Below are 57,497 nucleotides of genomic sequence, written 5' to 3'. Positions count from 1 at the left end.
GCATTGTTCACAACAACGTTAGAGAGCAGCATCGCAGATTTTTCACCAAGCCACGACCCTACTCCTGATCTGGTATTCACTCCTTTGCGATACTCCAGTCTGTCAGCAACTTTACGGCCATACAAATGCGTTATCGTATATTTGTTAGCATCATATTCCAGTAACCTGATGGCTTTTGCCAGGCTATCCAGCTGGCTTACCTCACTCTTTTTTAAAACCATTATCCGTATTCTCCTTAACGTGACCCGGTACCGGGTCAGACGACCGGCTGAAAAAATGACTGCGTGTGGTTCTGAAAAGTAACTTTTTAACTAAATTCGTTCGGGGTCGTGTATTCGTTATCCTGTATGAACCATAATCACTCTGTCGCAATCCTGACTGACAGTGGTGAGTCAATATAAACCCACTGTGATACTAAAATTTCTTTAACTTCTCATACGACTCTTTCAGAGTGAACTCTACCCGTAAGTTTTCCATATTTTCTCTGGGTATAAATCCCTCAAGCAGATCAGCCAGTATCTCGTACCCCCACGCATAAACTTTGGAACCACGTCGACCGGTATCATAGGTTATAAACCGGGGAAAGAAGATCACATTCGTGACCTCAACGAATGCAGACATTTCTGTTTCAACCAACATCTGAAATGCATCATTTGACAGGGCTAAATAGGACTGGACAAAAGCAGGTTTAAATCTGGCGAGATTCCACAGATTAACGAGGAAGTTCATCTGTATAGAGACAATATTTTTCCGGAATAACTCAAGGTCGACAGGTTTGTAGACATAACTTTTCCCGCTTATTAATTCGCACGGGGCATTGGGTTTCAGCTCTGAACTGTCAAATGGTCGCCCGTATGCATCAAACTTCAGGTAATGCGAGTCATCCAGGATCAATTTGATCAACTCGCTCCATAAAACAGGTTTTCCGTTTACACGCGGAATTAACAGACTCCCGGGCCGTGCCTCTGATTGTGCAATTCGATTAAGACGAGTATCTGTAGATGGATGGAAAAAACGGCCTAGGAGGATATCGGGAATATAGCGATAATCCGACGCGAGTTCACGAGGCAACACGCTGAGCAGCTTTTGCTGACTCCGGATTAACTGTAACTCCGAACGGAGAAACGCTTTAATGACCGAGTCAGTCTGTACGTTTTGTTGTACGTCCATACGTTCTCCAGGACACTTTTGAGTCGATATCTTACTGCGCTACTTCTGCGCGTCAAAGGGGCTTTTATTATATCACAGCAACCCCGGCAGGGTGTAGAAAAAGTTATTCACAAATATTATAAAGCACTATCTGCATTTTAGTACCTCGTGTTAGATCATCGATTTTTTCACGTATATCATTAGACACTTTTATGCCAAAACTGGCGCAAACCATCATCTTTCATTGCTGCTTTTTTTAAAAAAATTCACCAATGGGAAAAAAACGTCATTTGTGAATTTTACCAAAATAGTGACCAATGGGCTGTGATTTTCCAGGTTTCGTCATGTGTGAATTTTCCCAAAATAGTCACTTATGTATAAGGGTAACTATTCCAGATTCGAAAAAAGTTACTTTTCTGGTACCCCCCCCCTCCGGAGTAAGGTTCTCTGTTCACTCAGTGGGCTCACGGTGCCCGGCTTGTAGGCGATATTCGTCTCAACACGTAAAAGTCACTTTTTTAGCCGTGGCAGTGTGCCCGCAGAAAAAAGTTAAAAAAAAATAAAATCACCCTTGTTATTCCTGAAAAATTTTTTTGAACTCCTGTAGCCTGTTTGTCTGGAGGAGTAGATATGAACCCGATAATTACCAATCATCAGGAAACCGTTATCGCGAACTCGGTACGATACATCGAGTTACTGAAGCTGGAAGCTTCAAAGGTTTTGGATGGATATTGGGCCGCCTGGAAGGCGCGAAACCAGTTGATATCACAAAACACGTATGCAAATGGCGGGAGATTTATTCCCGGCAGATACGCGCCAGTGTTACAAAAGGTCGGTTCATCGCAAAAACTGACTATTGTCTGGAAGGATTTTTCGCCCAGGTTCAAAAACAAAGTTGAACATTATGGGGTTGTTGTTAAACCGAAGCTGGGAGGCTACAGCGTTAGTTGTTTTAAAAAAGCGTTAGACTGGGAACTGGAGATGATCCAGGAGACAGAAAACAAAATTAAACCGATCCGTGAACTGCTTACGGAATGTCATCAACGAAAGCTAGCCGACATCAAAAGACTGGAAAAACTGAAGAGGTTATTATAATGGTCGACAACGTATCCCCTAAAAATGAACAGCGTAATCAACGGAACGCCGGTAACAACCGTCCTTTAGGGATGGTCATTTCAAAATTAAAGCCACTTTCCAGTGATTTTTATAATCATTTCCATGAAAAAAACAGAGCCTGCCTGCGTCAGTTCAACGCCATTTCTAATGCTATTTATAATATCTTCCGGCTGGTCGAAGGTGATCAGGCAACCAGCACCAAAGTTCAGAAATGGCTTTCCGGGGTTTATGACGAACTTTCTGGTAATGTCAATACGTACAAAGATCAGATTGACAAAAATGTCTCCAAACTCCCCATCGAAGATTCATCATTCGATGGATTTGACTATGAAGAATTTGAGATTCGCTGGAATCACCCATTAACCTATAAATTGCTGAACATTATCCAGACCATCAACGTACTGACTCGCCAGGCGCACCAGCTGTGGTTATATGGTCAGATATCTCAACAGATCCACGACCGTATTATCCTGCAACTCCTGAGCTCCCTTCGTGTCGCCATGGATAGCATCAGTAAAATACTGAACGCAGAAAATCGCGTGAATGGTAAATATGATGCATTGCCATTCATTCAAAGCATTAAGCGGTTTAAATCCGTCGAACTGTATATTGCGAGCCTCGAACCAAAACCCGATGCTGAGACGGAGCAGGCGTTAAAAAAAGAAGAAACGGTAGTCCAGAGTAAGACAGCTGATAAGGCCGAGAATACTGTCACTCCCGTTCCGGTAGTCCAGAGTAAGACAGCTGATAAAGCCGAGACTTCTGTCACTCCCGTTCAGGTTCAATAAACTCACAGGTTGATATGAGTATTATATCCAGGCTTTTTTATAAAATCAGGGTCGCCCTCTCAGGAGGGCATGACTACGACAGTATCTATGATACTGATGATGAGTATGATATCCCACACACGCCTAACAAGGACGTGCAAAGCTATCTTGACTATCCCAGCAAGCCTACGGGTATAACACTCTTTTCAGAGCGTGAAATCTTATCCGTCCATGCAAACCGGTTACAGGAAATCAATATGTATATCGGTTTGCCTAATTCAGACCTGAGTGAGGATGCCTATACTTTAACGAATCTGGTTATTAAGCCATTGATGGAATTTACGCGCTGGATTCACCTTTTACCTGCGTCTGAAAATCATCACCATGCTGGCACCGGTGGCCTGTTAACGCATAGTTTAGAAACTGCTTTTCTGGCTTTAAAATTTGCCTACAGTACTGAATTACGCCCCATTGGTTTACAGGATGAAGAGCAGATACGAAAACGTCGTTACCTTTATGCGGCCTTTATTTGCGGCCTGTTTCATGATGCAGGTAAGATATTTGATGTGGACGTTATTTCATCCACCCCGGGGGTTAACAGTACGTGGCGCCCTCTGTCGTCCAGTTTAATGGATTGGGCCAATGCAAACCGTATTCTGTCCTATGAGGTTATCTGGCGTAAAAGGCTGGCTAACGAGCATTCTGTACGGGCACCTGTATTCCTAGAACGCTGTTTAAACGATACGTGTCTTAATTATTTAAGTGACGTTGTCAAAGAGCGTTTGTACGATAAAATGCTGGCGGCATTAGGTAATTATACAACCAGTGATGATTTTATTTCGCGCTGTATGAGAACGGCTGACTGGCATTCTACCGGCACCGATACCAGCTATCGGTATGATAAACAATCCGGTATCCGGGCATCCGATACAGCTGCCCGAGCCGTCGCGATTCTGAAAGACAATATTAGTATTCTTAATATCAATGGATTTGATTCATCGTCTGAACGCTTTGATAAAAACTCGCCGCCTCCGGTCCATATTATGATTATTGGGGGCTCTGTTTACATCAACGAACATGCGGCCCTTGATTTCATTCTGGGTCAGTTTAAACACCTCAGAATTAACTTCCCGGATGGTGAAATTGGTCGCAAAGCCTTAACCGACCTTCTGTTAACCGGCGGCTATATAGAGCCTTACGGCGAACAACGGATAGCACACTTTTTCCATCGCGGTGATTTTTCAGAAACGGACATTCAAAGAATGTTTGATGAGGGAATCAAAGGCCTCAGCTGGTTCTCTCTTTTAAAAATTAAATGGGTAGGCTTCCTGTTTAAATACGATATCCTGCCAGAAAGTACGCCAGGCATTTTCAGCATTAACGACACGAACGACTATGTTTTTGTTGACCGCAAAGGGCATGACACGCTCTATGCACGCCCTCTTTCACATGGATCAAAATCAATTCGCCTTGGCGTAAATCAGTCATCTGATAATGCTCCAGTTTTAAACGCTGATAAACATCCTGTAGAGGATAGTAACAGTGCTGTTTTAGATTCTGATAACACTGCTGATGTTGAAGAAACCGAGGCGACAGCTGATGAGAATCAACCGAAACAGGAACCGGAAAGTACTCAAGAAACGGCACTGAACTCAGATGAACCAGAATGTAAAACAAATGAATCCGATACCAGGAAAACCGCTAAAAAACGCCGTAAAAAAGAAGAAATAAGTCCTGGCGAGTACATATCCAGACTCCAGCACCAGTTCAACAATAATGCAATTAATGCAAATGATCTGGTTTTAATCGATGGGGTCTTGTATGTGTCAGAGCACCATATTCGCTCTATTGCACCGCTTGATGAACCACGCTTAATGGGGTCCGGTCTCTTTGTACTTTCATTACGTTCAGGAAGTCTCGATGAAGAATTTAGCATCCCGTGCAACGACGGAAAACGATATGTCCAGTTAATTGACGAAGTATCGCTTGTTCAGTTACGCCATCAACCTGATATTAAAGAGGTTGAGATGCTGCCATTGCTTTCTGCTGATTTATTTGGTGGTGTGAAGTCCGAAAATGAAATGTTGTCTTTCTCTTTCCCGCCGCCACTGGTTATGGTGAATCCTGAGCCGCTCCCTCCTGAACGTTACGAAGAGGAAGCACCTGAACTGGACCACGCTGAACACGAACCGAATGGCATACCTCCAACCGAATATCCCGATGTTCAGGAAGAGGATGTTGAACAGTATTGGGATGATTACTCATCGTATTCTCATGGTGATAATTTTGGTTATAGTGAATCTGGTGCGATAAACCAAACCCGTGACAACATTGATGTTGATGTTGATGTTGATGTTGATGTAACGCAGGACAAAAAGTTACTTTCTGAGAGTACGCCTGATAATTTTGCCTCGGATACCGAACAATCTCCGGAGGATGTGGAGGCAGATTCAGATGAAGGTATCAGGGACATTAACAGCGATTTTGAAGCGTTATTTGCCCGTCAGAGTCAAATCGTCACTGATCCGGCTGTCGTCATTGCACACGACCTTGAGCAGTCAAAATCTCTTACGCCATCAGTTCCGGAGCAGGCTGACATCAGTAACAGCGAAACACTTCTCTCCGATATCGATACGATTATAAATCTCCTGAATCGAGTGAAGAACAACAATAATTCAGCGCATATAAGAGCATTGCAACGGGTCGTATTGGTCACTGATATCAATTTTTGTCTCCGTTTTAGAATTTTAGATGATGCAGTATCCTGGGGGCTCAGTCAGGATGAAATTCGTCAGTTAAATCTAGCGTTGGCTAATTTCCCGGTTGCCGCGTTAAAGATAACGATAGGACAAGCAATACGGCACTACATGATCCGCCTTGATGATCTTCAACAAGGCGCTTTGCGCAATAACATTTTTTACGAAGAATTTATTTCGTTTTTTAACCATCAGGACATAAGCAATGAAACGTAGAAGCCGAAACAATCTGCATACTCAGGAAATGCTTTACCGCCCTGCCCTTGAATTTCGTTCAGCGGTACTCCTGATACTATTTTCTATCTATGTCCTTATCGACTCCTGGACCAGCAAGAACGGAATCAGTGAAATCCCCTTCTATTGCTCTCTTGGTTTAATCGCTATGGCTTGCTGGAGGTTATGGAATGGTGTGCCTATCTTTAGAGCGCACTGGCGTTTATTTCATCGCACGATAGATTTTTTGTCGCTGGAAGACTTCCGGATGATTAATAACGCTCAATTTTTTGCAGATGACCGAAAGTACCAGAAACTGGTCGGTTTTCAGGCGTCTGGAGGAGCCCCCTCTAAAAAACTGGTTAACAAGCTCTTCCGTAAAAAAGAAAAAGTCGAGATCCCCCAGCGTACTACTTTTTTGTGTAATGGCTTCAAATGGGGACCTGAACACTCTGAACGTACCTATCAGGTACACAACCTTTCCAGTGATATGCATGAGGTTCAGTTACCTTTTATTCTGAATCCTGTTACTCGCCACTATCGAAAACTTGCGACTGAACTTGGTGGGAATTATTCAATTTTTGGTGTTGATAAGAAGGTGCCGATTTTCGTCAATGAAGAAAATTTCTTTGGTCATACCCTTATCACAGGAAACGTAGGGACAGGGAAAACGGTTCTCCAGCGTCTTCTTTCCAGTTCTATGCTTCATCTTGGGCACATCGTCCTCGTAGTGGACCCTAAAAACGATTACCAGTGGCAGGACGGGTTACAGGAAGAATGTGAAAGCCTTTGTAAGCCTTTCCTACATTTCCACGCAGGTAGTCCGTCCAGGTCTATTTCTTACGATGTCAGCGCTAACTATGTTAAGGATACAGACCTCTCGGCCCGTATTATGAGCATCATTGCTGGTACCGAAGGTGGTGAAGACCCGTTCTTACGTATCGCAGAGGGGCTTGTTACAACAGCTATTGGTGCGTTGAAGCTGGCTGGTACAAAACCAACTATCCAGAATATTTACTATGCAATCCGCTCAAAACAGGACCTGGTCGTTACCACCCGAAATGCGCTACGGGGTTTTTATATTTACCATCTCGGGCCGGAATGGCATTTAACGGTTCAGGTTTCCCCCAATCTTCCTCTTGCGGACGAAATTGAACTGCTGAAGAACTATTTCTTCAGCAACTACTTTGAAGATAACACCCCCAAAGTTATGCATGGTATGGATACGGTTCTGGAATGTTTCAAATACGTAACCGGTGATGAATCTCACTATTACAAAATTACAGCCAGCCTTATGCCAATGCTTAAGCGATTATCCCAGACTCCTATGGATATATTGCTTTCGGCGAACGATGTCGAGAACCCTAATCGAAACATCGTTAACAGCCATGGCCTTTTTAACAGTGGTGGTGTGCTCTATATTTCACTGGATGGCCTGTCTGACCCGGCAACTGCGCGGGACCTTTCCCAGCTAATTACTTCGGATATCGCCGCTGAGGCAGGTAGCCGCTATAACACGGCGACTGATTTGTCCGCAGCGCCAAGGGTTTCCATCTTTATCGATGAGGCCCATCAGGCCATTAATATGCAAATGATTAACCTGCTTGCCCAGGGGCGTGCGGCTAAGATCGCATTGTTCATCTCTACGCAGACGATTTCAGACTTTGTCTCGGCCACCAGCGCTGATACCGCTGACCGGTTGACGGGGCTTTGCAACAACTATATTTCCACACGAGTTACTGACGCGAAGACCCAGGAACTTGTCCTGACTAAAGTCGGCCAGGCTAATGTTTCGATGAACCAGGTGACTTACACCACCAGCACGGGCACTAAACAGTCCCATACAGATTTCAATGGCTCGATTTCCGAACGTAAGTCCACAACAATGGTGAGTGCAATTCCGCAGGAATTACTGTCAATGATACCGACCCTGCATTTCATCGCCTGCTTACAGGACGGGCGAAAAATCGTAGGCCAGATGCCTATTACGGTGCCGGGAAAATCAATGCGTAGAACCACAACTGTCATTGATATGATCACAACATCGCCCTTCAAACTTAAATTGAGACGTAATCTCGACGTTGAAGAAATACTAAGCAAATCCCAGAAGGTGGCCTGACTATGGAATGTAAACGAGTATCAAGAGCATCTTTGCTCGGTATGAACTCTTCGCAACCCAAATATATTTCACGTGCAAATAAGACACTGAAACAGTATGGCATTAATGTTGACGATGAGTGTCTCCCGGAAATATTGTCACGCTACGCCAGGAAGCTCACTGGTGACATTAGCAAGGTATACGCACAATACACAGTTGATAGTCTGGACGTAGTGGCCCGCACTCTGTCTGAGTTTTTTATTATCCGTCATAAGGTGACTATCGTTACGCACGATGAGCAAGAGATCGTCAGTAACTGGTCTGTATCTCAGGGACCATTCACCGCGTGGCTCAAAGAACTGTTGAATACCTGCATGGCAAAGAGCCATACAGTTGAGGTACAGATTGATGATAATCAGGAACGCATGGAATTTATCCAGCTTAATGCGGAGCGTCTTGGTTGGTACCTGTTGCCTGAGTTTATTGATATTGCAGGCTTCCTGCCCGTTTTCCTTGATATACCTGAACAGGTTGAATACCAGGTAATGCGGCGCAAGCGGCACGGTAAGGTGCCTGACATCCACCAGCACGATTTGGGTATTTTCGAAGAGGATGCGCTGATATCCGGTTTGAAAGAAAAGCTACTTTTCTGGAGTGACAACCTGAGCGACCCACACGATGAATACACGTCTCTTTTTAACCGTGTTATCGACCTTTCCATCCTGGGCAACCGCCACCAGCCAGCAATGTACCGCAAGAGCTGTATTATTCAGTCGTTCCTTGATGAGTTTTCCGCCTCGGTGCTGACTCTTCCCGTCCGCTTTAATGACGGTACTCTTCACGCACTCTGGACGCCATGGGCGGAGCCCTTTAGTCAGTTCTCGCGCTTGCGGCCGGTTGAAGAAGATACCGTATACATGCCAACCCCGGGACAGGTCCGCTGGATAAATGAAGATGTCCGCAGGAAAGTGACTTTTTCACTTATATCCCGGTTAATCGCATCGGATGACCTGGCGTGTTCGGGCATTCTTCATGGCTGGAAGAATCACTACCTCAACAGAGAAAGCAATATTCGCCTGGCAGCCCTTTGGGCAGAGCTGTTCACAAATAAAACTGACTGACAGAGGTGTAAAATGGCTGGAAAGGATATGTCGGCGCAGAGAATGACGATGATCCGGTTCGGTTTAGGGCTGGGTCTGTTGATTTATTTTCTGTTTAACGTTTACCTGGAAGACACCAATAAGCTTTATAAAGATATCAGCGCAGAGGTGAAATCCAGCAAGTTGCTTATGGATGTGGAGAGATGGCAGGATGTCACGCGAAGAACGGAAAAGACGTTTAATTACTTTTTCGTCGAATTAAATTTTACAGGGTACCTGAATAAGTGGCTATTACCCGAGGACGATAAAACCAAACCGGCGCGGGGGATGAACCTTGCGGCAAACAAATTCATGAGCCCGAACTACAACGCCGCCCGAAACGTCCCGTTAATGGCGTATCAGGCAATTTACCGTTGGTATTTGCTGGTTGGCTGGTTTTTCACGTTCCTGCCGTTGATGATTGCTTTGGCACTGGATGGTTATTACCAGTGGAAAATGAAGAGATTTGTTTTCGGCGATGTTACAATTCAGCTTTATCGCCTCTGGTTCCGTTCTCTGTCGATAATCAGTGTATTGATAGTTGCATATCTTGTTATCCCTAATTTGAATTTATTTAACGGGCTGACACAGTATTTTCCGCCGCTTGCACTGGCGTTGCTTGCTATTGCCATTAACCGGCTTCTTGCGCATTACCAAAAACTCATGTGAGGAAATACATGTTCAAAAAAAAACCACCTCAACCTGAAACAGGCTCTGTTCAGGATGTGGTATCGCGTGAAAGTAAGAAGTTTTACCGACTGTATAAATCGCACGTATTATCAAAAATGGCCCTGACGATTATTGGTATTGGGTTTGCTGGTTACAGTGGTTTCACCATGTATCAGGATAAACAGAAAAACGGTAAGGGAGCCGACCATATCGCAGTTATCCGTATCCATGGAGAAATGGGCACGGGTTCGCCAACGGGCGACGGCGTTATCATTGCCCGCGCTTTACGTGAAGCGTGGGATAACCCGCATGCTAAAGCGATCCTGATTGAGGCTGAATCGGGCGGTGGCGGCCCGTCTGACGCCATTAATATTTACCGTGAGATAAACGAGCTTCGCAATTCCCTCCATGGAGCGCCGGGGCTGACGATTGAGGATTCTGACCCTACAGCGTCATCAAATAAAAAGGAAGTTCCACCAGCGGCTAATGACGCTGTTAAACAGGCATTATTGAAAGCTGTTGGTACCGGTAAAGGGAAGCTGCCAGCTGCTGCCCGTGACGTCCGTCCGATAATTGTCAGCATTAAGAATATGTGTGCCTCGGCCTGCTATTACGCGGCTTCTCCGGCTGATGCGGTTTATGCGGACCCAAACGCCATTATCGGTAGTATCGGCGTGCGCATGGACCACTGGGATGTGTCAAAGATTATGGACCGTCTTGGAGTGGCTAACGAGCCGTTAACGGCCGGTGCCTGGAAGGCTTCGCTTGACCCATGGCGTCCGATTGACGACGAAACCAAAGCGTTTCTGCATAGTGAGCTACTCGACAAAATGCATGAGCAGTTTATCAGTGATGTCGAAGCTGGTCGGGCAGGAAAGTTACTTTCTCGTGAGCAGGCTGATAAAGAACAACTGTACACGGGGAGATTCTGGTTGGGCGACCGTGCTAAAGCGTTTGGTCTTATCGATGACACAGCCACCAGCACAGAAGTGCGTGAACGACTGAGTATTGTTTACGGAACCACGCGGTTCCGCGACTACAACGCGCCTAAAGCATCGTTAAGCAGCATGTTAGGATTGTCACTGGACGTAAACCTGAAAGAGGCTTTATCCGGTGCGCTTAACGCCACCAGCACGGTGAGGTAGCGAACAATGGATTTAACAACGTTAACGACTATCTTTCTGGTGTTCGTCATGTTGGTCCTGTCGTGCATCATCCTGTGTGTCTGGCCGCTTGTCAGTAATATGTTTAGCGAGCAGCGTACACGAAATGCATTAAAGGGTGTTTTGGCTGACCTTGATGGGACGCTTCTGTCAGACGTTACCCTACCGCTCAACGCATCCCAGACCACACAGATAGACCATATCTTTATCAGCACGAAAGGGATCTTCATTATCGAAGAGAAACACTACTCCGGAGACATTTATGGTTCTCTCGATGATAGAGTGTGGACAGTCGTGTACCGTTACGGTGAACAAAAACACAAGATGCAGAATCCGTTCCTTCAGAATAAAACCCATATATCTGGAGTGTGTCGGGCTCTGAAGCGTGACGAAAAGAATATTTTCAATGTCGTGTTACTGACGGGCAGCAGTAAGTTCATGGTGAGTCCTGTGCCGGAATGGTTGTGCCGTAACTGTACTGAACTTGGTAACAAGTTCATCGCGTACGATACAGAGCCTGTTTTAAGTGTTGAAGAAATTGGCTGGATAGAAAGTGACTTGCGTAAGGCGATGTTGCCCCAGACGCTGTTAACTGACCTGGGCCATGTTTATTCTTTGAAATTAAAGCACCGGCAAAAGATATCAGTACCGCACAGAGTGACCTATTTTACGTTGCTGACAACCACCCTGTTCTTCCGTGCGCTGAAAAAGTTATTTTCACGTAAGCGGTCTGAAGTCATCCATAAAGAGTACCGCGAATAGCGCGTTTCCCGTTCGTCATCAGGTATAAACAGGGCCACCAGCGGGCCCTGTTTAATTAAAGTAGTCAGATGCAGGAGGATTCAGGTACGGCACGGACTGCCACGCGCGGATCATGTTGACCATTTGCTCGGCGATCCCCATTGACTGGTTTAGCCGGTATGCCGTTCGGGCCACCATCCTTTGCTGATGTTCATCAGATTTCACATCCACCAGCCTGAAGCGCCACCACTCTCTACCACAGTGAATGACACAGATATCGAACTCGGCCTTGACCACCGGCAGGTAGTGACGGAGATTCAACTCCTGCAGAAGTGAATACGCCTGAGGCATATAGCGTCCATCGAATGAGCCCGCCCAACGATACGTTGCGATGAATGGCGGTGAGTCCAGAGATTTAAGAAATGTCATGTCAGGTCCACCAGCAGCTTTACCAGCCTCTTATTATAAAGATTCAAACGCCTCCTCAAAGCCCCTATTTTCATCCACGCTATTAAAAACGGATGCAATAACAGTTGCGGGAATGCGTCTGATAAACAGTGAGAAATAATGGAGTCGATATTCAACCGGTGTTTTTGAATAAGATGATCAGGTAATCATAAACAACCAGAAATTATGAGGCGCTGTGATGTGATGACCCCGGTGAATCCCGGTGGTTAAAAGTGACTTTTGTGCTGAATAACACCCGGGAGGAATGGTGGGTTAATCGATTTCTGCCACGTCCTGTTTGAATGGCGACTTAATGTCAGTTCGTATCAGATGGCTTACGGTTGAGCCCGCAACTGCGAGTCATCGCCCTATGGGAGCCTGCACTACGGCATCATTCCGGCGAGAATGTGCTATGGCAGTGCACGGTAGCCCGACTGTACAGACAGATGCCAGTAACGCCGCAGAGAGCTTGTGCGTGCCTCCCAGAGGCGGTGTACACGAGTCGCACTGTGAGAATTATTGTTACTTCTGATTGCCATTTGCTTTTTTTGGGCCTGTCTAATGCACCAGCCCACAATTTACCTTTTGGCTTTAGAAAGAGCGAACAGCCTATCTGATAAAATCAACCAGCACCCTACGTGCAATACTTTGTTCTGGCAAATCACTGTATATCCGCCGCATCGCCGCTTTGTGGAATGGGGTACGATTAACCACGTCCACCAACGTTAGCCCGCTTTTATCGAATGATGCCCTGACTTCCCTGTAACGCTGGTAATGAAACAGCCTGTGGAACAGGTTCATGGACAACGCCTGATCGCCTGTGACTTTGAATCGTATTACTGCATCCCTTACCTCAATCTCTTCTGCAGGGATTTCGCCATCAGCGTAGGAACCCACAATAGCTGGCGACAGTAAGTATTGCTCGTCAAGAGGATCGTTCATGAAACGGCTATACATTAGCAGCTCCTGTTTCTGGTAAAAATCTCACCCGGGGCAATCAAAAAAGTTACTTTTCCGGCGAATATCGTCGTAGGTCGCAAAGAACATAAAGTGGGAACAACAGGCGCAACATCAGGAGTTTCGCACGAACCTGCTTCATGACACTGTGGGAAGCCTGCTCACCACGGTGAGTCCTTCACAAACCGGCTGACTGATATCATCGCGTCATTCTCTACATACCAGTCCACCAGCAGTTTGTCGTTCATCCCCTCTGGGGTTTGGATAACAGCATTGGCCGGGCCTGAATGAACTTCTGCTACCAGTATCAAGCCTATCGTACCTGCAATGCCCCTGAGTTCGGTGAAGCGGTGTGTCAGCTCCACATCAAGCTCAGCGAAGCGTACGCCATTCAGAGAGAAGATAAACGGTAAGAATGACAGATTGCTTTTCCGTCCCGCGCGAGACACTGGGGCATCTGGTAATGCAGCTATCTGTTCGACTGATAGTGTGCTCAGGTACCGATTGCTGTGGCTTAAGGGCAAAACCAAACATCCAATATTTTCTGATTGATGTTCATTTGTCATGTTGCCTGCCTTTGGTATTGGCTTAAGATGTTGTCAGAATGGTAACGCTAAGCACTTCCTGAACTACCATACGGATAATAATGCGTTATTCCCGGTGTACCAGTCCACCAGCTGTAAGACGAAAGTAACTTTTGCCTTATTAGTCCGGTGCCCTGCTTCTTATGCCACTAGAAAAATTCGTCTGAATTCCTCGTCACCTTAATACCAAGCCAGAGCACGTTAGCCTGTAATGCATAGGCGGATAGTTTAATGAGCATCCCCTCCTGCATAAGCCCTTTCAACGGTATATTGTTCATATCACAAAACAAAGTGACCACCAGCAATACATAGAAGAATGCTAAAGGAAACGTTCTGAAAAAATATACTGTCATTGCCGCAAGCCCACGAATTACGTAGAGCGTACTCATGACAAAGGTTTGAGTACGAGAAGGTGGTTCCTGAATTTTGATATTCATGTGAATGTCTTTTTGTTGGAGGATGGATTTATTATGCTCAGGTGAAAAGGTTAACCAGCATACCCAGCTCAATTAACCCACTCCACACTTCAGATAGTCGGGCTGACTTCTTTGTACCAGAGTCGGATTGCCTCGAACCTGCTGGAAGTGCTCGCCATGGATCCTGAGACTTCAAAAATAGTTTCAACTGATATAACGTCTATGTTTTTATCTTCCAGCCATTTATTCATGTCGATGGTGGCCTGCCACTCCCCCCTGTCAAAGGTTTGTCTGTCATCTCTGAAATCATGAAATTTAATGCCCATATTTGACTCCTGAAAAAATAAGTAATCATTAAAAACGCGAATGACTGTCTTTCAGCATTATACATAATCATATTGTCTGTCGTAGCCACTGGTTAGAGCATTCAGCTCATTTCAGGTTTTTTTATATCATCGCCCATTCATAATCACCCTGGCATTTCAGGGTTAGTATCCGGCGGTAGATAAAAGTTACTTTTCTCTGAATGCCTGCCCCTGGTGACTGCCAACATCCACCAGCAAAACCAACATCATCGATGTGATGATATCCCCCCCTTCGGGCCCAGCACAATGGCATTCTATGGGCGCGCATGAGCCGCTACTGTCAGCATTAACTAACTATTCGAAAAGTTTCTGAGTTACTGAAGAACATTACTGAAGCCGATTATTACGTTTTGCGATTAACTACATTTATCGCCACCAGAAAAGCATTTCAGATTTACTCCATCCGAATATCATGACCTGTTGTGATAATATCATCGCATATTCACCCATCATTAATAGCGAGCCTACATGGAACACAAAAGCGATCGGAAAGAATCATGCCTCATCCCTACTACTTCAGATGATAAGTTTGTATTTATTCTTACACTCACATTGACACTCATCTGTTTCGCCATAATATCTGCCTTGACCTTTCTGGTCTCAGATGAAGAAATTAAATCCCTGAGGGTCTGGTTTTACATCCCTTTTGTATTTTTCTCTTTTGTATCCTACCTCTCATATTGTGCCTGGCGTGGTTCAAGGCCGAAGAAGCCATGAACAAATTAATACTGTCCCTTCTTCTTTGCGTCCCACTTGCGTCAGGCATTTCTGCAGAAAGTGACCCTGATGTCAGACCGCCAGAGAAAAAATAAATAATCGCATTATATGAACTGTCTCCGGTAATCGGATTGATTATTTCTGATATTGCCAGTGTGCGTAGACATAATTGCAATGACACAATGACCATAAAACGTATGCAGGACACACTGGCTAATGATGTGTTTGTGTCCGACACACTGAGACGGAACGCGGCAGATCGTTCATATATGGACTCAGAGTCATACCGGGCCGAACTGAACCGGAACTACAGGCAATGCCACTAAAGAGCGCCAGCTGTCGTGCTGTGCGCATCCTGAAGGCTTTTTACAGCTGATACCAAAGACTGGCCCTCTGGCGTAGAGATAGCGTACCCCGACGTTATGACGTCATTGAGTCCTGGTCGTCTTGTTGCCTGTTTTCCGTCCACCGTCGACAAAAGTTACTTTCTTCGCCTGAAGATTCATTATTGCTGTGTACCCGATAACCCGTAATTTACCAGGCATTATGAGCTTGCAATCACTTAAGGCGGATGTCCCTTACCTCACTCGTATTTATCCAGGCATTATGCAAACTCATACCGGCCCAATGATGCCGATCATAAATAGCTTTTCCTCTGATTGTGTTTTGTTTACCCCAGTCATCCTTTCCGTCCACTGACATTATAAGGGATGGCTGGCATTATGTTTCTGTGTCATATTTCAGCCCGGTGTTAAATTATCGGTAAGTGGTACTGCCCATGATGAAGTTTTTAAAAGTAGCAGGGATATCTGTTTTAGCGCTGGCCGTGTTTATAGCAGCGCTTATTGCGTGGTACTGGCTGGACGCCCGTGCGTCTCTCCAGGCGGATATACGCGCCTGCCCTTCAGTGACGACAGAGCAGGCCACAGCCGCCGTTTTGAAGAATGTCCTGTTAAATGGCGAACGGCTGTTTTCGAAGCCCCATTTAACTCAAAAGGATGTGATCATTGAGGAACGAGGGGTGCAGGTAGGACAGACCGGCACGCTGGTACCGTTCAGGATTGACGGCGTAACTGACCGGCGTTACTTCGGTATGACAGGTTGCGCATCGCTGGATGCGGTTGAATACGCCACGGAATATTATACAGAGCCCTGACAGCGGTATAGCGTTTCACGCCCGCTCTGCACGTCATCACTGCGTCAGCTCCTTCAGGTAATGTGCGGGGTGACTGCCAGTGTGAGCGAAAGTAACTTTTCCTCTGATTGCCTTCATCACTTCTTTCAGAAAACAGTACATGACGTGAGCAACCTGCATCAGTACAAGGGAAAGGATCGGATATGTGCGGTCAGCCACTCCCCCTTAACCCCCTCTGTCCCTGCGAACACTTTTGGTCGTTTGGAAAAATCGCAATCAGAAGAAAGGTTCCGGGTTTCTTGGGTGGTCGGCGTGCGCTAGTTGGCCCGCCAGGTGCTTTAGCTGGTTTGGATTGTACATGCTTGCCCCACCAGCTGACCGTCATTCTATCCCCATGTCCTCGTCAGCGTTAAAGGCGATCGCCTCTTCATCCATGAACGCCGGATAATTAAACTCCTCCACTGCTTTAATAACGTCCGGGTGGTTGCGCCAGTATTCATCCACAATACCGACGGATAACTGTTCTGCTTCCTGTCGCAACTGACGAGCGGTCTCATAGTTGTCCCAGCCGCTTTCGTAGCTGGCTTTCTCGTAGAGTGCCTTCTGTTGCTCTTCAATTCGGCGGATTTCCTCCAGACTAGCAACGTGCCCGTACCATTCCAGGTTGCAGGCATTACCGGCAACCACTAGCCGTTCATTTTCATCCCGGATTTCGATCGTTCTTTCATAAAAGCTGACCGGTCCGCAGTCTCTGCACATCCACGGATCATAACTATCCTCTTCCTCCCCACGTTCGTTCCATTCACCCCGCATAGCGGCTTCCTTTGCCCGTTCCAGCGCATCTGCCACGGTCTGGGCTTTACCCAGCAGGAATGTCCCGTCAGTGATGTAGGTGCCTTGCATCGGGTCATCTTCAGGGTATTCCACACGCCCTGTTACATAGACACTGAACCGATACTGTTTCTCTTTCTGATTGACCAGATAGCTTTCGCGTTTTGCTGTCGCCTCGTCCTGATAAAATGCCAGGGATTTTAACGGAAATGGCATATCCCTTAGCCATTCATCGCGGGCAAGCCGTAGAGCCAGACGCTCGACGTTCGACGCAAGGTCGTACACTGCTTTACTTGTGATAGCCCCGCAGCGCCTGAGTAAGCGGACACATTGTGCAGCGGATTGCCTGTGGCCCCCAATCATGCTGTAAAATTTATCTTCGTCGATATCGATTTCCGCCCGACAGATGGCGTCATGCAACATGAAATCGCCCTCGTGTTTTGCCAACTCCACCAGCGTGGTCATAATATTGGCAAACACATCTTCATTCTCTGCAGCAGTGATTAATTGTGTTGTAGTCATTTTATTGTCCCTGTCTTTAACGTTGCGGCGCTCCCTTAAGAACACTCCGCTGGCTGATAACCAGGATAGCAATTAAAATCAACGCATCAAGACCCAAAATAATTAACGAATCATACCGTTCAAGGGGTACGATGAAGGGTTTAATATTGAGGAACTATGTCTGTGTGATGACCTCAGCCTAAAAAGTTACCTTCCTGTTTATCTCAGGCCATAATTTTGCACTGTTTATGGACTGTGTTATTTTATCGAACAGTTATCTATACTAATAAACTGTCAGTGTCTATATGCCCAGCAATTACCCCCCCCCGGATAATAATAACCAGTCTCGCCGGGTGGCAGTGGTCGGACATTTCTTTTCCTGATTGCAGTTTTTTAAATAATAAATTAACATAACGGAAATTGAAGCATCGATGCATTGATTTAATCATTTATCACCCTGAATATTATTGTTAATGTCGGGTTTCAGGGCGGATTAATAAATTTCAACTTTACCCATAGAAATGTGTTATTACTAACGGTATGACTTATGAGGGGTCCGGCATGACACTTACGGCATATTACCAGTTAAAAAACACAAAAAATGCAGGGCTCGGTATCGAATTGCTGGATAGTGAAGCTGCTGCCTTTATTGTTCTGGAAGAATGCAGTTATGAAAAACCGAATGAAATTGCCCGCTACGGACACAACGGTACAGCTGGCGATCGCTCGAACGCCTTCAGTTGCGCGATGAATAAAGCGCTGAGCTCTCAGAATTACAGCGGCGCAATGTGTGATTACAACGTTTACGAAGAAACCGCCTGAATCTTCCTGTAGTAGCTGTGTGTAGTCTTTGCCCGCCACTGGTGGGCTTTTTTTTGATTTCCCCTCCCCGGTCGTGCGGTTTTTTAATTGGTATCCGGGCAGGAAAAAGGGGCTACCAGCGAACCGGTAACCCCTTCATAAAGCGCTTCAGGCATGTCAGATCAACCCAGCTCCTGAAAAGGCGGGGTTTCCCCCGCCTCCAGGTTGCTACTTACCGTTGGATTCGTAAGCCAGGCTTGCCGCGACCTCCCTGTCCCCGTCCTTTAGCCGGAGTTCGCATAAGCGGTTCCGGGTCAGGCATGTGAATATCAAGAGCGTGATACACACGATTAATACGCACCAGATAAGGGCGTTTCGCGGTAGTTTCATGGTTTACTCCTCCTTGCAAATTGCACGGTAAGAGGCCATACTGGTGTTGACTAGACATACAGTGGGCCTCGGGTTAATTGAAAAATTACTCGGGGCTTTCTGCTTTCTGCCACACAACATCCAAACCACTCAAACATCATGAGGCAAAAAAGCCTCAAGCGCCGTCATCATTATACCCTGTATAACCCCACCCTCCCAGGTCTAAAATGATGATAAGTGAATAATATTTTAGATAGTTTTTGACGTATTTTCTGCCAGGCTCACCAGCCTCTTCTGAGGTTGAGTCGTCTCTTGCTCCCTGCCGGTCTTCTCCCGATTATCCCCTTCTGCTTTCCCTGCAACTGCCCATGTTGTCGTGCCAGGCGGTGACTAACAGTCCAGTTACCACGTTCGTATTGGGCTATGTATGGTTCTGTGTAGACACAGAGCAGCGCCAAAACAACCCCCTTGTTCTCCAGATACGCTCGTACTTTTTGTTTACAGAAGGGTCGGGGCTGCTGTTTGAAGATTAACTCTAAAAAAACGACGAGTGACCATGTCAAAATTCCCCAGGCATTATCAAATAGCAGTAGCGGCATATTGGAATAGTTATTGTTGTGCAAATATCAACCACCAGCTAATGAGACTGAGCAGCCTGTATACATTTTCCCTGATTGTGATACTTCAGAGTGTAGCGATCGGTATGGAGTCCCACTGGGTCGTGTAAGCCGGAGAGAGCATGTCTCTCTTCATTGTCCACGCCGGTGCGATGCCTCGACCTGCAAACCATACTTTGCCTTTGCCTGAATTATTGATCGTATCCAGTACGTTCATGAGTGCATCGCTGTTCGCATAAGGCTTCCCTTCATCAAACAGCGAGAGCTGAGTCACGCCAGCAGGTTTGAAATCGTTCAGCATGACGCCTGCCTTGGCGTAGTTATGTCGGCACTGTTGCAAATAGTCGGTGGTGATAAACTTATCATCCCCTTTTGCTGATGGAGCTGCACATGAACCCATTCAAAGGCCGGCATTTTCAGCGTGACATCATTCTGTGGGCCGTACGCTGGTACTGCAAATACGGCATCAGTTACCGTGAGCTGCAGGAGATGCTGGCTGAACGCGGAGTGAATGTCGATCACTCCACGATTTACCGCTGGGTTCAGCGTTATGCGCCTGAAATGGAAAAACGGCTGCGCTGGTACTGGCGTAACCCTTCCGATCTTTGCCCGTGGCACATGGATGAAACCTACGTGAAGGTCAATGGCCGCTGGGCGTATCTGTACCGGGCCGTCGACAGCCGGGGCCGCACTGTCGATTTTTATCTCTCCTCCCGTCGTAACAGCAAAGCTGCATACCGGTTTCTGGGTAAAATCCTCAACAACGTGAAGAAGTGGCAGATCCCGCGATTCATCAACACGGATAAAGCGCCCGCCTATGGTCGCGCGCTTGCTCTGCTCAAACGCGAAGGCCGGTGCCCGTCTGACGTTGAACACCGACAGATTAAGTACCGGAACAACGTGATTGAATGCGATCATGGCAAACTGAAACGGATAATCGGCGCCACGCTGGGATTTAAATCCATGAAGACGGCTTACGCCACCATCAAAGGTATTGAGGTGATGCGTGCACTACGCAAAGGCCAGGCCTCAGCATTTTATTATGGTGATCCCCTGGGCGAAATGCGCCTGGTAAGCAGAGTTTTTGAAATGTAAGGCCTTTGAATAAGACAAAAGGCTGCCTCATCGCTAACTTTGCAACAGTGCCCGTTTTTCCGATGTGCCGAAATGCCCGCTTACCAGGGTGTGCAGCTCATTCAGAATATAATCATACATCTGATAATGCGCTTTCCACGGCTCCTGTGTGGCATTGACATAAAACCCGGCACCCTGGCCGAGATCGTACTCTTTATCATCCGCCACCTGACTGCCGCGCGGACTGGTATCCGGCGCGACAATCACCAGGCCGTGTTCCGCTGCGTAACGCTGTGCCCCGGCTTTGGTGATAAAATTCTGCTCGTTGCAGGTCAGCCCGGAAAGCCAGTACAGCACAGGACATTTCTCTGTTTTTGCCTGCGGCGGCAGAAACACGGAAAAAGTCATCGGCGTGCCGGTCACCGCAGAGTGGTGACGCCAGACTTCCTGGCTGCCGCCGAAACAGACGTGATGTTCAATCCGTTCCATAGTATCTCCCTGAATACGTTATCAGTAATGAATGACTGTGCGGATGGATTTGCCGTCGTGCATCAAATCAAAAGCTTCATTGATTTTATCCAGTTCCATGGTGTGCGTGACAAACGGCGCCAGCTCGATTTTGCCGCTCATGGCATCTTCCACCATTCCCGGCAACTGGGTACGCCCTTTCACGCCGCCGAACGCCGTGCCTTTCCAGACCCGGCCGGTCACCAGCTGGAACGGACGGGTTGAAATCTCTTTTCCGGCACCCGCCACCCCGATAATTACCGACTGCCCCCAGCCACGGTGCGCACTTTCCAGCGCCGACCGCATCACATTGACATTGCCGATACATTCAAAGGTATGATCCACACCCCATTTGGTCATTTCGACCAGCACCTGCTGAACAGGTTTGTCATAATCATTGGGATTAATGCAGTCTGTGGCGCCGAACTGTTTTGCCAGCTCAAACTTGGATGGATTGGTATCGATGGCAAAGATGCGCCCCGCTTTTGCCTGACGTGCGCCCTGCACCACGGCCAGCCCGATACCGCCGAGGCCGAATACCGCCACAGAATCCCCTTCCTGTACCTTCGCGGTATTGTGTACCGCGCCGATCCCGGTGGTCACGCCGCAGCCGAGCAGGCAAACCTGCTCCGCATTGGCCTGCGGATTGATTTTCGCCAGTGATACTTCCGCCACAACGGTATATTCGCTGAATGTCGAGCAGCCCATATAGTGATAGAGCGGCTGACCGTTATACGAAAAACGGCTGGTGCCGTCCGGCATCACGCCTTTGCCCTGGGTTTCGCGGACGGCAACACAGAGGTTGGTTTTACCGGAGGTACAGAAATCACACTCGCCGCACTCGGCGGTGTACAGCGGGATCACATGGTCGCCCGGTTTCACACTGGTCACGCCCTCACCGACCTCAACCACCACCCCGGCACCTTCATGGCCGAGCACCACCGGGAACAGACCTTCCGGATCATCACCGGAAAGCGTGTAGGCATCGGTATGGCATACCCCGGTGTGACTGATTTTCACCAGCACTTCACCTTTCTTCGGCGGTGCCACATCAATTTCAACAATTTCAAGGGGTAAACCCGGCCCGAAGGCGACTGCTGCGCGTGATTTCATAACGGTTCCTCTGTGTCTGAGGCTTATCATGGCAGGCGATAAGCACGAATGCCGTCCACCATACCGCACAACAGCGCTGCCTGTATAGCGCCGGTCAGCAGGTGGCCGCCACCGGTGCCGGTTTTCTGATCAGCAGACAGATTGCCAGCAGCAGACCGTACAGTGCCGTGCCAATCAGCCACACCGTACCGTCCGCACTCTGCTGTGTCTGACTGAAAATAAAAGCAAACAGCAGCGGGCCCGCCACGCCGGTCAGATTGGTCAGGCTGACCAGCACACCCTGTAGTTTTCCCTGATTTGCCGCCGATGCCCCGGCAGAGATAATGCCCTGCAATGCAGGCAGTGCAATTCCGCCGCCTGCCAGCAGGATCAGGACCGGATACACCATCCATCCGGAAGTGATAGCAGACATCAGTAAAAACGCGGTGGCATCGGCAATAAATCCGGCGAAAATAATGGTTTTCTCACTCAGCCGTTTTGCCAGCGCCCCGGCAACCACCGCCTGAAACAGTGCATGCATCGCCCCGAGTCCCGCCAGTGAAAAACCGACCGCCGCGCTGTCCCAGGCAAAGCGGCTCTCCGTAAACAATACCCAGACAGTGGCCGGGATCTGCCCGATAAGCTGCGCGGTAAAAAAGACAAACAGCAACAGCGCCAGAGGTTTAAGCAGTGTGATAAAGCTGATACCTGCGCTTTCTTGTTTCTGCTCCGCCGGTTTTTCTTCTGTCTGTACCGCCGGTTTAAAGATAAAAAAGACCATCAGAAAGGTGCAGGCATTCAGTATTGCCGCAATGACAAACGGCAGATGCGGTGAGATATCCCCCGCCAGTCCGCCGATAGCCGGCCCGGCAATCAGCCCGGCACCAAAGGCCGCACCGAGACGGCCGAACCAGGCGGTACGCTCGCTGACCGCCGTGCTGTCCGCCACTACCGAAGCCGCAACCGCGCCGGTGGCACCAGTGATCCCGGAGATAATCCGCCCGAGATACAACATCCACAGCACATTGGACAGTGCCAGCAGTGTGTAATCAAACGCGGCACCCGCCAGGGATAACAGCAGCACCGGTCTGCGCCCCAGCTTATCTGACCATCTGCCCAGCAGCGGAGCAAAACAGACCTGCATCACCGCATACAGCGCCAGCAGAATGCCGTAATGGTTTGCCACATCCGCTTCCGGGAGATATTCCCGCAGCAGTGACGGTAATACCGGCATGATCAGACCAATTCCCATCGCGTCCAGCAGTGTAATCACCAGCGCGATGACAGCGGGTTTATTCATTTTTCAGATCCTGTGTTAATTCCCTATCATTGATAGAGTTGGAATATATCCCTATCAATGATAGAGTGTCAATCTGAAAATCGGAGGAGACGGTCATGGCACGGCTGAACAGAGAATCGGTTATTGATGCGGCACTGGAACTGCTGAATGAGACAGGGATTGACGGGCTGACGACCCGCAAGCTGGCGCAGAAGCTGGGAATAGAACAGCCGACACTTTACTGGCATGTGAAAAATAAACGGGCGTTACTGGATGCGCTGGCGGTGGAGATCCTGGCGCGTCATCATGATTATTCACTGCCTGCGGCGGGGGAATCCTGGCAGTCATTTCTGCGCAATAATGCAATGAGTTTCCGCCGGGCGCTGCTGCGTTACCGTGACGGGGCAAAAGTGCACCTCGGCACCCGCCCTGATGAAAAACAGTATGATACGGTGGAAACCCAGTTACGCTTTATGACAGAAAACGGCTTTTCACTGCGCGACGGGTTATATGCGATTTCAGCGGTCAGTCATTTTACCCTTGGTGCCGTACTGGAGCAGCAGGAGCATACTGCCGCCCTGACCGACCGCCCTGCAGCACCGGACGAAAACCTGCCGCCGCTATTGCGGGAAGCGCTGCAGATTATGGACAGTGATGATGGTGAGCAGGCCTTTCTGCATGGCCTGGAGAGCCTGATCCGGGGGTTTGAGGTGCAGCTTACGGCACTGTTGCAAATAGTCGGTGGTGATAAACTTATCATCCCCTTTTGCTGATGGAGCTGCACATGAACCCATTCAAAGGCCGGCATTTTCAGCGTGACATCATTCTGTGGGCCGTACGCTGGTACTGCAAATACGGCATCAGTTACCGTGAGCTGCAGGAGATGCTGGCTGAACGCGGAGTGAATGTCGATCACTCCACGATTTACCGCTGGGTTCAGCGTTATGCGCCTGAAATGGAAAAACGGCTGCGCTGGTACTGGCGTAACCCTTCCGATCTTTGCCCGTGGCACATGGATGAAACCTACGTGAAGGTCAATGGCCGCTGGGCGTATCTGTACCGGGCCGTCGACAGCCGGGGCCGCACTGTCGATTTTTATCTCTCCTCCCGTCGTAACAGCAAAGCTGCATACCGGTTTCTGGGTAAAATCCTCAACAACGTGAAGAAGTGGCAGATCCCGCGATTCATCAACACGGATAAAGCGCCCGCCTATGGTCGCGCGCTTGCTCTGCTCAAACGCGAAGGCCGGTGCCCGTCTGACGTTGAACACCGACAGATTAAGTACCGGAACAACGTGATTGAATGCGATCATGGCAAACTGAAACGGATAATCGGCGCCACGCTGGGATTTAAATCCATGAAGACGGCTTACGCCACCATCAAAGGTATTGAGGTGATGCGTGCACTACGCAAAGGCCAGGCCTCAGCATTTTATTATGGTGATCCCCTGGGCGAAATGCGCCTGGTAAGCAGAGTTTTTGAAATGTAAGGCCTTTGAATAAGACAAAAGGCTGCCTCATCGCTAACTTTGCAACAGTGCCTTCTGAAACGAAATTACAGATTACGGTTAAAATATAAAAAAAAGCCACCAATCCTGCCGGATACGGTGGCTTAAATACAGAATTAATTAATTTATTTCAGTATGTTATCACACATCAGCTGAAGTGTATTGATAAACCTTGCTGCATGAAAACCATCACAGACTGCATGATGAACCTGTACAGAAACAGGTAATAGTACGCGGTCACCTTCCTGCTGAAACTTTGCCATTGTAAAAACCGGGGAAAAATAATCATCATTTCCGGTGATATTCAGATTAAATCCGTCAAAACTCACCCAGGGTAACGATGATATATTCAGGTGATTCTCCGGTAAATTTCCCTGCGGAAACAACCTGGTATCATGCTGATATTCTGCTGTTACCGCGTTATAACCCGCCATAAACTCACTGAGATCCGGAAAATAACGGCAGGACAGTGCGGAGAATGTTTCGGTTTCTTTATGAAAGACAGTAAAGACCGGGTCTGACTGTTCCCAGTAAATCAGTTCATTATCTTTCATTGCCATCCGGAACTCCGGAAACTGATTAACAGCCCGGGAGATCAGGTAAATCATCAGCGGATAAAACTTATAACCGGTTTTCGCCAGTGCAGTACGCAAAGCGGTAATATCGAGTTTGGTGGTCAGGCTGAATCCGCATTTAATCTGCTGACGATAAAGGGCAAAATGTTCCCTGCGATTCCAGGTATTCAGGTCAATCCGGGTAAAATTCATGGTTATTCCTTCTGATTAATAGTGAAAAATATTAATAATCAGAAGGCAGTCTGGTTGTCTCAATGGGTAACATTCCGTCCTCCGTAAGCTGTCTGGTATTCAGTAATAATACCCGATACGGGCTTAATCTGTATTAAGCCCGGTTTTATTTATTCCGGCCACTCATCCGCAAATACATAGCGGATCAGTTCTGCGGATTCACGGGGCGGTGCTCTCAGCACATCCGCCATTAAATCAATTTCCATCTGACAGGTTTGCAGCTTGTCTTCCGCCAGCACATACGGATCATCCGTCAGGAAACTATCGCCGTATTTATCCACCGACCCCTGTATTTGTGCCGGAAATAATGACTGAATTTCATCAGCGGAATAATGCGCAACCGGAGCCCCTTCACCGGCTGAATTCACCAGATCCAGCAACGCTCTGTTACCGATAATAAAGTCACGGTACCCGGCGGAAGCCTTTTTCATATCCGGCGGGCCAGACACTTCCGGATGCAGCACACGAAAGCAGAAGTCACCGGAGGTATCCTGCGCCAGTGCTTTCTGCAAAAATTCCAGCCGCATTTTCCCGTAATTAATCACCGCGTCATCCCCCGCGAGATAAAGCAGTTTTTTAATATTTTCGGTGGCCCACTGTTGCAGGCGCATATAGTACTCTAAACAGGGCACTGTTGCAAATAGTCGGTGGTGATAAACTTATCATCCCCTTTTGCTGATGGAGCTGCACATGAACCCATTCAAAGGCCGGCATTTTCAGCGTGACATCATTCTGTGGGCCGTACGCTGGTACTGCAAATACGGCATCAGTTACCGTGAGCTGCAGGAGATGCTGGCTGAACGCGGAGTGAATGTCGATCACTCCACGATTTACCGCTGGGTTCAGCGTTATGCGCCTGAAATGGAAAAACGGCTGCGCTGGTACTGGCGTAACCCTTCCGATCTTTGCCCGTGGCACATGGATGAAACCTACGTGAAGGTCAATGGCCGCTGGGCGTATCTGTACCGGGCCGTCGACAGCCGGGGCCGCACTGTCGATTTTTATCTCTCCTCCCGTCGTAACAGCAAAGCTGCATACCGGTTTCTGGGTAAAATCCTCAACAACGTGAAGAAGTGGCAGATCCCGCGATTCATCAACACGGATAAAGCGCCCGCCTATGGTCGCGCGCTTGCTCTGCTCAAACGCGAAGGCCGGTGCCCGTCTGACGTTGAACACCGACAGATTAAGTACCGGAACAACGTGATTGAATGCGATCATGGCAAACTGAAACGGATAATCGGCGCCACGCTGGGATTTAAATCCATGAAGACGGCTTACGCCACCATCAAAGGTATTGAGGTGATGCGTGCACTACGCAAAGGCCAGGCCTCAGCATTTTATTATGGTGATCCCCTGGGCGAAATGCGCCTGGTAAGCAGAGTTTTTGAAATGTAAGGCCTTTGAATAAGACAAAACGCTGCCTCATCGCTAACTTTGCAACAGTGCCCCTAATCGTGTTCAGCAGAATAGCCGGAGGAAGTTTCCTACTGTCGATAAGAAAGGATTGGCACAGGGAGTGTGAATATCGAAACACCATCACAGAATAATGCCAGATAGAAATGCGATAGTAGGGTTGGATATTTAAATAAGGAGCATCCCGACTTAAAATGAATATGACTGCGTAACCAGGCGCAATAAAAAAAGCGAAAAAATCGCTTTTATTCTGGTTGTTTTTTCGAAGAGTGACCGTTTTCTGAGATGACAAGAAATAAGGAAGTCCTATGATCGCTAGCGGAATAGTTCAAAAACTGAATGCGCAAATGAATCAGGAGTTTTATACCTCAAATTTGTATCTTCAGCTCAGCCAGAGGTGCAGCGAGAATAGCCTTAATGGCACCGCACTATTTTTGCGTCATCAGGCGCAAAATACGGTGACGCAAATGATGCGCATGTACGAATACATCAAACAGAGCGGCGCCACGCCGGTGTTACAGGAGCAACACGCCCGGTGCGGTGAATTTTCCACGCTGGAAGATCTGTTTGAGCAGACGGTAAGCGATTACCAGAAGCGCATTAATGCGCTGACCTCTTTGACGGAAGACGCCCAGGCAGCAAACGATAAGTCAGCGATTAACTTCCTGAAGCGATACAGAAAAGAGGAAATCGTGGACGGGACGCTGTTGCAAATCATTCTGGATGAAGTCCGCAGCGCTAAAAAAGCGGGCATCAACATGCAGCAAACCGACCACTATCTGGTTGGCGTGATCGATCGCTATCACTAAATCAATTTCGCAGTACGAGGAGGTTTTACGCCTCCTCAGAAAATCTGTTTTACATCAGAAACAGAGGTTTATGCCAGTGAACATTTGATACCCAACACGTCATAGTGATTTTTTAACTTAGCGTTTTTATATCGTGCCAAAAATGTCTCTGCTTGTGTCTTTATATTAAGGAAGGTGCGAATAAGCAGGTCATTTCTTCCCAAGCTGACTCGCTGATTAAAATTTCGCGGATCTGGGCCGATTTTTTTCCCGCAAACACATCGAATCAGCCTATTTAGGCTATTTTTTCCACCATTTCTGGCGTTATTTCCGGTTTTTACTGAGATCTCTCCCACTGACGTATCATTTGGTCCACCCGAAACAGGTTGGCCAGGGTGAATAACATCGCCAGTTGGTTATCGTTTTTCAGCAGCCCCTTGTATCTGGCTTTCACGAAGCCGAACTGCCGCTTGATGATGCGAAACGGGTGCTCCACCCTGGCACGGATGCTGGCTTTCATGTATTCGATGTTGATGGCCGTTTTGTTCTTGCGCGGATGCTGCTTCAAGGTTTTTACCCTGCCGGGACGCTCGGCGATCAGCCAGTCCACATCCACCTCGGCCAGCTCCTCGCGCTGTGGCGCTCCTTGGTAGCCGGCATCGGCTGAGACAAATTGCTCCTCTCCATGAAGCAGATTACCCAGCTGATTGAGGTCATGCTCGTTGGCCGCGGTGGTGACCAGGCTGTGGGTCAGGCCACTCTTGGCATCGACACCAATGTGGGCCTTCATGCCAAAGTGCCACTGATTGCCTTTCTTGGTCTGATGCATCTCCGGATCGCGTTGCTGCTCATTGTTCTTGGTAGAGCTGGGTGCCTCAATGATGGTGGCATCCACCAAAGTGCCTTGGGTCATCATGACGCCTGCTTCGGCCAGCCAGCGATTGATGGTCTTGAACAATTGACGGGCCAGTTGATGCTGCTCGAGCAGGTGGCGGAAATTCATGATGGTGGTGCGATCCGGCAGGGCGCTATCCAGGGATAATCGGGCAAACAGGCGCATGGAGGCGATTTCGTACAGGGCATCTTCCATGGCACCGTCGCTCAGGTTGTACCAATGCTGCATGCAGTGAATACGCAGCATGGTCTCCAGCGGATAGGGCCGTCGGCCATTGCCCGCCTTGGGATAAAACGGCTCGATGACAGCGGTCATATTCTGCCATGGCAGAATCTGCTCCATGCGGGAGAGGAAAATCTCTTTTCGGGTCTGACGGCGCTTAGTGCTGAATTCACTATCGGCGAAGGTGAGTTGATGGCTCATGATGTCCCTCTGGGATGCGCTCCGGATGAATATGATGATCTCATATCAGGAACTTGTTCGCACCTTCCCTAAGTCACCGGCGGCTTGCCTGCCACACATTGAACATTACAGACCAATTAGCACTTTGTCACCGGGGAAAGATGTAAAGATTATGTATAAATAGATTGGCTTAGAAGTGACATTTCAACTTTGGAGAAACAGGTGACATTTTAAACTTGCTTTAACAAAATTTTGGGACTGACCGAAACAAAAAGGCCAGCCCCGGAGGGCTGGCTATTCAGTACAGGGCAATGACAGGTTTCTTGATGCCGCAGGCGTGAGCGTAGCGGGTCAGTGTGTCGATGCTGGCTTTGGTGATGTTGTTTTCCAGGCGAGAAATAACCGGAGGTGTAACCCCCATGCGTTCAGCAACCTGCGCTTTTGTCAGGTTGTCATGCTTGCGCCATTCAGCAAGCAGCTCCCTGAGCTTTTCCTTACGTTCTTCTTCCTGCCATGCAGCGCGATATTCATCGTCCTGCATCCACTCGTTATGCAGTTCTTTATGGCTTACCAGTTTCATTAAGTACCTCCGCTAACCGCTTTTTGGCGAGATCGATTTCTTTCGCTGGCGTTTTCTGTGACTTCTTGATGAAAACACGGAGCATGATGATGGTATTGCCTTTGTGGTATACCCAGATTCCCCTGGCTATGTCCGTCCCCATCGTGCGGATCTCAAAAAGTCCATCGCCCAGGGGCTTCGTGTCCGGCTCCCGCAGTAATCGGGCGTCATACTCCAGTTTGCCGATGAGACGGTCAAACTTCACCCTGATTTTTACGGGTAATGCTGTGGCTTCTTCCCTGGCTTCCGGGTGATAAACAACGCTAAACATGTGACCTCCCATTTCTATTAATATTAACCTATAGGCTAATTTCAGACAAGGTAGAATTAACCTATAAGCTAATTTTGTTGGCAGTTATCGTGGCTACCCGGTCACTACCCTGTTAGCGTGAGTTTTCGTTCCACTGAGGAACGGGGATTTATGCGCGTTAGCGCATGTAAGGCGGCAGGATGAAATGACAGGTAGCACCGAGGGTTAGCCGCCGATACCAGTGAGGGATCGAAAGGGATCGCCTATCCATCCCTTCACCTTGCAAAGCCATATTCCGCTAAAAGCGGCTCAGAGGCTTTTGTGCGCGGTCGGAGTGGTCACAACAAGGCGAAGCCGCAGTTGGGGCGTATCTCCGCGTTAGCGGGTCGTAAGAGCCGCTTACGAGCGTGTAAGCTAATTCTTCAGCGATATTTGCTGACGTATCCGGCGTGGCCGGATTTGTCCAATCCCTCGATGGCTAACAGGCGAGCTGTTAGCCATCGAGGGATTCCGTTCTGAATGCCCCGCGCTTTAGCGTGGGGAGCTACTTTTGAGGCGCTCGCGCCGATGCTGTTCGGTTATCCACTTTTTAAAGGGGATAACAGTAATGTCTTTTATTTTTTGGTTTATCTTTTAATACGTAAGTAATTAAAAGATAAACCAAAAGAGTATTTGTGCCATCTCGTTTGCACTTCATTATCACTTACCCACAAGCTATACAGCAGTTGTGGTGGGTCTACGCCGGAACCGCCGAAAAATCCGTCATTCCTGTAGGCGGGATGGGTTGGATTTCGAAAATTATTGTACTATAAGGGCTTCCCCGGCGTGTCAACGCCGGTGTTTATGGTTTCTGTCTGCTCTTCAGTAAAAATAAAGGGGAGAGACTGCGGTACTATAAACGGCCATGATGAATCGTCATCGATTCGGACCCTGATGAAAGACGCGCGTGAGGTTCTTGTTCGTTAAGCGGATACGTATATCCTGTACAATAGCCAGATAGGCCTCACGGGGGGCACTGTTGCAAAGTTAGCGATGAGGCAGCGTTTTGTCTTATTCAAAGGCCTTACATTTCAAAAACTCTGCTTACCAGGCGCATTTCGCCCAGGGGATCACCATAATAAAATGCTGAGGCCTGGCCTTTGCGTAGTGCACGCATCACCTCAATACCTTTGATGGTGGCGTAAGCCGTCTTCATGGATTTAAATCCCAGCGTGGCGTTGATTATCCGTTTCAGTTTGCCATGATCGCATTCAATCACGTTGTTCCGGTACTTAATCTGTCGGTGTTCAACGTCAGACGGGCACCGGCCTTCGCGTTTGAGCAGAGCAAGCGCGCGACCATAGGCGGGCGCTTTATCCGTGTTGATGAATCGCGGGATCTGCCACTTCTTCACGTTGTTGAGGATTTTACCCAGAAACCGGTATGCAGCTTTGCTGTTACGACGGGAGGAGAGATAAAAATCGACAGTGCGGCCCCGGCTGTCGACGGCCCGGTACAGATACGCCCAGCGGCCATTGACCTTCACGTAGGTTTCATCCATGTGCCACGGGCAAAGATCGGAAGGGTTACGCCAGTACCAGCGCAGCCGTTTTTCCATTTCAGGCGCATAACGCTGAACCCAGCGGTAAATCGTGGAGTGATCGACATTCACTCCGCGTTCAGCCAGCATCTCCTGCAGCTCACGGTAACTGATGCCGTATTTGCAGTACCAGCGTACGGCCCACAGAATGATGTCACGCTGAAAATGCCGGCCTTTGAATGGGTTCATGTGCAGCTCCATCAGCAAAAGGGGATGATAAGTTTATCACCACCGACTATTTGCAACAGTGCCGTGTACATCGAAATACGGCTTATCAGGCGTTAAAAGATGCTTGCGATGACTTGTTTGCAAGACAATTCAGTTATCAGAGTCTTAGTGAAAAAGGTAACACTATTAATCACAAATCAAGATGGGTGAGCGAGGTGGCTTATATTGATAATGAAGCTGTCGTTAGACTTATTTTTGCCCCTGCTATTGTGCCTTTAATTACTAGGTTAGAAGAACAATTTACAAAGTATGAAATACAACAAATAAGTAATTTAACAAGTGCTTATGCTGTTCGTTTATATGAAATATTGATTGCATGGCGTAGTACTGGAAAAACGCCTCTCATAACTATGTATGATTTTAGACAAAAAATAGGTGTACTCGAGACTGAATACAAACGAATGTATGATTTTAAAAAATATGTTTTAGACATTGCATTAAAACAAGTAAATGAACATACCGATATTATTGTCAAAGTTGAACAGCATAAAACAGGTAGATCTATTACTGGTTTTTCATTTAGCTTTAAACAGAAAAAATCAGCCACGCATTCAGTCGAATCTAAAAGAGATCCGAATACATTAGACCTCTTTTCAAAAATAACAGATAAACAACGCCATCTATTCGCCAACAAGCTCTCAGAGCTTCCTGAGATGAGTAAATATTCACAAGGCACAGAAAGCTATCAGCAGTTTGCTGTACGTATAGCTGCCATGCTGCAAGATGCAGAGAAATTTAAGGAATTACTTCCTTTACTCAGAAAATTAGGATTTCAATGACATTGTTAATTGAAATTGTTAAGTTAACAGTCAGGTATTAACACAAGTTGAAAACTGGTTTACATAATGAAAAAACTGTCAGTTTCAGAGTTAGCTAAGCTTTATGGATATTCAAGACAAGCCATATATGCACATATAAACAAAGGAAATTTATCTAAAGGATCTGATGGATTAATTGACTTTTCAGAGGCCCTAAGAGTTTTTGGGGAACCACAAAAAAAAGAGGATACAGTCAATCAAAGTCAATCAATTAACAGTCAAAACTTGACAGAAGTTGACTTACTAAAACGTCAAGTTGACATACTGGAAAAACAATTAAATCAGGCAATACAGAGAGAAAATCAATCTTTAGAACGTGAATCGTTTTATCAAGAACAGATTGAAGCTATGCAGCGCTTACTAGAAGCACCAAAAGCCAATATGACTACCTTTACCGATCAGAGCTTTAAACAGGATATAGCAACGGATCCTCGGTCGGAACTAGCAACGAACTATGACGAATTGACTACTCCTCAGCAAGACAATAAGCGTATTCCTATCCCGGAGCATGTTGAACCAGAACAGAAGAAGAGAGGCTTCCTAAGCCGCTTTTTCCTTCCATATGGTTAGCCAAGACTCCAGTTTTTTGAAGAGCCAATTTCAGTGCAAGCACTTGAAATAATGACTCCTCAAAAAACCGGATGATGTTTATTAAAACTGAATAAAACCGTGGAACATCGCTCAATTAGTGATCGTGGAACATGAATAATCAATAAAAAGCCGTTCTGGTGCCCTATACTCCAGAACGGCTTACGTTAATATAATGATATTTAAAGAGAAATATCAAGCATTTCGTATAAGAAATTTTATGTTAAATGATTGTTAGAAATGCCCCTTGATCGAGGCATTTTCTATAAAGAATACTAAAAACTAATTAAAGCCAACCAAGTTTCAAAACAAGGCAGTTCTCAGCAATCATATTTTTAAATTATATAACTCCCAACTGAGCTTTTGCTCCAACGATAAGGCTTTCATTTTGAGTTTCTAAGGCAAATAAACCATACATCAAAGGAGAGGCCGCTGCTCTTTCTAAAGTCTGTTCATATAGTTTATTCCAAACTTTACCCCCTAGTTTTTCATACTCGATGATTAGAGTTTTGAGGCTTTCTTCTCCAAACAAAGTTACATGCCCAGCAAAATCAATCGCTGGGTCATCTATATGGGCTGTTGACCAATCAATAACGCCTGAAACAGCTCCATCCTTTGAAGCTAGTACATGCCCAGCATATAAATCGCCATGTATAAATTGGGTGAAATCTGCCCATAGAACATCATTATCCAACCATTTTCTGTAGCGGGTTTCCAATTGCTCACTTATACCAATTTCAGATTTTACTAACTGCAAATTGTTTGCTATTTCAGGTCTTAAATCTGAAGGTTTCATAATTTTCAAATCATTTTCCCGAACTTCTTTTTCAGGAATACTATGGATTTCAAATAAGGTTTTTGCCAAAGATGTTATGTATTTCGGGCTATCTTTGTCCATATTCCAAATTATTTCATAGGTTTCAGCATCCAAATTTAAAACAGGATTATCTTTAAGTATGGGATAAGCCACTAATTCTGTAGATGAAATTCTCCAATCAGGAACCTCTACAGAAAGATGTTTTTTTACCAATTCTAAAATGCGTTTTTCTTTCTTGATTTGTTCCCTCATGCCATCACGACGAGGAATACGCAGCAACCATTGTTGCCCCTTTGTATCAAGAGCAAAAACGACCTTAAAATCAATGCCCATTTCATTGAAATTCATTTTGTCCGTAAGCAACAAGCCGTGTGCTTCAGCAAGTGATTGAATATCTTGAATTGTCATTTTTAATTTCCTTTAAAGAGTTCAATAATTAATGTTCGGATTAGATTGGCTATCATTAACAATCTCTCTCAAAAGTCTTGATGATTTTGTGGTCTTTGATCTCGTAGATAATGTCAGCAATATTATCGACCAATTGCTTGTCATGAGATACGAAGATAATAGTTCCTGCATAGGACTTCATCATTGTTTCTAATGCGGCAATACTTTTTAGGTCAAGATAGTTTCCTGGTTCATCCATAAGCAAAATATTATATTTTCCTAAAAGCATTTTGGATAAAAGCAGTTTGATGATTTCACCTCCCGATAAGTCGGATAAGTTTTTTTGAATATCATTCGCTCCGATCCCCATTGAAGCCAATACTGCACGAATTTCCGCAACTGTGTACTCGCACTCTTCCTGCATAAAGGAGAGCACAGATTTATGCGTGTTAAATTTATATCCTGTTTGTGTAAAGTAGCCAATTTCAGCTTTTGGAGATATGGTTAATCCATCAGCACGTTCTGATATCATTTTTAACAAGGACGTTTTCCCTGTTCCATTCGATCCAGTTATAGCGACTTTAGCGCCAAGCGGTATTATAAAGTTAGCGTCATCAAAGATAGTACGGCTACCAAATTTTAAGCTCAGACCATCTGCCGTAATCGGGAACTTATTGTGCAGTTCTAGGGCTGAACTTTGACGAAAACGAATAGAACGCAAATGCTCTGGTGCTTGAATATCTTCTAATGCAGCCAAACGCTTTTCCATACTCTTAGCTGCCTGATACAGTTTTCTTTGCTTGGTGCCAGTCATTTTTGCATGCCCAAGTCGTCCAGCACTTTCGGTAGAGTTTTTGGATTTTTCTCCTTTTTTCTTATTGTCTAATCGATTAGCTTGCTGGCGTTTTTCTTGCACAGCAGATTCTAATCGCTCCCGTTCCTTCATCATCAGCTCATATTCTACGGCTTGGTGTTGTCGCTCTTCTTCTTTTTGACGCAAGTAATCCGAGTAACCACCCCAATATTCCGTAATTTTACCGTCTTTTAACTCCCATATCTTGTCTACAACCATATCAAGAAAATATCGGTCATGACTGATAACAAGTAATGCTCCATCAAATGCTTTAAGTTGACCAATAAGTAGATCTATTCCATTGAGATCAAGGTGGCTGGTTGGTTCATCCGCTAGAATGCCATGTACTTGTTGGGAAAATGCGGCAGCAATTTTTGCACGAGTTTCCTCTCCGCCACTCATTGTGTCGTTTTGTACATTGGAAACACCAAGGCGAGATAACATTGCCCGGTCTTCGACCGTTTCTATTTCGATTCCGCCCAGTTGGCTGATATGTGCAAAATCACCAAAACGCTGTAATGTCGCTTCGGCTAAAACAATTTCGCCATTAAGTACTTTGAGTAAACTACTCTTTCCTGCTCCGTTATCACCCACAAGACCAATACGGTCATAAGAGTGAATTTCCAATTCATCAATATCCAAAACATCACGCCCAGCATAATCCAAGCGTATGTTTCTCGCTTTAATAATTAAACTCATTTTTATTTACTCCTGTTTAGCTCTTGAAATTTTTTATGCAGCAAACAGGATTTAGGTGAAAACAAAAGCTAGCATCACAGTGTCCTCCCAAAAAAAAAGCTATTCATCCACAGGGTGGACAAATAGCTAGTCAATTAAGTTATAACTGGAAACTATGCACTAAAAGCATACTTATAAATTAAGCATACTTTTACTTTATATATCCGCATATATTCTTAAAGACACAACAAAAGCCCACCATTATAAAATAGTGTCACTATGCAAATAGTTGTGTCTTAACGAATGCGGATAGAATGCATAAACTTACCTAAAAAATAAAATTCAGTTTTATGATAACTTTACTGTTAAAAGAAGTCTAGACAACCTGAGGGATCCCCACAAAATTTCCATTCATACAATCAGCTATCAGCCTGTTTGATTACTGCCCAGTCCCACTGAACCACCCACTGTAGTATTTGTTTAAGTCCCTGCTGATAATATTGCCTGCGTATTCGCTGTTTGGGTTCTTTGCAAAGTAATATCCCAAGGAAATTCAGGGCCAATACCCGCCTATTTTTAACGGTGTTAGCTTGATAACGCAGGTGCAAACCCGCTTTCTCCGCTGCGCTACCTAGCAGGTAATGAAACCAATTAACCAATGCGGCCAGTAGTAGCAGTATCTCTAAGCGAGATTTCTTCTTGGTACCATGCAAATCGCTACCCAGGCCATAGCGGTGACTTTTCTGATCACGGAAGCTTTCTTCAATTTGCATTCGGCTACTGTAGCACTTAGCAATTTTATCCGCATACCCATGGCAGTCAGCTAAGGATGACACCAACAACCATGGTTCCTTATACGTCTTATTTTTATCGCGTTTCAATAGCTTATAACCTTTGCCAACCAGGACGGCCTGCGTTTCATAGTGTTGTGTTTGGGCAAGCATGATTTTTCCTACACTTTTTGGATCCTTCTTCGCTTGCCGATAAAGCTGATTAACACTGATAAACTTGTCCTGCTCTGCCAATTTAAGCTTCACATTGCCTCGAACTCTAGCTACATAATGCCATCCCAGCTTACGCACTTGTTTCAGCCATGGAACTTTAAACCCCGCGTCAGTGACAATTACGGGCTTACAGTCCTTGGGTAGCATGGCTTTAAGCTGCTTTAAAAACGCCCCGTGTAGGTGTGGGCAGGTATAATCTTCTGCGGCGGCAATCTTCTGTAGCAGAGTCAACGCTCTACCGTCAGCGGCAATGCTGGCACGCAGGATAAAGTGTCGCTTGGCAGTATCGGCATTGCTCCAGTCAACCAAAATCATCGGCTTAGTTTTATGGCCAACAATAGAAGCCGTCAGCGCAGCATAAATCAATGGCAGCTCTCGTTGCAGGTTAGGATTATTGAGTAGACGATCTGCCCGTTTGATACTGACCTTATCTGAAGAGCCAGGCATCGCCCGGCCAATCGCAGTAACGGTGCAACACGCATCCTTTGCCAGGGCGGTTACCGCATCTAGCAAAACCGAAAATCGGGCTTTATGCATTGATTTTGGCGTGACAAAGGTGAGGAAATCAGCGAGCATAGCTTTTACATTCATGGTGAGCATCCGCGGTGTGGGAGTTTTGGCGAATGATCAGATCAGGAACCGCCATGAATGTTCCCCAATCAACTAACATTTTATTTTAACTACAGAATTTCTGGGGATACCTCAGGTGGTTTGCAACTCTTTGGTTTAATTGGTTTGATTTATGGGCCAATTATTTTTGCGTTAACCATGGTGCTGTTACGGCTTTATACTATTGAGTTTAAAGATTTTCTGGAACGCCAAGACAATAGCTAACAATAAGATTGTTGTACTTTAGCGCTTCGCCCTGCCCATATCGGTATACAGTGCATTTACGGGAGAAAAAACGGCTCAAACAGGAAAAAATGAAATGACTGAGTCAGCCGAGAAGAATTTCCCCGCTTATTCGCACCTTCCCTAGATTGCTTTTGAGCCATGCATGCATTTGTTTTTAACCTTCTAAACTGTAGTTGAAACCTATCTTTTCCTCAAAATATCCTCTATGTTGTCCAAGGAAAAGATAATCCAAAACTTTGGAAAAACATAGTAAGTGTTTCAGAATTGCACTTGATAAACGAAACTTCATTACTTAATAATAACTATACAGCATCTATCCGTTATAGAAGTCAGGATACACCAGTAAAAGTAACCCAGAATGAAAATGGATATATATTTGAATTTTCTGCACCACAATGGGCTCCAGCCGTTGGACAGAGTTTAGTACTTTTCCAAGAAAATGAGTGCCTTGGAGGCGGAGTTATTTCTGAAATCCACTAGTAATATATACTAACTCATTCCCTATAACCTTCGAATCAAGGATTTTTATCCAACCTTTTGTAAAAGATTCAAACCATAGCTGGTAATTCTCTTCCATTCCCTTCTCCTTTCCAGATAAAGACTTTATTGGAAAAGATATTACAAAGTTTTGAGTATGAAAAAGCTGTAGGAAATCCAAGATATTTACATCTTGCTGTTTTAGCACAGGAAGCATCTTTAAAAGGAATACTACATCATAAGTACCTTTGTAGACATCACTCTCTTTATTCAAAAACCTATACTTTATCGTCGTCTTTAACTTCCCAATAATGCTACTCAAAAAAGCTATCTCAGCTCTATCAATATCGTATGCATGATATATTATTTTTTCATTTTCATTCCATTGGTATAAAGCTAATGGATTGAAGCCACAACCAAAATCTAAAATAGATGAGACATGTTTGATATTTCCAAATACATAAGTGTAAAAGTCATTTAATGTTGCGACTCTTTCATTCGTCGAAGAATGAATCTTTAGTAAATCTTCTATTGATAACTGCCCCTGATTGTACTTTTTTAATAATTTATCCCAATTAGGATAGGCAGAATAGTAAGACCCCCATATTTGATGCAATTTCTTTTTAGAATAATTCTCAACTTCCTTTAATTTATATTTCTTCTCAGAAATGGAAACAACCTTTTCAACAATATCTGAATCAAGGTTTTCGTACTTTTTTGATTCAAGTATCTTCTTAACAACATCATTCTTATCCATTTGAAAGAACCTACAAGTTAAGTATTTGATAGGAACTGTCATTTCGGGTTTTTTGCGGTTTCGGGTCAAAATTCGGTTTTTCCCCCGAACTACGACTGTTTTCGCACCCCGAACAACTAATCCAATCAGAATTTTCCGGCAACGCCGACTCTAAGAAGTGTAATTCCAGTCCATTTCTGCCGTCAACCCCTGATTCGCGTTAATGCGACAAAGCTCAAACACATAACTCCCCCACGAAGCCATATAAACTCCGATTTCGAGGTGTTATCGGCGTTGTTGACCAAATCCGTCGCTGGATGGCCGTTCCCCAACCCGTTGATACCACTCAATTCACTGGCTGGCGAACAGGCATACCAAGCCCTATCAGCTTGTTCATCACCTTCACGCCAGCCAGGATTTCGCCCACCTGGGCGTTGTAGTTCCGCAGGCTCAGCGTTGGCCCGATGAGTTGCTTGAACCGGTACATGGCGGTCTCGGCTATCGAGCGCTGGTGATAGCCGGAGTCTTTCTTCCATTGCTTCAGTTCACCGGCCTTGAGCGCCGTCACCGCCTCGTTGCGGGGATGGCCTTCCTCCCACGGTGCCGCATTTTTTCTCGGCGGTATGGTGGCTTTCGCCCCCTTTTTCTTCAGTAGCGCATGACAGGCCTTGGTGTCATACGCACCATCGGCGCTGACCTGTTTTATCTTGCGTCGTAAGGGGTTGAGCAACGTCGGTAACACCTCGTTATCCGCCACCGTCTCCAGGCTGACTTCGGCAGCGATGACCGCATGGGTTGTGGCATCCACCGCCAAGTGGAGCTTGCGCCACACTCGTCGCTTCTCCTTGCCGTGTTTGCGAATTTTCCATTCGCCTTCGCCATAGACCTTGAGGCCGGTGGCATCAATGACCAAGTGAGCCACCGGGCCTTGGCTGGGGAGGCGGTACTTGATGTCGACGGTCTTGGCGCGCTTGCTGATACAGCTATAGTCCGGCGACTGCAAAGGCACCGCCATCAGTTGGAACAACGAGTTAATGAAGCCTTCTAGCGCCCGCAGCGGCAACTTGAACAAGCCTTTTAGCATCAGGGCCGTCTCAATGGCGGTGTCACTGTAGTGGAAACCTCTCCCTCGGCGGCCATGGTGGACCAGGCAATGCCACTGCTTAATGGCTTGTTCGTCCATCCAGGGGTATAGGAAGTATAAACCACCTTTTTGCTCCTCATCCGAAGTATCTTACCTGAAATTCCCTCACTCGTTTACCGCTCAAGCCCCAATTTTAACTGCCGGTCCAGCCTAAACCGCTCTAATAAGGTTCGATTTGGCGGTAAAATCTCTAGCCTGATAGCTCGAGAGATACAAACTGCCCCACCGCCCCGTTTAAAAGTTGGCAGTGTTGAGCAGTGTTGGATTTGGGGTCGTCAGTCAAAGAGACGACTCTGTGATGGATCGAACAGGCTGGGAGTCAGTGGCGGCGCTCGTTCTGGTGGCAGCTCACGCTGCTTGGCGGCATTCGCCTTGGCTGTTTTCTGTTTCAGATGCTTGAGAATCTGCTCAATGACCTTCGGATCTTCGATGCTGGCAATCACTTTGACGTGACCGCCGCAGTGTTCGCAGACTTCAATATCAATATTGAAGACTCGCTTGAGGCGTTGCATCCAGGTCATGGCGCGGTGGCGCTCTGCAGGACTCTTGTCACGCCAGTTAGTATCGAGACCTTCCGATTTGTCGGGCTTCTTGCCCCGCTTGGCGGGTGTTACTTGAACTCGGTGTTTGCTGTTCGGTGCAAAGACGCCGTGGAAGCGTGTGAGGTTGACTCGCGGCTTAGGTACCAACGCAGCGAGTTTGGCGATGAAGTCCAGCGGCTCGAAGATCACATGGGTGGTGCCATTGCGGTACGGAGTTTTGAGCTCGTAACGCACCTGCCCATTGGCGGTTAATGCCAGACGTTTTTCTGAAACCGCTGGCCGACTAATGTAGCGACACAAGCGCTCAAGCTTATCCCGCTGATGCGCTTCGGCCATCACACCGGCGTGTAGCGAGAAACCAGCATGGTTGGCTACTCGACTGCTTGAGTCGGCTTTATCCTCACGCCCTGGCAAGGTTTGCAGGGTGAAGACTTTGCGCCCTTGCTGGGGGCCGACGGCAATGCGATACGTAACCGAAGCACCATGTAATTGAGTCAGCGTATCGTCTTCGCCCTCTTCCAGTGTCAACCACGTATTCTCGGCATCACGCTCCAAAATCCCACGCTTTTCCATGCAGCGAGCGATGCGATGGCTGAGGGTGTGAGCGAGCGTATTCAGCTCATCGTAAGTGGGTGCCTTGACACGATGGAAGCGTTGCTTGCCATAGTCATCTTCGGCATAGACACCATCGAGAAACAGCATGTGGTAGTGGACATTGAGATTTAGCGCGGAGCCAAAGCGTTGGATAAGAGTCACTGAGCCAGTTTGTGCAGAGGCTTTGGTGTAACCGGCTTTTTTGATCAGATGAGTTGAGAGTGTACGATAGACGATACTCAAGACCTGGCCCATCAGCTGGGGATGGCGAGCCAGCAAAAAGCGTAGCTGGAAAGGAAAGCTGAGCACCCACTGGCGAATGGGCTCCTTGGGGAAGACTTCGTCTATCAGCAGCGCCGCACTCTCGGCCATCCGGCGGGCACCGCAGCTAGGGCAAAAGCCGCGTCGTTTACAGCTGAAGGCGACCAGACGCTCGTGATGACAATCCTCGCAGCGAACCCGCATGAAACCATACTCCAGACGGCCACATTGGAGGAGGTCGTTGAATTCTTGTTGGATGTAGCGAGGCAGGTGTTGACCTTGGGCTTCGAGTGAGGCTTTGAAGGCTGGGTAGTGCTGCTCAACCAGCTGGTAGAGCAGCGTCTGGTCGGGTTGGTGGCGTTCGTAACCGTTTGTTTGAGTGGGCGATTGACTCGCCGTGGCGTTCCTTGCCAGCGACATGGGTATCCTCCGCTGATACTGTGGTTATGTACAGTATCAGCGGCTTGCGTTCAGACGTCCAGTCTGGCCCTAGACATCGCTAAATGCTTAACCCGCAATAGCCCTCACGAGTTGTTATCAGCCACTACCGGTTGAGCGAGAAGGTTTTGGGTTCAGGGTGCTATTGCTCCACCAATCACAATACTGAAGCCCCAACTGTTATCAGTTGGGGCTTTTTCTTGTCTGTTTGCGGCGGTTGCGTTTTATCGGTAGTCGTCGAGCTCTGCACCATCCCACATAAGAGCTTAACGGTGCGATCTTCAACGCCATCACACAAAACTTTCTTTTTCACGCACAGTCAACTTATTGGATGTTTTATTAACAACCCAAAAGGAGATATTTAGCGGGCGGCCGGAAGGTGAATGCTAGGCATGATCTAACCCTCGGTCTCTGGCGTCGCGACTGCGAAATTTCGCGAGGGTTTCCGAGAAGGTGATTGCGCTTCGCAGATCTCCAGGCGCGTGGGTGCGGACGTAGTCAGCGCCATTGCCGATCGCGTGAAGTTCCGCCGCAAGGCTCGCTGGACCCAGATCCTTTACAGGAAGGCCAACGGTGGCGCCCAAGAAGGATTTCCGCGACACCGAGACCAATAGCGGAAGCCCCAACGCCGACTTCAGCTTTTGAAGGTTCGACAGCACGTGCAGCGATGTTTCCGGTGCGGGGCTCAAGAAAAATCCCATCCCCGGATCGAGGATGAGCCGGTCGGCAGCGACCCCGCTCCGTCGCAAGGCGGAAACCCGCGCCTCGAAGAACCGCACAATCTCGTCGAGCGCGTCTTCGGGTCGAAGGTGACCGGTGCGGGTGGCGATGCCATCCCGCTGCGCTGAGTGCATAACCACCAGCCTGCAGTCCGCCTCAGCAATATCGGGATAGAGCGCAGGGTCAGGAAATCCTTGGATATCGTTCAGGTAGCCCACGCCGCGCTTGAGCGCATAGCGCTGGGTTTCCGGTTGGAAGCTGTCGATTGAAACACGGTGCATCTGATCGGACAGGGCGTCTAAGAGCGGCGCAATACGTCTGATCTCATCGGCCGGCGATACAGGCCTCGCGTCCGGATGGCTGGCGGCCGGTCCGACATCCACGACGTCTGATCCGACTCGCAGCATTTCGATCGCCGCGGTGACAGCGCCGGCGGGGTCTAGCCGCCGGCTCTCATCGAAGAAGGAGTCCTCGGTGAGATTCAGAATGCCGAACACCGTCACCATGGCGTCGGCCTCCGCAGCGACTTCCACGATGGGGATCGGGCGAGCAAAAAGGCAGCAATTATGAGCCCCATACCTACAAAGCCCCACGCATCAAGCTTTTGCCCATGAAGCAACCAGGCAATGGCTGTAATTATGACGACGCCGAGTCCCGACCAGACTGCATAAGCAACACCGACAGGGATGGATTTCAGAACCAGAGAAAGAAAATAAAATGCGATGCCATAACCGATTATGACAACGGCGGAAGGGGCAAGCTTAGTAAAGCCCTCGCTAGATTTTAATGCGGATGTTGCGATTACTTCGCCAACTATTGCGATAACAAGAAAAAGCCAGCCTTTCATGATATATCTCCCAATTTGTGTAGGGCTTATTATGCACGCTTAAAAATAATAAAAGCAGACTTGACCTGATAGTTTGGCTGTGAGCAATTATGTGCTTAGTGCATCTAACGCATAGTTAGGCATCAGATGCCCTCGGCGCGGGTCGATGCACTTTTCGCACATGCCGCTCAACGCAAGATTCTCTCAATCGTTGCTTTGGCATATCGAACGAACGCGGCCGTCTCTTCGACGCGCATTGCTAGGTCGTCGTCCTCGCTACCCAGGTACGCCGCGCGTGCCTTGCAGATGAGGGGCCGATGCTCGGCAGGCAAACGCTCCGATACCCATGCGGCAGCAACGTCCTTAGGAGCAATGAGACCAGTTGAAGCGCTGTACCAAATGCGAGCAAGAGCAAGAACGACGTTCCGCTCGTCACCCTTCCAATCCGACTCTGCATTCCACTGGGCAATAGTGTCGAAAAGCGCCTTGGAGAAATGCTCCTTCGGCACCGGCTCGAAAAACGTGGCTGCGGATGGGCCTAGAAGCGCAAGGCTGTGTTGCCTCGCCTTGGTCAGCAAAATCGCAAGATCGTGATCCAGAACGGCAGGCTCGAACGTTCCGGAAAGGATGTCGTGGCGGAGCCACTCACCGAACTGAAGCTCACGCCGCGCCGGATAGCGCCAAGGCACTACTTCGCTTCGAGCGACAACAGTTAGCTCCAGCGGTCGCCATGTTCCGCCATCGCCTGGCGGTGATGAGACTTTCAGCAAATCGAGCATTAGCGCCTGCCGGAGCGAATCGTTAGGTGCGGCGCTGACGGTCACGAGCAAGTCTATGTCGCTGTCCGGCTTCAGCCCTCCATCGATCGCAGATCCGAACAGGTGGATTGTGTCCAGTGTCGCAGCCAGATGGCGCTCGATCACCGCGCGAGCGTGGGACAGCTGCTTGAAAACTTGTGCAGGGAAAAATTCACCCATGATGCCTAACGTGCTAGGTCAGCGGCGGTCGAAGGCCGTCCGCTGGAGCGGTGGGTTGGGCGTCTGCTTCGCGGCCAAGTAGCTCCACAAGGGTGAAGTGCGCGATTCGTTCGGCACCGGCCATGAAGAACCCCTCCTGGCCCACGCGTAGCCACTGCCGCAGATCTTGTCGGTACTCCGGCTGGTCGAACAACACCCACATAGTGGCGGTTCCACATTCCAGCGGTTCATCAGTCTCCGGAATGGGTTCGCGCCCCACTGACTCGAACTCCGGCCAAATAGACCACTGTCGAGTCTGGTCGTCGTCGGCCGCCCAATGCACGTTGCAGCGCATGTGTTGAAAGAGGCGCTGACGCGCCGGCAGCCGCTTATACGCGACTCTAAAGTCCGGAGCCCTTCCCGTTTTTTCGGTGTAGCTGCTCATGACGTTCAACGCCTGGCACAGCGGATCGCAAACCTGGCGCGGCTTTTGGTACAAAAGGCGTGACAGGTTTGCGAATCCGTTGCTGCCACTTGTTAACCCTTTTGCCAGATTTGGTAACTATAATTTATGTTAGAGGCGAAGTCTTGGGTAAAAACTGGCCTAAAATTGCTGGGGATTTCAGGAAAGTAAACATCACCTTCCGGCTCGATGTCTATTGTAGATATATGTAGTGTATCTACTTGATCGATCAGGCTTTTGTATATCTCCCCACCACCTGAAACAATGACATGATCCGTTATTTTCTTTAGGTTGGTTAAAGCATCTTTAATTGATGGAAAGATCACTACGTTCTCATTGTCAGATGTAAAACTTGAACGTGTTACGACCGCATACTTTCGGTTGGGTAATGCTCCCATTGATTCAAAAGTCTTGCGTCCAACCAACAGCCATTGGTTATAGGTAATAGCTTTAAACAGGAGCTGTTCACCTTTGGCACTCCATGGAATATCAGGGCCATTCCCGATAACTCCATTCTTCGATATAGCTACCATTAGTGATAGTTTCACAATTCTTCCTCAGAGGTTAACGCCCGCGGTAAGCCGCGCCGGAGTGCGAAGCACGGAGGGCACCCACAAGCGAAGCTTGTGGGCGTCGGCTTGACCAACTGGTTAGGCCGAGCCCAACGCCGAAGAAACGGCGATTGGAGGCGGCCACGGTTTTAACCGCGCAGCCACTGCGCGCGGCACGAAGGCGGCAGCTTTTGGCCCGCGGCCAATTTGTTCCGCAGGCAGCGAGAGGTTGACGCGAACAGCCCTGCCCTGACATTTTCTTCCTTACGCCGAACCGACTTTGGCAAGCCAGGATCAGCGGTGTTGCTTGATGCTCGATTGAACCATATTTGCACGGCAGCAAAGCTGCGGCCTAACTTTGTTTTAGGGCGACTGCCCTGCTGCGTAACATCGTTGCTGCTCCATAACATCAAACATCGACCCACGGCGTAACGCGCTTGCTGCTTGGATGCCCGAGGCATAGACTGTACAAAAAAACAGTCATAACAAGCCATGAAAACCGCCACTGCGCCGTTACCACCGCTGCGTTCGGTCAAGGTTCTGGACCAGTTGCGTGAGCGCATACGCTACTTGCATTACAGCTTACGAACCGAACAGGCTTATGTCCACTGGGTTCGTGCCTTCATCCGTTTCCACGGTGTGCGTCACCCGGCAACCTTGGGCAGCAGCGAAGTCGAGGCATTTCTGTCCTGGCTGGCGAACGAGCGCAAGGTTTCGGTCTCCACGCATCGTCAGGCATTGGCGGCCTTGCTGTTCTTCTACGGCAAGGTGCTGTGCACGGATCTGCCCTGGCTTCAGGAGATCGGAAGACCTCGGCCGTCGCGGCGCTTGCCGGTGGTGCTGACCCCGGATGAAGTGGTTCGCATCCTCGGTTTTCTGGAAGGCGAGCATCGTTTGTTCGCCCAGCTTCTGTATGGAACGGGCATGCGGATCAGTGAGGGTTTGCAACTGCGGGTCAAGGATCTGGATTTCGATCACGGCACGATCATCGTGCGGGAGGGCAAGGGCTCCAAGGATCGGGCCTTGATGTTACCCGAGAGCTTGGCACCCAGCCTGCGCGAGCAGCTGTCGCGTGCACGGGCATGGTGGCTGAAGGACCAGGCCGAGGGCCGCAGCGGCGTTGCGCTTCCCGACGCCCTTGAGCGGAAGTATCCGCGCGCCGGGCATTCCTGGCCGTGGTTCTGGGTTTTTGCGCAGCACACGCATTCGACCGATCCACGGAGCGGTGTCGTGCGTCGCCATCACATGTATGACCAGACCTTTCAGCGCGCCTTCAAACGTGCCGTAGAACAAGCAGGCATCACGAAGCCCGCCACACCGCACACCCTCCGCCACTCGTTCGCGACGGCCTTGCTCCGCAGCGGTTACGACATTCGAACCGTGCAGGATCTGCTCGGCCATTCCGACGTCTCTACGACGATGATTTACACGCATGTGCTGAAAGTTGGCGGTGCCGGAGTGCGCTCACCGCTTGATGCGCTGCCGCCCCTCACTAGTGAGAGGTAGGGCAGCGCAAGTCAATCCTGGCGGATTCACTACCCCTGCGCGAAGGCCATCGGTGCCGCATCGAACGGCCGGTTGCGGAAAGTCCTCCCTGCGTCCGCTGATGGCCGGCAGCAGCCCGTCGTTGCCTGATGGATCCAACCCCTCCGCTGCTATAGTGCAGTCGGCTTCTGACGTTCAGTGCAGCCGTCTTCTGAAAACGACACCATGTGCAAACGATGTCAGAATAGAGTTAAATTTCCTATTGATTGACATATTCCGTCAAAGGTAATAGATTTCATCCTGACACTTTTGCCTTTGGAGGCATCTTGCAAGGTCAACGCATCGGCTATGTCCGCGTCAGCAGCTTCGACCAGAACCCGGAACGGCAATTGGAGGGTGTTCAGGTGGCGCGGGTGTTCACCGACAAGGCTTCTGGCAAGGACACCCAGCGTCCCGAGCTGGAAAGGCTGCTGGCCTTCGTCCGCGAGGGCGACACCGTGGTGGTGCATAGCATGGACAGGCTGGCACGCAACCTTGATGACCTGCGCCGCATCGTCCAAGGGCTGACACAACGGGGCGTGCGCATGGAGTTCGTCAAAGAAGGGCTGAAGTTCACCGGCGAGGACTCACCGATGGCCAATCTGATGCTGTCGGTCATGGGAGCCTTCGCTGAGTTCGAGCGCGCCCTGATCCGCGAACGTCAGCGCGAGGGAATCGTGCTGGCCAAGCAGCGCGGTGCCTACCGGGGACGAAAGAAATCGCTGAACAGCGAACAAATTGCCGAGTTGAAACGGCGAGTTGCGGCAGGCGACCAAAAAACCTTGGTGGCCCGTGACTTCGGCATCAGCCGCGAAACCTTGTACCAGTACCTGCGGGAAGACTGACCATGCCACGCCGCTCAATCCTGTCCGCCACCGAGCGCGAAAGCCTGCTGGCACTGCCAGATGCCAAAGACGAACTGATACGGCACTACACGTTCAACGAAACCGACCTGTCGGTGATCCGTCAGCGTCGCGGCGCCGCGAATCGATTGGGCTTCGCTGTGCAGCTTTGCTACTTGCGATTCCCTGGCACCTTTTTGGGCGTCGATGAGCCTCCGTTTCCGCCCCTGTTGCGCATGGTGGCCGCGCAACTCAAGATGCCAGTGGAAAGTTGGAGCGAGTACGGCCAGCGCGAACAGACACGGCGGGAGCACTTGGTCGAGCTGCAAACGGTTTTTGGGTTCAAGCCCTTCACCATGAGCCACTATCGGCAAGCCGTGCATACATTGACCGAGCTGGCCTTGCAGACCGACAAAGGCATCGTGCTGGCGAGCGCACTTGTCGAGAATCTGCGGCGGCAGAGCATTATCCTGCCCGCCATGAATGCCATCGAGCGCGCAAGCGCCGAGGCCATCACCCGTGCCAACCGACGCATTTACGCGGCGCTGACCGATTCTTTGTTATCACCCCACCGTCAGCGCCTGGACGAACTTCTCAAGCGCAAGGACGGCAGTAAAGTGACGTGGCTGGCATGGCTGCGCCAGTCGCCTGCCAAACCGAACTCTCGCCACATGCTCGAACATATTGAGCGCCTGAAATCCTGGCAAGCACTTGATCTGCCCGCAGGCATCGAGCGGCAGGTTCACCAGAACCGCCTGCTCAAAATCGCTCGTGAAGGTGGCCAGATGACGCCTGCTGATCTGGCAAAGTTCGAGGTGCAACGACGCTATGCCACGCTGGTAGCGCTGGCCATCGAAGGCATGGCCACCGTCACCGATGAAATCATCGACCTTCACGATCGCATCATCGGCAAGCTGTTCAACGCGGCCAAGAACAAGCATCAGCAGCAGTTCCAGGCTTCCGGCAAGGCGATCAACGACAAGGTGCGGATGTATGGGCGCATCGGTCAAGCGTTGATTGAGGCCAAGCAAAGCGGCAGCGATCCGTTCGCCGCCATCGAGGCCGTTATGCCCTGGGACACCTTCGCCGCCAGCGTCACCGAAGCGCAAACATTGGCGCGGCCTGCCGACTTTGATTTCCTGCACCACATCGGTGAAAGCTATGCCACGCTACGCCGCTACGCGCCGCAGTTCCTGGGCGTGCTCAAATTGCGGGCTGCGCCCGCCGCCAAGGGTGTGCTCGATGCCATCGACATGCTGCGCGGCATGAACAGCGACAGCGCGCGCAAGGTGCCCGCCGATGCGCCAACCGCATTCATCAAGCCGCGCTGGGCAAAGCTGGTTCTGACCGACGACGGCATCGACCGGCGTTACTACGAGTTATGCGCCCTGTCGGAGCTGAAGAACGCGCTGCGCTCCGGTGATGTCTGGGTGCAGGGTTCTCGCCAGTTCAAGGACTTCGACGAATACCTGGTGCCGGTCGAGAAGTTCGCCACTTTGAAGCTGGCCAGCGAATTGCCGCTGGCAGTGGCCACCGACTGCGACCAATACCTGCATGACCGGTTGGAATTGTTGGAGGCGCAACTCGCCACAGTCAACCGCATGGCTGCGGCCAACGACTTACCGGATGCCATCATCACCACCGCGTCAGGCCTGAAGATCACGCCGCTGGACGCGGCAGTACCAGACGCCGCGCAAGCCATGATCGACCAGACAGCTATGCTGCTGCCGCACCTCAAAATCACCGAGTTGCTGATGGAGGTCGATGAATGGACGGGCTTCACCCGCCACTTCACACACCTGAAGACCAGCGACACGGCCAAGGACAAAACCTTGCTGTTGACGACGATCCTGGCCGACGCGATCAACCTGGGTCTGACCAAAATGGCCGAGTCCTGCCCTGGCACCACCTACGCCAAGCTGTCTTGGCTGCAAGCCTGGCACATCCGCGATGAAACCTATTCGACGGCGCTGGCCGAGCTGGTGAATGCGCAGTTTCGGCAACCCTTCGCCGGCAACTGGGGTGACGGCACCACGTCATCGTCGGACGGCCAGAACTTCAGAACCGGCAGCAAAGCAGAAAGCACTGGTCATATCAACCCGAAGTATGGAAGCAGTCCAGGACGGACTTTCTACACCCATATCTCCGACCAGTACGCGCCCTTCAGTGCCAAGGTGGTCAACGTGGGCATTCGTGATTCAACTTACGTGCTTGATGGCCTGCTGTACCACGAGTCGGACTTGCGCATCGAGGAACACTACACCGACACGGCAGGCTTCACCGATCACGTGTTTGGCTTGATGCATTTGCTGGGATTTCGCTTCGCGCCGCGTATCCGTGACTTGGGCGAAACCAAGCTATTCATCCCCAAGGGCGATGCCGCCTATGACGCGCTCAAGCCGATGATTAGCAGCGACAGGCTGAACATCAAGCAAATACGCGCCCATTGGGATGAAATTCTGCGGCTGGCCACCTCCATCAAGCAAGGCACGGTAACGGCTTCGCTGATGCTGCGCAAACTCGGCAGCTACCCGCGCCAGAACGGCTTGGCCGTGGCGTTGCGCGAGCTGGGGCGCATCGAGCGCACGCTGTTCATTTTGGATTGGCTGCAAAGCGTGGAGCTGCGCCGCCGCGTCCATGCGGGGCTGAATAAGGGCGAGGCGCGCAACGCGCTGGCCAGGGCGGTCTTCTTCTACCGATTGGGTGAAATCCGCGACCGCAGTTTTGAGCAGCAGCGCTACCGGGCCAGCGGCCTCAATCTGGTGACGGCGGCCATCGTGTTGTGGAACACGGTATATCTGGAGCGTGCCACCAGTGCTTTGCGTGGCAACGGCACGGCGCTGGACGACACATTGTTGCAATATCTGTCGCCGCTGGGGTGGGAGCACATCAACCTGACCGGCGATTACCTATGGCGCAGCAGCGCCAAGGTCGGTGCGGGGAAGTTTAGGCCATTGCGACCGCTGCCACCGGCTTAGCGTGCTTTATTTAATGAGATGGTCACTCCCTCCTTCCCAGTACTATGCTGAGGACAGGCTTTCATTCGGAGAACCATCATGGAAAACATTGCGCTTATTGGTATCGATCTGGGTAAGAACTCTTTCCATATTCATTGTCAGGATCATCGTGGGAAGGCCGTTTACCGTAAAAAATTCACCCGACCAAAGCTAATCGAATTTCTGGCGACATGCCCGGCAACAACCATCGCGATGGAAGCCTGTGGCGGTTCTCACTTTATGGCACGCAAGCTGGCAGAGTTAGGGCATTTTCCAAAGCTGATATCACCGCAATTTGTCCGCCCATTCGTTAAAAGCAACAAAAATGACTTCGTTGATGCTGAAGCTATCTGTGAAGCAGCATCACGTCCATCTATGCGTTTCGTGCAGCCCAGAACCGAATCTCAGCAGGCAATGCGAGCTCTGCATCGTGTCCGTGAATCCCTGGTTCAGGATAAGGTGAAAACAACTAATCAGATGCATGCTTTTCTGCTGGAATTTGGTATCAGCGTTCCGCGAGGTGCTGCCGTTATTAGTCGACTGAGTACCCTTCTTGAGGACAGTAGTTTGCCTCTTTATCTCAGCCAGTTACTGCTGAAATTACAACAGCATTATCACTATCTTGTTGAGCAGATTAAAGATCTGGAATCTCAGTTGAAACGAAAGTTGGACGAAGATGAGGTTGGACAGCGCTTGCTGAGTATTCCCTGCGTTGGAACGCTGACTGCCAGTACTATTTCAACTGAGATTGGCGACGGGAAGCAGTACGCCAGCAGCCGTGACTTTGCGGCGGCAACAGGGCTGGTACCCCGACAGTACAGCACGGGAGGTCGGACGACATTGTTAGGGATTAGCAAGCGGGGCAACAAAAAGATCCGAACTTTGTTGGTTCAGTGTGCCAGGGTATTCATACAAAAACTGGAACACCAGTCTGGCAAGTTGGCCGACTGGGTCAGGGAGTTGTTGTGTCGGAAAAGCAACTTTGTCGTCACCTGTGCTCTGGCAAACAAGCTGGCCAGAATAGCCTGGGCACTGACGGCGCGACAGCAAACTTACGAAGCATAAAGGCAGAAATACACCAGTTTAAACAATCATTCATCTGGTTTTGCGAATACTGATATTGATGATACTAACGGCCCACCGGCCTGTTGAGGAACCTGTAAAACGGAAAGGCTCATTGAAGCCGTATATTTTCTGGAGGTTCATCAGGCGCGGAACTCATCGAGGCGCGGGAATAAAATCCCATTCAGACGCCGGATAGATTCAAGCAAGCCAACTTGTCGTCAAAATCGGTGTTGCAAAAACGGGAGTGACCATAGATTCCGTTTTCTGAGACGACCCCTTTCAGCACAATCGGAAAAAGAGAAGCGTGAGAACAGCCGGGTATTCACATTCAGAGAGACCGGATTTCTGAAAATTTATCCATGGTTCGTTTTTTATCGATACGTGCCTGCCGCCACGCCTGAAAGTCCGGGCGTGTTTCAGCCATCCTGACGACCTCGACAGAGAAAACCTTATATTTGCCCTGCTGCTGGGGCGAGCCAAGCCAGCGGCGAATGGCGGCGTCTGTCCACAGACAGGAGTTCTTAAGCCTGTAGACGGTGATCCATTTTTCTGACCATGCATCAAATCTCTGGCAACGCAGCTGATACCGTCGCTCTTCTTCCCGTCTTTTCCAGTCGCTGTCTGCAGCAAACTTTCGGTGACCAACAAAAATCCCCTGGACTTTGCCCATGTCCTGCCTCCCCCGGAATGTTGTCATTATCAACGGTATCAGGTCAGAGCCGTAACGGCCAGCAGTGCCAGGCAGAATACACCGGACGGCATCTTACCCGGAGAGGTGTCTACTGTATGCGACAAAGTGGTCAACCCCGGAGATGGCCATCTCCACAATTTCTGAATGTCAGCATGACCATCAGTGATAATACAGCAAACGTAAGACAACATACCTCCCGCCCTGCAAAGCATTTGCTCCGCAGCACCACGCTCTGCGTGGGTCACGACTGTGCACATTATCGACATATTCTTTTTTTCTTTTTTTTTATTTTTTCTCTTTTTTTCACCCGCGCGGGGAGGGCGGCCTGGCACCGTAAAGGGCCTAAGGCCTAGAGGCATGTTGTCTTACGATTGGGTGCGGTTGTCGGCCACTCCCTTTTCGATGATTGTTTCGCCTGAACTCACGCTTTAACATCCATCGCTGGTGGCCCGCCGTCACGGCGAAATTTCTAACTGAGCGAGGTTTGTGTGAGCAACAGAGGCAGAGAAGACAGCGTTACCGATGTGTTTAAATCTCAGGTGCGGAATGCATGCCGTGAACACGGAATGAGTGATCTCATTGCCTCACTGAACGGCCGCGACCGGGATTTTAATGCCGATACCCTGTTCGGAGTATGCGACCGGTTCTTCCTGGTCGAGATGAAATCGTACAACCGTAATGTTCGTGATGAGGCCAAAAAACCTGCTGTCTGCCTTCTCTGCAATGGATTACAGAGAAACTCTCAGGTCCGTCGCTGGCACAAAGCATGTCACTTCATCATGTGGGGGCGTGTTGTTAAGGATTCGCTTGAAACCCGTTTCACCATCTACCAGGACAGTGTATGTCGGGATTCTGTCCTTCCGAACTGCAGTGGTCTCGGGGAGCCTCCTGAACCAACCATCTATCGGGGGGAAGACCTGGCAAGGGGAGCAGCTTTAGGTACAGCAGGCTTATCAAAACCAGATTTTTTCCATTACCTGTGGTGGCTGTTAAATGGCAGGGCTGTAGATGTAGACGAATTTAAAATCGCGCCCGGTAGCAGGTTAGGTTTCAGTTTGTTTGGTACATCGGATACAACTGGTTCGGTAATCAGTAAAACGTTCAGCACTTACGGTGAACTTGAAATGTGGGCTGACGAGGCATTAAGACGATTACTCAGCACCAGGAGATAACCATCTGAAGATATTGCGCCGGTGTGATCCACGTTTTTGCTGTCGGATACAGTAGACCTTATCCGTGCTTCAGCCAGCTCACGCGATTTAGCGTCAGATTCATTAAACCCGGGTCTGCGGTACCACCGGTTATTTTGCGTCTGATGCCACAACAGCGTCTCCTTTGGTCCTGGACATTATACCTGCTTCACCCTCCCCCCCATTTTCAGTCAGCATGATATCTGCAGACTGTACTTCTCTACCGGCGATGCGTGGTTTAAACATTTCTGCGATCCCCTGATTATTTTGGAGTTATCCACCGGATAGAATAATTAATTAAGATTAATGAGGTTTATACAAAGAACAACAAAGGATAAAAAAGATTAGCGATCGGCTTAGCCCTTTATTCATGCGGCTTTCAGGGGTTCTGTATCATCGCTGGCGGGTAGCTCATCAACGCTGGAGGGCAAATGCTCAACGCTGGAGGGTCAGTAATCAACGCTGGCGGGTTGTTTATCAACGCTGGCGGGTTGTAACTATCAACGCTAGCGGGTATTCTCCATAAGTATCCACAAGCGGGGCTTTTCTCACAATGAACAGTGAAAACAATCAATTACCGTTAATTATCACTGAAATGGAAAAAAGTACGGGCGAAGTTATACAGCTGATCCCCAACTCGAAACAAAGCATCCAACCTAAATCGCTTCTGCGACTGGGTGTATTTGTTCCGACCCTGAAAGATGGCTCTGATTCCATGTCCAGAGGACATCACATCGACGCCACCAGGGAGTTGTGCAGAATGTCCTCTCTCTCCGGAGAAGGTTACGAGAAGATCAGCATTTTCGGCCCGCGCCTTGATATGGATACTGATTTTAAGGTCTGGTTAGGGATTGTGGATTCACTGACCAATAAGTACCTGGAAAAGGACGGCACTGTACGAATGAATTTCATTGATTTTGCATGCAGCTGCGGACTGGCGACAAAGCGTGTCGACTCCCGGTTACGCAAGCGATTCAGTGACTCTCTGACGCGAATTCAGCATACGCATTTCCAGTTTATAAAGCCGTCTTCGGTTGAAGGCAAAAAAATCAAAATTGATATGAGTCTGGTCTCTACCTCTTACTATGATGAGGGAACCGATGAGGTCATCATCAGGCCAAACCCGGACCTGAACACCCTCTACCAGGTCGATGGTAAAACCAGGCTATACCTTAAAATTCTGAAAACCCTGGCACGAAAAGAGTCAGCACAGGCGCTGTACCTGTACCTTGTGGAGTTACCGGATAACTTCTATCGCATTGGCTTTGACCGACTAAGGGAACGGCTGCAACTCACTGCACACAAAGGCTCTCAGAATGCCACCATCAAACGGGCACTGGAGCAACTGGAAGAAGCTGGCTTCCTGAAGTATTCGATCGAGAAATCCCGTGGCGATTATGTGCTTGTCATTCTAAACAGAAATAAGAAAATAGCCTGACTACTCCCGCTCTTAGCTGGCTACCACATACATCCCTTCTTCTCGTGCCCCCCGCACAGATCTGATATCAGGTGGCAATCAGCCACCAGCGTTGATACCCGTGGGCGTTACAGGCCCCGTTTACCCGCCAGCGATGATATCTGTGGTCGCTTCAGGCCCGGTTTACCCGCCAGCGATGATACCCGTGGCCGCTTCAGGCCCCGTTTACCCACCAGCGATGATATCTGTGGTCGCTTCAGTACCCGCCAGCGTTGATACCCGTGGGCGTTACAGGCCCCGTTTACCCGCCAGCGATGATATCTGTGGTCGCTTCAGGCCCGGTTTACCCGCCAGCGATGATACCCGTGGCCGCTTCAGGCCCCGTTTACCCACCAGCGATGATACCCGTGGGCGTTACAGGCCTCGTTTACCCGCCAGCGGTGATACCCGTGGGCGTTACAGGCCCGGTTTACCCGCCAGCGATGATACCCGTGGCCGCTTCAGGCCCCGTTTACCCGCCAGCGATGATACCCGTGGGCGATGCAGAACCGGTTTACCCGCCAGCGGTGATACCCGTGGGCGTTACAGGCCCGGTTTACCCGCCAGCGATGATATCCGTGGCCGCTGCAGAGCCGGTTTACCCGCCAGCGATGATATCCGTGGCCGCTGCAGAGCCGGTTTACCCGTCAACGATGATATCTGCGGCCGATGCAGAACCGGTTTACCCGCCAGCGGTGATATCCATGGGTGTTACAGGCCCCGTTTACCCGCCAGCGGTGATACCCGTGGGCGTTACAGGCCCCGTTTACCCGCCAGCGGTGATACCCGTGGGCGTTACAGGCCCCATTTACCCGCCAGCGGTGATAACTTTAGGTTAAGTACTTGACAGAAAGGGGGGAAATGTCTGAGCGACCGTTTTACTTGTTCCGGTCATTGAGGAGAAACCAGTCATGAAAAGCCTGTTTGTCATCAAAGCCAGGCATGTTATGGATAGACATGTTCCAGTTGATTATTTTGACGATGAACCCTATGAATGCCAGTTCAGCATCATTCAGTTCACCATCACCTCTTTTACGTAAAAAAAAGTCGTACCAACGTTCGTAAGCCGGGACATTGATAGATTCTGAAGCCTCAAGCAGGCGTGGGATAAAATATACCAGCTCATCAAACGCTTTACTTCCTGGAGGTATATCGGCACGGCTTAAGCTACAGAGAAGGTTTATAGTGCACCTTAAATGATGCCACTGCAGAGACGGTGACGACGGTAATACATTCATGCTTATCGGCAATTCATGCGGGATCAGCGCAAGAAGCTGATTACCGCTGCTGGTGAACTCCCTCTTGTACTGGTGTAAGGCTTCAGGCTTAACCCTTTTCATCATTGGATGGTAGATCCATTTTTTCGCTTCCTCAGAAACGAAAAGTAACTTTTCTACCGCATCCATCAGCTTTATGCCTTGTCCCTTCTCCCGGTATGGAGCGACGATGCTTTCTATTCGAACCGCGTCTATCTCAACCAGCGCCAGCTGGCCGGTCTGGGCTAACAGGTCTGGATTTGGCTGGATGTCCTCAGCGGTATCATTGATGAAGATCCCGATAGTTGTGTCATTACACTGTCCGATAAGGTCAGCATTCAGCCCGCATACAATCCCACCAGCGGTGATGTTTTTCAGTGTGACAACACCTTTTTCCTTACCGTGCAAAAGGTGTGGAAGAGCCAGGAATTTTTTCTCCTGTATCTTCATCTGAATGTATTTTTTGAAATGTTGTAAGGTCAGTTCACTGCAAACGCCTTTAACATCCGTGGAGTGGCTGAAATGCCATTTTTTACTTTGTCCCTGTCTGGCTATCAGTGACGTGCCACAGATGAGGCAAATACAGTTGCACGAAAGACCATTTTCAACACTGGCAATATCAACAATTTGATTGGTGTCCTTATCAAAACCAAATGGGATCCACTTTCGTGCATTGCGTTTCATGTTGGCTCCTCGTTTTATGCAGATAAAATATTCTACATCAACTGGTTTACTCAAACCGGAGATAACATGATTAACTAAAGAATTATTTAAATATC

At 48.8% G+C, this 57,497-nt stretch carries 54 protein-coding genes and 5 pseudogenes (2 of these 59 cut by a window edge); 25 read left to right on the top strand and 34 right to left on the bottom strand.

Translation table 11 applies throughout. The features are described from left to right. Together CE636_RS01645 and CE636_RS29155 are read right to left on the bottom strand one after the other, a co-directional pair. Positions 1 to 221, bottom strand: the start of a protein-coding gene (locus tag CE636_RS01645) for a hypothetical protein (protein WP_017900906.1). The gene continues 304 nt to the left of window position 1, outside the view; the window shows 221 of its 525 coding nt (coding positions 1–221); the start codon lies at positions 219 to 221; the stop codon falls past the left edge of the window. A 193-nt stretch (positions 222 to 414) separates the two neighbouring features. Then, positions 415 to 1,170 carry a hypothetical protein gene (locus CE636_RS29155; protein WP_017900905.1) on the bottom strand — a complete coding sequence of 252 codons (756 nt, stop codon included), beginning with the start codon at positions 1,168 to 1,170 and terminating at the stop codon, positions 415 to 417. 609 nt (positions 1,171 to 1,779) lie between these two features. Here CE636_RS29155 and mobI point away from each other — a divergent pair. Genes mobI through CE636_RS01595 form a run of 8 tightly spaced genes read left to right on the top strand, consistent with a single transcriptional unit; the run spans position 1,780 to position 11,832 of the window. Next, entirely contained in the window at positions 1,780 to 2,244 is a 465-nt protein-coding gene (gene mobI, locus CE636_RS01630) for a conjugative transfer protein MobI(A/C) (RefSeq protein WP_017900904.1), read from the top strand. After that, positions 2,244 to 3,053, top strand: coding sequence for a hypothetical protein (locus CE636_RS01625; RefSeq protein WP_014839910.1), 810 nt, complete (start codon positions 2,244 to 2,246; stop codon positions 3,051 to 3,053). Before mobI ends, CE636_RS01625 begins: the two co-directional genes overlap by 1 nt. Before the next feature lie 14 nt (positions 3,054 to 3,067). Then, positions 3,068 to 6,004: a TraI domain-containing protein gene (locus CE636_RS01620; RefSeq protein WP_014839911.1), complete on the top strand. Its 2,937-nt coding sequence runs from the start codon at positions 3,068 to 3,070 to the stop codon at positions 6,002 to 6,004. Continuing rightward, entirely contained in the window at positions 5,994 to 8,120 is a 2,127-nt protein-coding gene (gene traD, locus CE636_RS01615) for a conjugative transfer system coupling protein TraD (protein WP_014839912.1), read from the top strand. Before CE636_RS01620 ends, traD begins: the two co-directional genes overlap by 11 nt. A gap of 2 nt (positions 8,121 to 8,122) precedes the next feature. Beyond that, complete coding sequence (locus tag CE636_RS01610; RefSeq protein WP_014839913.1) at positions 8,123 to 9,220, top strand: hypothetical protein; 1,098 nt, start codon at positions 8,123 to 8,125, stop codon at positions 9,218 to 9,220. Between the two features lie 12 nt (positions 9,221 to 9,232). Continuing rightward, positions 9,233 to 9,907 (top strand): DUF4400 domain-containing protein, encoded by a 675-nt coding sequence (locus CE636_RS01605; protein WP_024266292.1) that lies wholly within the window; start codon positions 9,233 to 9,235, stop codon positions 9,905 to 9,907. Positions 9,908 to 9,915: 8 nt separating this feature from the next. Next, positions 9,916 to 11,052 carry a S49 family peptidase gene (locus tag CE636_RS01600; protein WP_014839915.1) on the top strand — a complete coding sequence of 379 codons (1,137 nt, stop codon included), beginning with the start codon at positions 9,916 to 9,918 and terminating at the stop codon, positions 11,050 to 11,052. A gap of 6 nt (positions 11,053 to 11,058) precedes the next feature. Continuing rightward, the gene (locus tag CE636_RS01595) at positions 11,059 to 11,832 is read left to right on the top strand and encodes a nuclease-related domain-containing protein (RefSeq protein ID WP_017900900.1); all 774 of its coding nucleotides are present in this window, start codon (positions 11,059 to 11,061) and stop codon (positions 11,830 to 11,832) included. A gap of 51 nt (positions 11,833 to 11,883) precedes the next feature. Here the strand turns inward: CE636_RS01595 and CE636_RS01590 are convergent, their stop codons facing one another. The 5 genes from CE636_RS01590 to CE636_RS01570 all read right to left on the bottom strand — a co-directional run bounded on the left by CE636_RS01590 (position 11,884) and on the right by CE636_RS01570 (position 14,541). Continuing rightward, the gene (locus CE636_RS01590; protein WP_014839917.1) at positions 11,884 to 12,240 is read right to left on the bottom strand and encodes a hypothetical protein; all 357 of its coding nucleotides are present in this window, start codon (positions 12,238 to 12,240) and stop codon (positions 11,884 to 11,886) included. Positions 12,241 to 12,867: 627 nt separating this feature from the next. Next, positions 12,868 to 13,215 carry a hypothetical protein gene (locus CE636_RS01585; protein ID WP_014839918.1) on the bottom strand — a complete coding sequence of 116 codons (348 nt, stop codon included), beginning with the start codon at positions 13,213 to 13,215 and terminating at the stop codon, positions 12,868 to 12,870. Between the two features lie 161 nt (positions 13,216 to 13,376). Continuing rightward, positions 13,377 to 13,781 (bottom strand): hypothetical protein, encoded by a 405-nt coding sequence (locus CE636_RS01580; RefSeq protein WP_017900898.1) that lies wholly within the window; start codon positions 13,779 to 13,781, stop codon positions 13,377 to 13,379. Between the two features lie 167 nt (positions 13,782 to 13,948). Beyond that, positions 13,949 to 14,236: a hypothetical protein gene (locus CE636_RS01575; RefSeq protein WP_025999308.1), complete on the bottom strand. Its 288-nt coding sequence runs from the start codon at positions 14,234 to 14,236 to the stop codon at positions 13,949 to 13,951. A gap of 89 nt (positions 14,237 to 14,325) precedes the next feature. Beyond that, positions 14,326 to 14,541, bottom strand: a complete 216-nt coding sequence (locus CE636_RS01570; protein ID WP_017900896.1) for a hypothetical protein — start codon at positions 14,539 to 14,541, stop codon at positions 14,326 to 14,328. 1,534 nt (positions 14,542 to 16,075) lie between these two features. Here CE636_RS01570 and CE636_RS01565 point away from each other — a divergent pair. After that, on the top strand, positions 16,076 to 16,453 hold the full coding sequence (locus CE636_RS01565) for a hypothetical protein (protein WP_014839919.1): 378 nt from the start codon (positions 16,076 to 16,078) through the stop codon (positions 16,451 to 16,453). 360 nt (positions 16,454 to 16,813) lie between these two features. Here CE636_RS01565 and CE636_RS01560 read toward each other — a convergent pair whose 3' ends face one another. Beyond that, a complete protein-coding gene (locus tag CE636_RS01560) occupies positions 16,814 to 17,785 on the bottom strand; it encodes a hypothetical protein (RefSeq protein WP_009653249.1) in 972 nt (323 codons plus the stop codon). Positions 17,786 to 18,325: 540 nt separating this feature from the next. Between CE636_RS01560 and CE636_RS01555 the strand changes: the two genes are divergently transcribed. After that, positions 18,326 to 18,586, top strand: coding sequence for a hypothetical protein (locus tag CE636_RS01555; protein ID WP_009653224.1), 261 nt, complete (start codon positions 18,326 to 18,328; stop codon positions 18,584 to 18,586). A 207-nt stretch (positions 18,587 to 18,793) separates the two neighbouring features. Here CE636_RS01555 and CE636_RS01550 read toward each other — a convergent pair whose 3' ends face one another. From CE636_RS01550 to CE636_RS01545, 3 genes and pseudogenes are all read right to left on the bottom strand, one after another. Next, positions 18,794 to 18,916 carry a type I toxin-antitoxin system Hok family toxin gene (locus tag CE636_RS01550; protein ID WP_223256846.1) on the bottom strand — a complete coding sequence of 41 codons (123 nt, stop codon included), beginning with the start codon at positions 18,914 to 18,916 and terminating at the stop codon, positions 18,794 to 18,796. Further along, positions 18,861 to 19,013 (bottom strand): annotated as a pseudogene (locus tag CE636_RS29285) (DUF5431 family protein); the annotation flags it as partial. The gene CE636_RS01550 and the pseudogene CE636_RS29285, both read right to left, overlap by 56 nt. Before the next feature lie 605 nt (positions 19,014 to 19,618). Continuing rightward, positions 19,619 to 19,876 (bottom strand): annotated as a pseudogene (locus CE636_RS01545) (DUF4113 domain-containing protein); the annotation flags it as partial. Between the two features lie 65 nt (positions 19,877 to 19,941). Here CE636_RS01545 and CE636_RS01540 point away from each other — a divergent pair. Further along, entirely contained in the window at positions 19,942 to 20,646 is a 705-nt protein-coding gene (locus CE636_RS01540) for an IS6-like element IS26 family transposase (protein WP_001067855.1), read from the top strand. A 45-nt stretch (positions 20,647 to 20,691) separates the two neighbouring features. On the opposite strand, the pseudogene CE636_RS01530 reads toward CE636_RS01540, so the two are convergent. The 3 genes and pseudogenes from CE636_RS01530 to tet(D) all read right to left on the bottom strand — a co-directional run. Further along, positions 20,692 to 21,114 (bottom strand): annotated as a pseudogene (locus CE636_RS01530) (alpha/beta hydrolase-fold protein); the annotation flags it as partial. Between the two features lie 21 nt (positions 21,115 to 21,135). After that, positions 21,136 to 22,245 carry an S-(hydroxymethyl)glutathione dehydrogenase/class III alcohol dehydrogenase gene (locus CE636_RS01525; RefSeq protein ID WP_000842134.1) on the bottom strand — a complete coding sequence of 370 codons (1,110 nt, stop codon included), beginning with the start codon at positions 22,243 to 22,245 and terminating at the stop codon, positions 21,136 to 21,138. Between the two features lie 94 nt (positions 22,246 to 22,339). Further along, on the bottom strand, positions 22,340 to 23,524 hold the full coding sequence (tet(D), locus tag CE636_RS01520; RefSeq protein ID WP_001039466.1) for a tetracycline efflux MFS transporter Tet(D): 1,185 nt from the start codon (positions 23,522 to 23,524) through the stop codon (positions 22,340 to 22,342). A gap of 95 nt (positions 23,525 to 23,619) precedes the next feature. On the opposite strand from tet(D), the gene tetR(D) reads away from it, so the two are divergent. Beyond that, entirely contained in the window at positions 23,620 to 24,276 is a 657-nt protein-coding gene (gene tetR(D), locus CE636_RS01515) for a tetracycline resistance transcriptional repressor TetR(D) (protein WP_000113282.1), read from the top strand. 11 nt (positions 24,277 to 24,287) lie between these two features. Then, complete coding sequence (locus tag CE636_RS01510) at positions 24,288 to 24,992, top strand: IS6-like element IS26 family transposase (protein WP_001067855.1); 705 nt, start codon at positions 24,288 to 24,290, stop codon at positions 24,990 to 24,992. A gap of 143 nt (positions 24,993 to 25,135) precedes the next feature. Here CE636_RS01510 and CE636_RS01500 read toward each other — a convergent pair whose 3' ends face one another. Then, positions 25,136 to 25,777 (bottom strand): type A-2 chloramphenicol O-acetyltransferase CatII, encoded by a 642-nt coding sequence (locus CE636_RS01500; RefSeq protein WP_001011939.1) that lies wholly within the window; start codon positions 25,775 to 25,777, stop codon positions 25,136 to 25,138. A 149-nt stretch (positions 25,778 to 25,926) separates the two neighbouring features. After that, on the bottom strand, positions 25,927 to 26,427 hold the full coding sequence (locus CE636_RS01495; protein ID WP_025999307.1) for a hypothetical protein: 501 nt from the start codon (positions 26,425 to 26,427) through the stop codon (positions 25,927 to 25,929). Between the two features lie 79 nt (positions 26,428 to 26,506). On the opposite strand from CE636_RS01495, the gene CE636_RS01490 reads away from it, so the two are divergent. Then, entirely contained in the window at positions 26,507 to 27,211 is a 705-nt protein-coding gene (locus CE636_RS01490) for an IS6-like element IS26 family transposase (RefSeq protein WP_001067855.1), read from the top strand. 326 nt (positions 27,212 to 27,537) lie between these two features. Continuing rightward, positions 27,538 to 28,038, top strand: coding sequence for a non-heme ferritin-like protein (locus CE636_RS01485; protein ID WP_001752509.1), 501 nt, complete (start codon positions 27,538 to 27,540; stop codon positions 28,036 to 28,038). A 316-nt stretch (positions 28,039 to 28,354) separates the two neighbouring features. Here the strand turns inward: CE636_RS01485 and CE636_RS01480 are convergent, their stop codons facing one another. From CE636_RS01480 to CE636_RS01460, 4 genes are all read right to left on the bottom strand, one after another. Next, a complete protein-coding gene (locus CE636_RS01480) occupies positions 28,355 to 29,335 on the bottom strand; it encodes an IS5-like element ISKpn26 family transposase (RefSeq protein WP_016947617.1) in 981 nt (326 codons plus the stop codon). A 277-nt stretch (positions 29,336 to 29,612) separates the two neighbouring features. Beyond that, positions 29,613 to 29,894 (bottom strand): helix-turn-helix domain-containing protein, encoded by a 282-nt coding sequence (locus CE636_RS01475; protein ID WP_000780222.1) that lies wholly within the window; start codon positions 29,892 to 29,894, stop codon positions 29,613 to 29,615. After that, positions 29,875 to 30,204 carry a type II toxin-antitoxin system RelE/ParE family toxin gene (locus CE636_RS01470; RefSeq protein ID WP_000493286.1) on the bottom strand — a complete coding sequence of 110 codons (330 nt, stop codon included), beginning with the start codon at positions 30,202 to 30,204 and terminating at the stop codon, positions 29,875 to 29,877. The genes CE636_RS01475 and CE636_RS01470 overlap by 20 nt, the downstream gene beginning before the upstream one ends. Before the next feature lie 1,042 nt (positions 30,205 to 31,246). Then, positions 31,247 to 31,951: an IS6-like element IS26 family transposase gene (locus CE636_RS01460; RefSeq protein ID WP_001067858.1), complete on the bottom strand. Its 705-nt coding sequence runs from the start codon at positions 31,949 to 31,951 to the stop codon at positions 31,247 to 31,249. A gap of 47 nt (positions 31,952 to 31,998) precedes the next feature. Between CE636_RS01460 and repM the strand changes: the two are divergent. Together repM and CE636_RS01450 are read left to right on the top strand one after the other, a co-directional pair. Then, a pseudogene (gene repM / locus CE636_RS01455) lies at positions 31,999 to 32,769 on the top strand (replication initiation protein RepM); the annotation flags it as partial. 66 nt (positions 32,770 to 32,835) lie between these two features. Next, positions 32,836 to 33,378 (top strand): plasmid replication DNA-binding protein, encoded by a 543-nt coding sequence (locus CE636_RS01450; RefSeq protein WP_004896925.1) that lies wholly within the window; start codon positions 32,836 to 32,838, stop codon positions 33,376 to 33,378. A 358-nt stretch (positions 33,379 to 33,736) separates the two neighbouring features. Here CE636_RS01450 and CE636_RS01445 read toward each other — a convergent pair whose 3' ends face one another. The 3 genes from CE636_RS01445 to CE636_RS01435 all read right to left on the bottom strand — a co-directional run bounded on the left by CE636_RS01445 (position 33,737) and on the right by CE636_RS01435 (position 37,735). Beyond that, positions 33,737 to 34,621 (bottom strand): Mph(E) family macrolide 2'-phosphotransferase, encoded by an 885-nt coding sequence (locus CE636_RS01445; RefSeq protein ID WP_000155092.1) that lies wholly within the window; start codon positions 34,619 to 34,621, stop codon positions 33,737 to 33,739. A 55-nt stretch (positions 34,622 to 34,676) separates the two neighbouring features. Beyond that, positions 34,677 to 36,152 carry an ABC-F type ribosomal protection protein Msr(E) gene (msr(E), locus tag CE636_RS01440; protein WP_000052512.1) on the bottom strand — a complete coding sequence of 492 codons (1,476 nt, stop codon included), beginning with the start codon at positions 36,150 to 36,152 and terminating at the stop codon, positions 34,677 to 34,679. Positions 36,153 to 36,550: 398 nt separating this feature from the next. Continuing rightward, a complete protein-coding gene (locus CE636_RS01435; RefSeq protein ID WP_002001451.1) occupies positions 36,551 to 37,735 on the bottom strand; it encodes an IS4-like element ISEc29 family transposase in 1,185 nt (394 codons plus the stop codon). Between the two features lie 48 nt (positions 37,736 to 37,783). On the opposite strand from CE636_RS01435, the gene CE636_RS01430 reads away from it, so the two are divergent. Beyond that, positions 37,784 to 37,969, top strand: coding sequence for a hypothetical protein (locus CE636_RS01430; RefSeq protein ID WP_002026779.1), 186 nt, complete (start codon positions 37,784 to 37,786; stop codon positions 37,967 to 37,969). Positions 37,970 to 38,254: 285 nt separating this feature from the next. Next, positions 38,255 to 38,470 (top strand): aminomethyltransferase beta-barrel domain-containing protein, encoded by a 216-nt coding sequence (locus tag CE636_RS29625; RefSeq protein ID WP_071547994.1) that lies wholly within the window; start codon positions 38,255 to 38,257, stop codon positions 38,468 to 38,470. Here the strand turns inward: CE636_RS29625 and armA are convergent. From armA to dfrA1, 8 genes and pseudogenes are all read right to left on the bottom strand, one after another. Beyond that, positions 38,451 to 39,224, bottom strand: coding sequence for a 16S rRNA (guanine(1405)-N(7))-methyltransferase ArmA (gene armA / locus CE636_RS01420; protein WP_000359986.1), 774 nt, complete (start codon positions 39,222 to 39,224; stop codon positions 38,451 to 38,453). The genes CE636_RS29625 and armA overlap by 20 nt on opposite strands. 325 nt (positions 39,225 to 39,549) lie before the next feature. Further along, positions 39,550 to 40,389, bottom strand: a pseudogene (locus CE636_RS01410) (IS5 family transposase); the annotation flags it as partial. A 233-nt stretch (positions 40,390 to 40,622) separates the two neighbouring features. After that, positions 40,623 to 42,164 (bottom strand): IS91-like element ISCR1 family transposase, encoded by a 1,542-nt coding sequence (locus CE636_RS01405; protein ID WP_000050481.1) that lies wholly within the window; start codon positions 42,162 to 42,164, stop codon positions 40,623 to 40,625. Positions 42,165 to 42,568: 404 nt separating this feature from the next. Beyond that, positions 42,569 to 43,408 (bottom strand): sulfonamide-resistant dihydropteroate synthase Sul1, encoded by an 840-nt coding sequence (sul1, locus tag CE636_RS01400; RefSeq protein ID WP_000259031.1) that lies wholly within the window; start codon positions 43,406 to 43,408, stop codon positions 42,569 to 42,571. Continuing rightward, entirely contained in the window at positions 43,402 to 43,749 is a 348-nt protein-coding gene (locus CE636_RS01395; RefSeq protein ID WP_000679427.1) for a quaternary ammonium compound efflux SMR transporter QacE delta 1, read from the bottom strand. The genes sul1 and CE636_RS01395 overlap by 7 nt, the downstream gene beginning before the upstream one ends. Before the next feature lie 167 nt (positions 43,750 to 43,916). Continuing rightward, entirely contained in the window at positions 43,917 to 44,705 is a 789-nt protein-coding gene (locus tag CE636_RS01390) for an ANT(3'')-Ia family aminoglycoside nucleotidyltransferase AadA5 (protein WP_000503573.1), read from the bottom strand. 13 nt (positions 44,706 to 44,718) lie between these two features. Then, the gene (locus CE636_RS01385; RefSeq protein WP_017901443.1) at positions 44,719 to 45,129 is read right to left on the bottom strand and encodes a hypothetical protein; all 411 of its coding nucleotides are present in this window, start codon (positions 45,127 to 45,129) and stop codon (positions 44,719 to 44,721) included. Positions 45,130 to 45,221: 92 nt separating this feature from the next. Beyond that, entirely contained in the window at positions 45,222 to 45,695 is a 474-nt protein-coding gene (gene dfrA1 / locus CE636_RS01380) for a trimethoprim-resistant dihydrofolate reductase DfrA1 (protein WP_000777555.1), read from the bottom strand. 495 nt (positions 45,696 to 46,190) lie between these two features. On the opposite strand from dfrA1, the gene intI1 reads away from it, so the two are divergent. The 4 genes from intI1 to CE636_RS01355 all read left to right on the top strand — a co-directional run bounded on the left by intI1 (position 46,191) and on the right by CE636_RS01355 (position 52,125). Beyond that, entirely contained in the window at positions 46,191 to 47,204 is a 1,014-nt protein-coding gene (gene intI1 / locus CE636_RS01375) for a class 1 integron integrase IntI1 (protein WP_000845048.1), read from the top strand. Between the two features lie 305 nt (positions 47,205 to 47,509). Further along, the gene (locus CE636_RS01365) at positions 47,510 to 48,067 is read left to right on the top strand and encodes a recombinase family protein (RefSeq protein ID WP_001162012.1); all 558 of its coding nucleotides are present in this window, start codon (positions 47,510 to 47,512) and stop codon (positions 48,065 to 48,067) included. A gap of 2 nt (positions 48,068 to 48,069) precedes the next feature. Continuing rightward, positions 48,070 to 51,042, top strand: coding sequence for a Tn3 family transposase (locus CE636_RS01360; RefSeq protein WP_001138073.1), 2,973 nt, complete (start codon positions 48,070 to 48,072; stop codon positions 51,040 to 51,042). Positions 51,043 to 51,120: 78 nt separating this feature from the next. Further along, positions 51,121 to 52,125 carry an IS110-like element IS5075 family transposase gene (locus CE636_RS01355; RefSeq protein WP_000427614.1) on the top strand — a complete coding sequence of 335 codons (1,005 nt, stop codon included), beginning with the start codon at positions 51,121 to 51,123 and terminating at the stop codon, positions 52,123 to 52,125. 328 nt (positions 52,126 to 52,453) lie between these two features. On the opposite strand, the gene CE636_RS01350 is transcribed toward CE636_RS01355, so the two are convergent. Next, positions 52,454 to 52,795, bottom strand: coding sequence for a hypothetical protein (locus tag CE636_RS01350; RefSeq protein ID WP_014839931.1), 342 nt, complete (start codon positions 52,793 to 52,795; stop codon positions 52,454 to 52,456). Positions 52,796 to 53,382: 587 nt separating this feature from the next. Between CE636_RS01350 and CE636_RS01345 the strand changes: the two genes are divergently transcribed. Both CE636_RS01345 and CE636_RS01340 read left to right on the top strand, forming a co-directional pair. Further along, positions 53,383 to 53,988: a hypothetical protein gene (locus CE636_RS01345; RefSeq protein WP_017900953.1), complete on the top strand. Its 606-nt coding sequence runs from the start codon at positions 53,383 to 53,385 to the stop codon at positions 53,986 to 53,988. A gap of 571 nt (positions 53,989 to 54,559) precedes the next feature. Next, positions 54,560 to 55,444 (top strand): RepB family plasmid replication initiator protein, encoded by an 885-nt coding sequence (locus tag CE636_RS01340; RefSeq protein ID WP_014839932.1) that lies wholly within the window; start codon positions 54,560 to 54,562, stop codon positions 55,442 to 55,444. An 896-nt stretch (positions 55,445 to 56,340) separates the two neighbouring features. Here the strand turns inward: CE636_RS01340 and CE636_RS01335 are convergent. Together CE636_RS01335 and CE636_RS01330 are read right to left on the bottom strand one after the other, a co-directional pair. Beyond that, positions 56,341 to 57,402: a hypothetical protein gene (locus CE636_RS01335; protein WP_017900676.1), complete on the bottom strand. Its 1,062-nt coding sequence runs from the start codon at positions 57,400 to 57,402 to the stop codon at positions 56,341 to 56,343. A gap of 86 nt (positions 57,403 to 57,488) precedes the next feature. Continuing rightward, a protein-coding gene (locus CE636_RS01330; RefSeq protein ID WP_017900677.1) for an Hha/YmoA family nucleoid-associated regulatory protein crosses the window boundary here: on the bottom strand, positions 57,489 to 57,497 show its end. It continues 246 nt past the right edge of the window; only the last 9 of its 255 coding nucleotides appear in the window; its start codon lies off the right edge, out of view; its stop codon occupies positions 57,489 to 57,491.

The organism is Klebsiella sp. LY (assembly GCF_004010915.1).
Taxonomy (GTDB): Bacteria; Pseudomonadota; Gammaproteobacteria; order Enterobacterales; family Enterobacteriaceae; genus Klebsiella; species Klebsiella quasipneumoniae.
Note: the sequence above shows the minus strand (reverse complement) of the source record. Positions and strands in the feature narration are given on the sequence as shown.

What these genes read in the sequence shown, in the direction of transcription:
- CE636_RS29155 (WP_017900905.1), bottom strand. Translation starts at nt 1,170, where the DNA reads ATGGACGTACAACAAAACGTACAGACTGACTCGGTCATTAAAGCGTTT.
- mobI (WP_017900904.1), top strand. Translation starts at nt 1,780, where the DNA reads ATGAACCCGATAATTACCAATCATCAGGAAACCGTTATCGCGAACTCG.
- CE636_RS01625 (WP_014839910.1), top strand. Translation starts at nt 2,244, where the DNA reads ATGGTCGACAACGTATCCCCTAAAAATGAACAGCGTAATCAACGGAAC.
- CE636_RS01620 (WP_014839911.1), top strand. Translation starts at nt 3,068, where the DNA reads ATGAGTATTATATCCAGGCTTTTTTATAAAATCAGGGTCGCCCTCTCA.
- traD (WP_014839912.1), top strand. Translation starts at nt 5,994, where the DNA reads ATGAAACGTAGAAGCCGAAACAATCTGCATACTCAGGAAATGCTTTAC.
- CE636_RS01610 (WP_014839913.1), top strand. Translation starts at nt 8,123, where the DNA reads ATGGAATGTAAACGAGTATCAAGAGCATCTTTGCTCGGTATGAACTCT.
- CE636_RS01605 (WP_024266292.1), top strand. Translation starts at nt 9,233, where the DNA reads ATGGCTGGAAAGGATATGTCGGCGCAGAGAATGACGATGATCCGGTTC.
- CE636_RS01600 (WP_014839915.1), top strand. Translation starts at nt 9,916, where the DNA reads ATGTTCAAAAAAAAACCACCTCAACCTGAAACAGGCTCTGTTCAGGAT.
- CE636_RS01595 (WP_017900900.1), top strand. Translation starts at nt 11,059, where the DNA reads ATGGATTTAACAACGTTAACGACTATCTTTCTGGTGTTCGTCATGTTG.
- CE636_RS01590 (WP_014839917.1), bottom strand. Translation starts at nt 12,240, where the DNA reads ATGACATTTCTTAAATCTCTGGACTCACCGCCATTCATCGCAACGTAT.
- CE636_RS01585 (WP_014839918.1), bottom strand. Translation starts at nt 13,215, where the DNA reads ATGTATAGCCGTTTCATGAACGATCCTCTTGACGAGCAATACTTACTG.
- CE636_RS01580 (WP_017900898.1), bottom strand. Translation starts at nt 13,781, where the DNA reads ATGACAAATGAACATCAATCAGAAAATATTGGATGTTTGGTTTTGCCC.
- CE636_RS01575 (WP_025999308.1), bottom strand. Translation starts at nt 14,236, where the DNA reads ATGAATATCAAAATTCAGGAACCACCTTCTCGTACTCAAACCTTTGTC.
- CE636_RS01570 (WP_017900896.1), bottom strand. Translation starts at nt 14,541, where the DNA reads ATGGGCATTAAATTTCATGATTTCAGAGATGACAGACAAACCTTTGAC.
- CE636_RS01565 (WP_014839919.1), top strand. Translation starts at nt 16,076, where the DNA reads ATGATGAAGTTTTTAAAAGTAGCAGGGATATCTGTTTTAGCGCTGGCC.
- CE636_RS01560 (WP_009653249.1), bottom strand. Translation starts at nt 17,785, where the DNA reads ATGACTACAACACAATTAATCACTGCTGCAGAGAATGAAGATGTGTTT.
- CE636_RS01555 (WP_009653224.1), top strand. Translation starts at nt 18,326, where the DNA reads ATGACACTTACGGCATATTACCAGTTAAAAAACACAAAAAATGCAGGG.
- CE636_RS01540 (WP_001067855.1), top strand. Translation starts at nt 19,942, where the DNA reads ATGAACCCATTCAAAGGCCGGCATTTTCAGCGTGACATCATTCTGTGG.
- CE636_RS01525 (WP_000842134.1), bottom strand. Translation starts at nt 22,245, where the DNA reads ATGAAATCACGCGCAGCAGTCGCCTTCGGGCCGGGTTTACCCCTTGAA.
- CE636_RS01510 (WP_001067855.1), top strand. Translation starts at nt 24,288, where the DNA reads ATGAACCCATTCAAAGGCCGGCATTTTCAGCGTGACATCATTCTGTGG.
- CE636_RS01500 (WP_001011939.1), bottom strand. Translation starts at nt 25,777, where the DNA reads ATGAATTTTACCCGGATTGACCTGAATACCTGGAATCGCAGGGAACAT.
- CE636_RS01495 (WP_025999307.1), bottom strand. Translation starts at nt 26,427, where the DNA reads ATGCGCCTGCAACAGTGGGCCACCGAAAATATTAAAAAACTGCTTTAT.
- CE636_RS01490 (WP_001067855.1), top strand. Translation starts at nt 26,507, where the DNA reads ATGAACCCATTCAAAGGCCGGCATTTTCAGCGTGACATCATTCTGTGG.
- CE636_RS01485 (WP_001752509.1), top strand. Translation starts at nt 27,538, where the DNA reads ATGATCGCTAGCGGAATAGTTCAAAAACTGAATGCGCAAATGAATCAG.
- CE636_RS01480 (WP_016947617.1), bottom strand. Translation starts at nt 29,335, where the DNA reads ATGAGCCATCAACTCACCTTCGCCGATAGTGAATTCAGCACTAAGCGC.
- CE636_RS01475 (WP_000780222.1), bottom strand. Translation starts at nt 29,894, where the DNA reads ATGAAACTGGTAAGCCATAAAGAACTGCATAACGAGTGGATGCAGGAC.
- CE636_RS01470 (WP_000493286.1), bottom strand. Translation starts at nt 30,204, where the DNA reads ATGTTTAGCGTTGTTTATCACCCGGAAGCCAGGGAAGAAGCCACAGCA.
- CE636_RS01460 (WP_001067858.1), bottom strand. Translation starts at nt 31,951, where the DNA reads ATGAACCCATTCAAAGGCCGGCATTTTCAGCGTGACATCATTCTGTGG.
- CE636_RS01450 (WP_004896925.1), top strand. Translation starts at nt 32,836, where the DNA reads ATGAAAAAACTGTCAGTTTCAGAGTTAGCTAAGCTTTATGGATATTCA.
- CE636_RS01445 (WP_000155092.1), bottom strand. Translation starts at nt 34,621, where the DNA reads ATGACAATTCAAGATATTCAATCACTTGCTGAAGCACACGGCTTGTTG.
- CE636_RS01435 (WP_002001451.1), bottom strand. Translation starts at nt 37,735, where the DNA reads ATGCTCACCATGAATGTAAAAGCTATGCTCGCTGATTTCCTCACCTTT.
- CE636_RS01430 (WP_002026779.1), top strand. Translation starts at nt 37,784, where the DNA reads ATGTTCCCCAATCAACTAACATTTTATTTTAACTACAGAATTTCTGGG.
- armA (WP_000359986.1), bottom strand. Translation starts at nt 39,224, where the DNA reads ATGGATAAGAATGATGTTGTTAAGAAGATACTTGAATCAAAAAAGTAC.
- CE636_RS01405 (WP_000050481.1), bottom strand. Translation starts at nt 42,164, where the DNA reads ATGTCGCTGGCAAGGAACGCCACGGCGAGTCAATCGCCCACTCAAACA.
- sul1 (WP_000259031.1), bottom strand. Translation starts at nt 43,408, where the DNA reads ATGGTGACGGTGTTCGGCATTCTGAATCTCACCGAGGACTCCTTCTTC.
- CE636_RS01395 (WP_000679427.1), bottom strand. Translation starts at nt 43,749, where the DNA reads ATGAAAGGCTGGCTTTTTCTTGTTATCGCAATAGTTGGCGAAGTAATC.
- CE636_RS01390 (WP_000503573.1), bottom strand. Translation starts at nt 44,705, where the DNA reads ATGGGTGAATTTTTCCCTGCACAAGTTTTCAAGCAGCTGTCCCACGCT.
- CE636_RS01385 (WP_017901443.1), bottom strand. Translation starts at nt 45,129, where the DNA reads ATGAGCAGCTACACCGAAAAAACGGGAAGGGCTCCGGACTTTAGAGTC.
- intI1 (WP_000845048.1), top strand. Translation starts at nt 46,191, where the DNA reads ATGAAAACCGCCACTGCGCCGTTACCACCGCTGCGTTCGGTCAAGGTT.
- CE636_RS01360 (WP_001138073.1), top strand. Translation starts at nt 48,070, where the DNA reads ATGCCACGCCGCTCAATCCTGTCCGCCACCGAGCGCGAAAGCCTGCTG.
- CE636_RS01355 (WP_000427614.1), top strand. Translation starts at nt 51,121, where the DNA reads ATGGAAAACATTGCGCTTATTGGTATCGATCTGGGTAAGAACTCTTTC.
- CE636_RS01350 (WP_014839931.1), bottom strand. Translation starts at nt 52,795, where the DNA reads ATGGGCAAAGTCCAGGGGATTTTTGTTGGTCACCGAAAGTTTGCTGCA.
- CE636_RS01345 (WP_017900953.1), top strand. Translation starts at nt 53,383, where the DNA reads ATGAGTGATCTCATTGCCTCACTGAACGGCCGCGACCGGGATTTTAAT.
- CE636_RS01340 (WP_014839932.1), top strand. Translation starts at nt 54,560, where the DNA reads ATGAACAGTGAAAACAATCAATTACCGTTAATTATCACTGAAATGGAA.
- CE636_RS01335 (WP_017900676.1), bottom strand. Translation starts at nt 57,402, where the DNA reads ATGAAACGCAATGCACGAAAGTGGATCCCATTTGGTTTTGATAAGGAC.